Source organism: Halomonas sp. 111 (genome assembly GCF_052379685.1).
GTDB lineage: Bacteria > Pseudomonadota > Gammaproteobacteria > Pseudomonadales > Halomonadaceae > Vreelandella > Vreelandella citrativorans.
The window spans coordinates 1-56,574 of record NZ_JBQSYV010000015.1 but is presented as its reverse complement, the minus strand read 5'-3'; the positions used below and the strand labels follow the sequence as shown (position 1 = coordinate 56,574).

General features: G+C 53.9%; 53 protein-coding genes and 3 tRNA genes (1 of these 56 only partly in view). 27 read left to right on the top strand and 29 right to left on the bottom strand.

Annotated elements, in window-relative coordinates; translation table 11 throughout:
• Positions 1-52, bottom strand: partial view of a tRNA (guanine(46)-N(7))-methyltransferase TrmB gene (gene trmB / locus ACT3T7_RS12370; RefSeq protein ID WP_172117367.1) — the 5' end (the start) only. The gene continues 614 nt to the left of window position 1, outside the view; only the first 52 of its 666 coding nucleotides appear in the window; the start codon lies at positions 50-52; the stop codon falls past the left edge of the window.
• A 210-nt stretch (positions 53-262) separates the two neighbouring features.
• Between trmB and ACT3T7_RS12365 the strand changes: the two genes are divergently transcribed.
• The 8 genes from ACT3T7_RS12365 to ACT3T7_RS12330 all read left to right on the top strand — a co-directional run bounded on the left by ACT3T7_RS12365 (position 263) and on the right by ACT3T7_RS12330 (position 7,984).
• Positions 263-2,146, top strand: coding sequence for a beta-ketoacyl synthase (locus ACT3T7_RS12365; protein WP_444631211.1), 1,884 nt, complete (start codon positions 263-265; stop codon positions 2,144-2,146).
• On the top strand, positions 2,143-2,637 hold the full coding sequence (gene coaD / locus ACT3T7_RS12360; protein WP_193053311.1) for a pantetheine-phosphate adenylyltransferase: 495 nt from the start codon (positions 2,143-2,145) through the stop codon (positions 2,635-2,637). Before ACT3T7_RS12365 ends, coaD begins: the two co-directional genes overlap by 4 nt.
• A gap of 80 nt (positions 2,638-2,717) precedes the next feature.
• Positions 2,718-2,966: a YfhL family 4Fe-4S dicluster ferredoxin gene (locus ACT3T7_RS12355; RefSeq protein WP_087105869.1), complete on the top strand. Its 249-nt coding sequence runs from the start codon at positions 2,718-2,720 to the stop codon at positions 2,964-2,966.
• Between the two features lie 11 nt (positions 2,967-2,977).
• Entirely contained in the window at positions 2,978-4,267 is a 1,290-nt protein-coding gene (locus ACT3T7_RS12350; protein WP_172117365.1) for an MATE family efflux transporter, read from the top strand.
• 130 nt (positions 4,268-4,397) lie between these two features.
• Complete coding sequence (locus ACT3T7_RS12345; protein WP_172117364.1) at positions 4,398-5,708, top strand: short-chain fatty acid transporter; 1,311 nt, start codon at positions 4,398-4,400, stop codon at positions 5,706-5,708.
• Between the two features lie 40 nt (positions 5,709-5,748).
• A complete protein-coding gene (locus ACT3T7_RS12340; RefSeq protein ID WP_193053314.1) occupies positions 5,749-6,264 on the top strand; it encodes an acyl-CoA thioesterase in 516 nt (171 codons plus the stop codon).
• Between the two features lie 117 nt (positions 6,265-6,381).
• The gene (locus ACT3T7_RS12335; protein ID WP_444631191.1) at positions 6,382-7,386 is read left to right on the top strand and encodes an ion transporter; all 1,005 of its coding nucleotides are present in this window, start codon (positions 6,382-6,384) and stop codon (positions 7,384-7,386) included.
• Positions 7,379-7,984: a LysE family translocator gene (locus ACT3T7_RS12330; protein WP_172117361.1), complete on the top strand. Its 606-nt coding sequence runs from the start codon at positions 7,379-7,381 to the stop codon at positions 7,982-7,984. Before ACT3T7_RS12335 ends, ACT3T7_RS12330 begins: the two co-directional genes overlap by 8 nt.
• Here ACT3T7_RS12330 and ACT3T7_RS12325 read toward each other — a convergent pair.
• Positions 7,981-8,334, bottom strand: coding sequence for an I78 family peptidase inhibitor (locus tag ACT3T7_RS12325; protein ID WP_444631190.1), 354 nt, complete (start codon positions 8,332-8,334; stop codon positions 7,981-7,983). The two genes, ACT3T7_RS12330 and ACT3T7_RS12325, sit on opposite strands and share 4 nt — an antisense overlap.
• A gap of 95 nt (positions 8,335-8,429) precedes the next feature.
• Positions 8,430-8,561, bottom strand: coding sequence for an entericidin A/B family lipoprotein (locus tag ACT3T7_RS12320; protein WP_087105855.1), 132 nt, complete (start codon positions 8,559-8,561; stop codon positions 8,430-8,432).
• 187 nt (positions 8,562-8,748) lie between these two features.
• Between ACT3T7_RS12320 and ACT3T7_RS12315 the strand changes: the two genes are divergently transcribed.
• Positions 8,749-9,168, top strand: a complete 420-nt coding sequence (locus ACT3T7_RS12315; RefSeq protein WP_172117359.1) for an HIT domain-containing protein — start codon at positions 8,749-8,751, stop codon at positions 9,166-9,168.
• A 6-nt stretch (positions 9,169-9,174) separates the two neighbouring features.
• Here the strand turns inward: ACT3T7_RS12315 and ACT3T7_RS12310 are convergent, their stop codons facing one another.
• From ACT3T7_RS12310 to ACT3T7_RS12295, 4 genes are read right to left on the bottom strand one after another with little or no spacing between them, the layout of a single operon-like run.
• Positions 9,175-10,203, bottom strand: coding sequence for a nickel/cobalt transporter (locus tag ACT3T7_RS12310; protein ID WP_444631189.1), 1,029 nt, complete (start codon positions 10,201-10,203; stop codon positions 9,175-9,177).
• A 55-nt stretch (positions 10,204-10,258) separates the two neighbouring features.
• A complete protein-coding gene (locus ACT3T7_RS12305) occupies positions 10,259-10,891 on the bottom strand; it encodes a DUF1007 family protein (RefSeq protein ID WP_264298632.1) in 633 nt (210 codons plus the stop codon).
• Between the two features lie 53 nt (positions 10,892-10,944).
• Positions 10,945-11,319, bottom strand: coding sequence for a hypothetical protein (locus tag ACT3T7_RS12300; protein ID WP_444631188.1), 375 nt, complete (start codon positions 11,317-11,319; stop codon positions 10,945-10,947).
• On the bottom strand, positions 11,316-11,876 hold the full coding sequence (locus ACT3T7_RS12295; protein WP_444631187.1) for a hypothetical protein: 561 nt from the start codon (positions 11,874-11,876) through the stop codon (positions 11,316-11,318). The genes ACT3T7_RS12300 and ACT3T7_RS12295 overlap by 4 nt, the downstream gene beginning before the upstream one ends.
• Positions 11,877-11,997: 121 nt before the next feature.
• Here ACT3T7_RS12295 and ACT3T7_RS12290 point away from each other — a divergent pair, with 121 nt between their 5' ends.
• A complete protein-coding gene (locus ACT3T7_RS12290) occupies positions 11,998-13,137 on the top strand; it encodes a glycerate kinase (protein ID WP_444631186.1) in 1,140 nt (379 codons plus the stop codon).
• Between the two features lie 233 nt (positions 13,138-13,370).
• Positions 13,371-13,847: a Dps family protein gene (locus ACT3T7_RS12285; RefSeq protein ID WP_172117354.1), complete on the top strand. Its 477-nt coding sequence runs from the start codon at positions 13,371-13,373 to the stop codon at positions 13,845-13,847.
• 71 nt (positions 13,848-13,918) lie between these two features.
• Here ACT3T7_RS12285 and ACT3T7_RS12280 read toward each other — a convergent pair whose 3' ends face one another.
• Together ACT3T7_RS12280 and ACT3T7_RS12275 are read right to left on the bottom strand one after the other, a co-directional pair.
• Complete coding sequence (locus tag ACT3T7_RS12280; protein ID WP_444631185.1) at positions 13,919-15,385, bottom strand: aminoacyl-histidine dipeptidase; 1,467 nt, start codon at positions 15,383-15,385, stop codon at positions 13,919-13,921.
• A gap of 39 nt (positions 15,386-15,424) precedes the next feature.
• Entirely contained in the window at positions 15,425-17,572 is a 2,148-nt protein-coding gene (locus ACT3T7_RS12275; protein WP_193056825.1) for a tRNA(Met) cytidine acetyltransferase TmcA, read from the bottom strand.
• Between the two features lie 365 nt (positions 17,573-17,937).
• Here ACT3T7_RS12275 and dctP point away from each other — a divergent pair, with 365 nt between their 5' ends.
• The 4 genes from dctP to ACT3T7_RS12255 all read left to right on the top strand — a co-directional run bounded on the left by dctP (position 17,938) and on the right by ACT3T7_RS12255 (position 22,855).
• The gene (dctP, locus tag ACT3T7_RS12270) at positions 17,938-19,041 is read left to right on the top strand and encodes a TRAP transporter substrate-binding protein DctP (protein WP_193056824.1); all 1,104 of its coding nucleotides are present in this window, start codon (positions 17,938-17,940) and stop codon (positions 19,039-19,041) included.
• 60 nt (positions 19,042-19,101) lie between these two features.
• Entirely contained in the window at positions 19,102-19,605 is a 504-nt protein-coding gene (locus tag ACT3T7_RS12265) for a TRAP transporter small permease subunit (protein WP_193056823.1), read from the top strand.
• Entirely contained in the window at positions 19,602-20,936 is a 1,335-nt protein-coding gene (locus ACT3T7_RS12260; RefSeq protein WP_193056822.1) for a TRAP transporter large permease, read from the top strand. Before ACT3T7_RS12265 ends, ACT3T7_RS12260 begins: the two co-directional genes overlap by 4 nt.
• 218 nt (positions 20,937-21,154) lie before the next feature.
• Positions 21,155-22,855 carry an ABC transporter permease gene (locus ACT3T7_RS12255; RefSeq protein ID WP_193053321.1) on the top strand — a complete coding sequence of 567 codons (1,701 nt, stop codon included), beginning with the start codon at positions 21,155-21,157 and terminating at the stop codon, positions 22,853-22,855.
• 18 nt (positions 22,856-22,873) lie between these two features.
• Here the strand turns inward: ACT3T7_RS12255 and ACT3T7_RS12250 are convergent, their stop codons facing one another.
• The gene (locus ACT3T7_RS12250) at positions 22,874-23,974 is read right to left on the bottom strand and encodes an ABC transporter ATP-binding protein (RefSeq protein ID WP_444631184.1); all 1,101 of its coding nucleotides are present in this window, start codon (positions 23,972-23,974) and stop codon (positions 22,874-22,876) included.
• Positions 23,975-24,210: 236 nt separating this feature from the next.
• On the opposite strand from ACT3T7_RS12250, the gene ACT3T7_RS12245 reads away from it, so the two are divergent.
• Positions 24,211-25,236, top strand: a complete 1,026-nt coding sequence (locus tag ACT3T7_RS12245) for a Fe(3+) ABC transporter substrate-binding protein (RefSeq protein WP_444621476.1) — start codon at positions 24,211-24,213, stop codon at positions 25,234-25,236.
• Positions 25,237-25,304: 68 nt separating this feature from the next.
• Here the strand turns inward: ACT3T7_RS12245 and polA are convergent, their stop codons facing one another.
• Entirely contained in the window at positions 25,305-28,079 is a 2,775-nt protein-coding gene (polA, locus tag ACT3T7_RS12240) for a DNA polymerase I (RefSeq protein WP_444631183.1), read from the bottom strand.
• Between the two features lie 163 nt (positions 28,080-28,242).
• Here polA and ACT3T7_RS12235 point away from each other — a divergent pair, with 163 nt between their 5' ends.
• Positions 28,243-29,202: a homoserine kinase gene (locus ACT3T7_RS12235; RefSeq protein ID WP_444631182.1), complete on the top strand. Its 960-nt coding sequence runs from the start codon at positions 28,243-28,245 to the stop codon at positions 29,200-29,202.
• Complete coding sequence (speA, locus tag ACT3T7_RS12230) at positions 29,199-31,112, top strand: biosynthetic arginine decarboxylase (RefSeq protein WP_444631181.1); 1,914 nt, start codon at positions 29,199-29,201, stop codon at positions 31,110-31,112. Before ACT3T7_RS12235 ends, speA begins: the two co-directional genes overlap by 4 nt.
• A gap of 99 nt (positions 31,113-31,211) precedes the next feature.
• On the opposite strand, the gene ACT3T7_RS12225 is transcribed toward speA, so the two are convergent.
• The 3 genes from ACT3T7_RS12225 to ACT3T7_RS12215 all read right to left on the bottom strand — a co-directional run bounded on the left by ACT3T7_RS12225 (position 31,212) and on the right by ACT3T7_RS12215 (position 34,432).
• A complete protein-coding gene (locus ACT3T7_RS12225) occupies positions 31,212-31,877 on the bottom strand; it encodes a fumarylacetoacetate hydrolase family protein (RefSeq protein WP_172117345.1) in 666 nt (221 codons plus the stop codon).
• A gap of 116 nt (positions 31,878-31,993) precedes the next feature.
• A complete protein-coding gene (gene thpD, locus ACT3T7_RS12220; protein WP_193057393.1) occupies positions 31,994-32,977 on the bottom strand; it encodes an ectoine hydroxylase in 984 nt (327 codons plus the stop codon).
• Positions 32,978-33,622: 645 nt separating this feature from the next.
• Positions 33,623-34,432 carry a Crp/Fnr family transcriptional regulator gene (locus tag ACT3T7_RS12215; RefSeq protein ID WP_444631180.1) on the bottom strand — a complete coding sequence of 270 codons (810 nt, stop codon included), beginning with the start codon at positions 34,430-34,432 and terminating at the stop codon, positions 33,623-33,625.
• A gap of 460 nt (positions 34,433-34,892) precedes the next feature.
• Between ACT3T7_RS12215 and ACT3T7_RS12210 the strand changes: the two genes are divergently transcribed.
• A complete protein-coding gene (locus ACT3T7_RS12210; protein WP_444631179.1) occupies positions 34,893-36,188 on the top strand; it encodes an ATP-grasp domain-containing protein in 1,296 nt (431 codons plus the stop codon).
• 11 nt (positions 36,189-36,199) lie between these two features.
• Positions 36,200-38,242: a CocE/NonD family hydrolase gene (locus ACT3T7_RS12205; RefSeq protein WP_444631178.1), complete on the top strand. Its 2,043-nt coding sequence runs from the start codon at positions 36,200-36,202 to the stop codon at positions 38,240-38,242.
• Between the two features lie 132 nt (positions 38,243-38,374).
• On the opposite strand, the gene ACT3T7_RS12200 is transcribed toward ACT3T7_RS12205, so the two are convergent.
• The 10 genes from ACT3T7_RS12200 to ACT3T7_RS12155 form a co-directional block, all read right to left on the bottom strand.
• The gene (locus tag ACT3T7_RS12200; RefSeq protein WP_444631177.1) at positions 38,375-38,878 is read right to left on the bottom strand and encodes a ferritin-like domain-containing protein; all 504 of its coding nucleotides are present in this window, start codon (positions 38,876-38,878) and stop codon (positions 38,375-38,377) included.
• Between the two features lie 41 nt (positions 38,879-38,919).
• Positions 38,920-39,756: a manganese catalase family protein gene (locus ACT3T7_RS12195; protein WP_172117340.1), complete on the bottom strand. Its 837-nt coding sequence runs from the start codon at positions 39,754-39,756 to the stop codon at positions 38,920-38,922.
• A gap of 280 nt (positions 39,757-40,036) precedes the next feature.
• Positions 40,037-40,249 (bottom strand): general stress protein, encoded by a 213-nt coding sequence (locus ACT3T7_RS12190; protein ID WP_172117339.1) that lies wholly within the window; start codon positions 40,247-40,249, stop codon positions 40,037-40,039.
• Between the two features lie 936 nt (positions 40,250-41,185).
• Positions 41,186-41,261 (bottom strand) — tRNA-Thr (locus ACT3T7_RS12185).
• A 72-nt stretch (positions 41,262-41,333) separates the two neighbouring features.
• A tRNA-Gln gene (locus ACT3T7_RS12180) sits at positions 41,334-41,408 on the bottom strand.
• A 5-nt stretch (positions 41,409-41,413) separates the two neighbouring features.
• Positions 41,414-41,489 (bottom strand) — tRNA-Phe (locus ACT3T7_RS12175).
• Between the two features lie 156 nt (positions 41,490-41,645).
• Entirely contained in the window at positions 41,646-41,921 is a 276-nt protein-coding gene (locus ACT3T7_RS12170; RefSeq protein WP_172118873.1) for an oxidative damage protection protein, read from the bottom strand.
• 35 nt (positions 41,922-41,956) lie between these two features.
• Positions 41,957-43,051, bottom strand: a complete 1,095-nt coding sequence (gene mutY / locus ACT3T7_RS12165; RefSeq protein WP_444631176.1) for an A/G-specific adenine glycosylase — start codon at positions 43,049-43,051, stop codon at positions 41,957-41,959.
• A gap of 112 nt (positions 43,052-43,163) precedes the next feature.
• A complete protein-coding gene (locus tag ACT3T7_RS12160; RefSeq protein ID WP_444631175.1) occupies positions 43,164-45,503 on the bottom strand; it encodes an AsmA family protein in 2,340 nt (779 codons plus the stop codon).
• A complete protein-coding gene (locus tag ACT3T7_RS12155) occupies positions 45,503-45,985 on the bottom strand; it encodes an acetyl-CoA sensor PanZ family protein (RefSeq protein ID WP_444631174.1) in 483 nt (160 codons plus the stop codon). The genes ACT3T7_RS12160 and ACT3T7_RS12155 overlap by 1 nt, the downstream gene beginning before the upstream one ends.
• A 204-nt stretch (positions 45,986-46,189) precedes the next feature.
• Between ACT3T7_RS12155 and hisB the strand changes: the two genes are divergently transcribed.
• The 5 genes from hisB to ACT3T7_RS12130 all read left to right on the top strand — a co-directional run bounded on the left by hisB (position 46,190) and on the right by ACT3T7_RS12130 (position 49,581).
• Entirely contained in the window at positions 46,190-46,783 is a 594-nt protein-coding gene (hisB, locus tag ACT3T7_RS12150) for an imidazoleglycerol-phosphate dehydratase HisB (protein ID WP_172118877.1), read from the top strand.
• 88 nt (positions 46,784-46,871) lie between these two features.
• Positions 46,872-47,513 carry an imidazole glycerol phosphate synthase subunit HisH gene (gene hisH / locus ACT3T7_RS12145; protein ID WP_193054344.1) on the top strand — a complete coding sequence of 214 codons (642 nt, stop codon included), beginning with the start codon at positions 46,872-46,874 and terminating at the stop codon, positions 47,511-47,513.
• An 11-nt stretch (positions 47,514-47,524) separates the two neighbouring features.
• On the top strand, positions 47,525-48,271 hold the full coding sequence (hisA, locus tag ACT3T7_RS12140) for a 1-(5-phosphoribosyl)-5-[(5-phosphoribosylamino)methylideneamino]imidazole-4-carboxamide isomerase (protein WP_087108555.1): 747 nt from the start codon (positions 47,525-47,527) through the stop codon (positions 48,269-48,271).
• On the top strand, positions 48,268-49,041 hold the full coding sequence (gene hisF, locus ACT3T7_RS12135) for an imidazole glycerol phosphate synthase subunit HisF (RefSeq protein ID WP_193054345.1): 774 nt from the start codon (positions 48,268-48,270) through the stop codon (positions 49,039-49,041). The genes hisA and hisF overlap by 4 nt, the downstream gene beginning before the upstream one ends.
• Before the next feature lie 36 nt (positions 49,042-49,077).
• Positions 49,078-49,581 (top strand): hypothetical protein, encoded by a 504-nt coding sequence (locus tag ACT3T7_RS12130; RefSeq protein ID WP_193057404.1) that lies wholly within the window; start codon positions 49,078-49,080, stop codon positions 49,579-49,581.
• A gap of 12 nt (positions 49,582-49,593) precedes the next feature.
• On the opposite strand, the gene ACT3T7_RS12125 is transcribed toward ACT3T7_RS12130, so the two are convergent.
• Entirely contained in the window at positions 49,594-50,196 is a 603-nt protein-coding gene (locus ACT3T7_RS12125; RefSeq protein WP_193054347.1) for a YjaG family protein, read from the bottom strand.
• A gap of 113 nt (positions 50,197-50,309) precedes the next feature.
• Between ACT3T7_RS12125 and ACT3T7_RS12120 the strand changes: the two genes are divergently transcribed.
• Positions 50,310-51,002: a type 1 glutamine amidotransferase gene (locus ACT3T7_RS12120; RefSeq protein ID WP_444631173.1), complete on the top strand. Its 693-nt coding sequence runs from the start codon at positions 50,310-50,312 to the stop codon at positions 51,000-51,002.
• Here the strand turns inward: ACT3T7_RS12120 and mnmH are convergent.
• The 4 genes from mnmH to ACT3T7_RS12100 form a co-directional block, all read right to left on the bottom strand.
• On the bottom strand, positions 50,999-52,153 hold the full coding sequence (gene mnmH / locus ACT3T7_RS12115; protein WP_444631172.1) for a tRNA 2-selenouridine(34) synthase MnmH: 1,155 nt from the start codon (positions 52,151-52,153) through the stop codon (positions 50,999-51,001). The two genes, ACT3T7_RS12120 and mnmH, sit on opposite strands and share 4 nt — an antisense overlap.
• Positions 52,153-53,190 (bottom strand): selenide, water dikinase SelD, encoded by a 1,038-nt coding sequence (gene selD, locus ACT3T7_RS12110; RefSeq protein WP_444631171.1) that lies wholly within the window; start codon positions 53,188-53,190, stop codon positions 52,153-52,155. The genes mnmH and selD overlap by 1 nt, the downstream gene beginning before the upstream one ends.
• A gap of 79 nt (positions 53,191-53,269) precedes the next feature.
• On the bottom strand, positions 53,270-54,643 hold the full coding sequence (radA, locus tag ACT3T7_RS12105; protein WP_172118885.1) for a DNA repair protein RadA: 1,374 nt from the start codon (positions 54,641-54,643) through the stop codon (positions 53,270-53,272).
• Positions 54,644-54,741: 98 nt separating this feature from the next.
• Positions 54,742-55,194, bottom strand: coding sequence for a copper resistance protein NlpE N-terminal domain-containing protein (locus tag ACT3T7_RS12100; protein ID WP_172118886.1), 453 nt, complete (start codon positions 55,192-55,194; stop codon positions 54,742-54,744).
• Between the two features lie 164 nt (positions 55,195-55,358).
• Here ACT3T7_RS12100 and hisC point away from each other — a divergent pair, with 164 nt between their 5' ends.
• Complete coding sequence (gene hisC, locus ACT3T7_RS12095) at positions 55,359-56,420, top strand: histidinol-phosphate transaminase (RefSeq protein ID WP_444631170.1); 1,062 nt, start codon at positions 55,359-55,361, stop codon at positions 56,418-56,420.
• Positions 56,421-56,574: the final 154 nt, after the last annotated feature.

Here is a 56,574-nt window from a genome sequence, read left to right as displayed (position 1 = left end):
CATGGTGAGGGCCTGGCTGATTGGATATAACGGGGCGAGAAGTGTTCTGCATGCCATCCCTCAGACTTAAAAAGAGGTGATTCTATCAGTCTCCTGCGCTTGCAGCATGACGTCATAAGGTGCCCGGTGCTATGATCACGCCCGAGATATTTATTAAGCTCAATGGCCGCGTACTTTTTACCCTGCCATTGACGATAACTGTTATTAAAAACCACCGCACCACGAGGAACCCGGCTTGTCACACTTACCGGTGATTGTCGGCATGGGCGGCATCAATCCCGCCGGCAGGACCTCAGGCCATCAGGCCTTCCGTCGTACCGTGCTTGATGCCCTTCCCGCTGACCAGCAGCGCCAGACCCTGGAGGGCCTGGCGGCCCTTATGCAGCTTGTCGAGCACTCCGAAAAAGGGTGGCACGATCGCGCAGGCCTGCCCGTAGATTCGCCTGCTCAGTCGTTACGTGATCAGGTGCTTAACCACACATTGGTTCGCCGCAACGAGGACCCCAAGTTCCTGGAGCCGGGGCTGCCTGCCAATCGTCAGGCCAGCCTTCAGTTGAGCGAGCCGCTGCGCTTTACGCTGCGCCGCCGCCAGCTTCCGGAAAATTTACCGGAAAACTGGCAGGTCCGCGAACTGGGCGCCCGTGAGGTAGAGGTCACCGTACCGGCAGGCGTTTTTGAGACGCTGCTGCCCGATGCTCAGCGCCCCAAGGTATGTGCAGCAGCGCAGCTTCCTCACGGTTTTGAACCGGCAAGCCTGTACCGCAGCGTGCATCACCCTCGCGGACTCTCGATGGCGATTTTTGGCGCCAGCGACTGCCTGGGTGCCAGCGGTTTATCCTGGGAGACGCTGCGCCAAACGCTTAATCCTGACCACATCGCTGTTTATGCAGGCAACTCCATTGGTCAGTTGGATGATGCTGGCTGGGGCGGTTTGATGAAGAGTTTGGTGAGCGGTCAACGCGCCACCTCAAAACAGATGCCGTTAGGGTACGGGCAAATGCCCGCCGACTTTTTAAATGCCTATGTGCTGGGTAGCGTTGGCAGTACCGGGGCGGTATTAGGCGCCTGCGCCAGTTTTCTCTATAACCTGCGCTTGGGTACTGAAGATATTCGTTCGGGGCGACGCAGAGTGGTCATGGTAGGCACCGCTGACGCGCCGATCACCCCGGAAATTATTGAAGGTTTTCGCGCGATGGGCGCCCTGGCAGACGACGCTAGCTTAAAAGCGCTGGATGCCCTGGAGCTATTAACAGATGCGGATTACCAGCGCGCCAGCCGACCGTTTGCGCTTAACTGTGGTTTTACCATGGCCGAAGCCAGCCAGTTTATCCTGTTGATGGATGACGCGTTGGCGCTTGAACTGGGCGCAGACATTCTGGGCTCGGTACCGGATGTCTTTGTTAACGCTGACGGCTTTAAACGCTCGATTTCCGCGCCGGGTATTGGCAATTACATTACCCTGGGCAAGGCCGCATCGCTGGTGCGTGACCTGTTAGGCGAAAAAGCACTAAGAGAGCGCAGTTTTCTGCATGCTCACGGCACCAGTACGCCGAAAAATCGCACGACTGAGTCCCATGTGCTGGATGAAATTGCCCGTGCGAATGGGATTACCGACTGGCCAGTCGTCGCCATCAAGTCATTTATTGGCCACTCCCAAGGCTCGGCAGCGGGCGACCAGCTCGTAAGCGCGCTCGGCAGTTTTGCCCATGACATATTGCCTGGCATCCCCACGCTTAATGAAGTGGCTGACGATGTCTACGCCGACCGGCTGCGTTTTTTCCAAACCCCTATAGCCTTTAAAGCAGATGCTGCCTTTATTAATGCCAAGGGCTTTGGCGGCAATAACGCCACCGGCGTGGTACTTTCACCCGATGTTACCGAGCGCCTGTTGCTCCAGCGCCATGGCGCCGATGCCATCAATGCTTGGAAAACGTGTCGTGAAACCGTACGCGCCCAGGCAGATGCCTATCTGGCTCAAGCGGATAGAGGCCACTATGCGCCGCGCTATCAGTTTGGCGAAGAGGTGCTGGAAGGGCCGGAGCTGGATATTCACGCTGACCGCATTCATATTCCAGGCTATGCCCAGGCGGTATCGCTTACCAGTGATAACCCCTTTGGTAGCATCAACGAGGAGCCCTCGGAATGAACACGCCACGCGTCAATATTGCCGTGTACCCTGGCACTTTTGATCCGATCACCAACGGTCACATGGACCTTATAGCGCGTGGCGCGAGGATGTTCGAGAAGGTCATCATTGCCGTAGCAGCCAGCCCCGGCAAGCGGCCAAGCCTTGATTTAGAAGCCCGCATGTCCTTGGCTAAAGACGTCTGTGCGTCGCTTTCCAACGTTGAAGTAGTGGGTTTTTCTAATCTACTGACGACCTTTATGCACGAGCAAGGCGCCACCATCATTCTACGTGGCCTGCGTGGCGCATCCGATTTTGAGTACGAACTTCAGCTTGCCAACATGAATCGCGCTCAAAACCCGGAGCTGGAAAGCGTTTTTCTAACGCCTGGCGTAGAAAACTCGTATATTTCCTCCACGATTGTGCGTGAAATTGCCAAATTGGGCGGCGATATTTCACCACTGGTACCTTCCCAGGTCGCAGAAGCCTTGCGTAAGCACTACACTACGTAACCACTAACATTGTTGAGTAAAACACTCGGGTATTTCTTGCCGCTATTCCCGGGTGTGCCAGCCATTTGCGAGGTATGCCCATGGCACTGATGATCACCGATGAATGCATTAATTGCGACGTCTGCGAGCCCGAATGTCCGAACGATGCTATCTCGCCCGGCGAAGAGATTTACATCATCAACCCAAACCTGTGCACCGAGTGCGTTGGCCATTTCGATGAGCCACAGTGCCAGCAGGTTTGCCCGGTAGACTGTATTCCGCTTGACCCGGCACGCAAGGAAACGCAGCAGCAGCTGTTAGAGAAGTACCGCATTATTACCGCTGCCTAAGCGACGATCGCGTGCGTATATGGGCCATCGCATGGCCAATTATCCTTTCCAATATTACCGTCCCGCTGCTGGGCCTGGTCGATACCGCTGTGGTTGGGCATCTGCCCGATTCACGTTATCTGGCGGCGGTGACGCTGGGCGCCACTCTTTTCAGCTTTCTCTACTGGGGCTTTGGTTTCTTGCGCATGGGCACCACCGGACTGGTCGCTCAGGCTATCGGCCGTGAAAGTGATAGCGATGTGCGCCTGTTACTGGGCCAATCGCTGATCATTGCTGGGGCGATTGGTGCACTGCTGATTCTTTTCTCGTCACCGCTTATTTCCCTAGGGCTTTGGTTGCTGGACGGTAGCGAGGTAGCTACGCCACTGGCCCGTGAATATGCCGAAATACGCCTATGGTCGGCACCTGCCGTGTTGGCCAACTATGCAATATTAGGATGGTTTTTAGGCCAACAAAACTCTCGCGTTACGCTGATGATTTTGTTGCTGACCAACAGCGTCAATATCGTTCTCGACCTGTGGTTTGTGGTGGGCCTGGGCATGACCAGCAATGGTGTTGCCTGGGCAAGCGTTATTGCCGACTACAGTGCACTAGCGTTTGGCGGCTATTTGGTGACGCGCCAACTTAAAACGCTTTCTGGGCATTTATCGCGTGTACGCTTGCTGGCACTGTCGGCCTATACGGCCCTTTTCAATATCAACGCCAACCTGTTTGTACGCACGCTTGGCTTGCTGTTCGTCATGGCCTTCTTTACGGCTCAAGGGGCGCGTCAAGGCGATACGGTGCTGGCCGCCAATGCGGTGCTACTGCAATTTATTATGCTCACCAGCTACGCCCTGGATGGCTTTGCCCACGCGGCAGAATCGCTGGTGGGTCGCGCCTTTGGTCGCCGTGACTGGCAGGAGCTTTCACTCATTGTTCGCAGGGCAGCGCAGTTCTCCTTTTGGACAGCGGCCGGTGCCTCTCTGGGGTTTGCCCTTGGCGGCAATCAGTTGGTGGCACTTTTAACCGGGCTTGACGAAGTACGCACTGCCGCCGCGTTATACCTTCCGTGGATGGTGGTGATGCCGCTGATTGCCGTTTGGAGCTATCTTCTGGATGGCGTGTTTATTGGTGCTACCGCCGTGCGTGAAATGCGCAATAGTATCTTTATCGCCATGCTGGTTTACCTGCCGGCCTGGTGGCTGACCCAAGGTCTTGGCAATCATGGCTTATGGTTCGCTTTTACCCTGTTTATTACGGTGCGTTCAGGTGTATTGATTGGTTACTATCGACGCTACCGTCACTCGCGTTGGCAATAAGCGTTTAAACCCGTCCTCCCGTTATTGGCTAGCTGCGCTATCGTTCTAAAGTACGTCTTTAAATGTGAAAGCCATGGCGCATCACCGTATATTAGCCATGTACTTCCTATAACAAACAAGAGAGCCCGCCATGCTAAAAATGATATCGAAACCAGCGGTTAAGCTGGTTGAGCGTTATCTACCCGACCCGTATATTTTTGTTTTGCTACTGACGATCGTGGCGGCCGCTGCCGCCATTGCCGTGGAGCGCCAAACGCCCCTTGCGGTGATGCGCATGTGGGGAGACGGCTTTTGGGGCTTGTTAACCTTCTCGATGCAAATGCTGCTGGTCCTGGTAACCGGCTTTATGCTGGCAAGCTCACCACCCGTGAAGCGTATCCTGCAAAAGCTTGCCGGAACGGCAAAAAGTGCCGGTGGCGCGATTATCCTGGTGACGCTGGTCTCGCTTGTGGCCAGCTGGATTAACTGGGGATTTGGCCTGGTGGTGGGGGCACTGTTTGCCAAGGAGTTAGCTCGGTTGGTACGCGTGGATTACCGCTTGCTCGTGGCGAGTGCCTACTCGGGCTTCATCGTGTGGCACGGTGGCCTTGCGGGTTCCGTGCCGCTGACTATCGCCACCGAAGGACACTTCACTGCCGATGCGATTGGCGTGATTGGCACCGGCTCAACGATCTTCGCCTTTTTTAACCTGGCGATTGTTGTGTGTCTGTTTATCGCGGTACCACTGGTTAATCGGTTAATGCTGCCCGACGAAAAAGACAGTGTGTATGTCGATAGCAAGCTGCTTGAAGATGCCCCCGCGCCGAAGGAGCGTATTACCCGCCCGGCGGAAAAACTCGAAAATAGCCTGGTACTTTCGCTACTGGTGGGCGTGCCGGGGCTTTTGTATCTGCTTGATCACTTTATTCTTCGGGGCGGCGGTTTAAACCTGAATATCGTGAACTTTCTGTTTCTGTTTTTAGCTATCGTACTTCATCGCACGCCACGCAGTTTGCTTATTAGCCTTAACGAAGCCATTAAGGGTGGCGCTGGCATCGTTATTCAGTTTCCGTTTTATGCCGGCATTATGGCCATTATGGTGCAGTCAGGCTTGGCCCAAAGCATGTCGGAGTGGCTAATCTCGTTTGCGACAGCAACCTCGCTGCCCTTTTGGTCGTTTATTAGCGCCGGCATTGTTAACCTGTTTGTGCCTTCCGGCGGCGGCCAGTGGGCAGTGCAAGCGCCCGTGATGCTGCCAGCGGCCCAGGCGCTGGGTGCCGATATCTCACGGGTGGCCATGGCCGTTGCCTGGGGCGATGCCTGGACTAACTTGCTGCAACCTTTCTGGGCGCTGCCGGTGCTTGCCATCGCTGGCCTAAAAGCCAAAGATATTATGGGCTTCTGCCTGATTCAGCTGTTTGTCACCGGGGTGATTATTTCCATAGGCTTGGTCTGGTTCTAAGCTTTTATCTGCCCGCCGCAGCGTTAACCAAGGACACGTTATGTCAGATGCCGCACACACGGCCTTACCAGGACAGCATGAGCTGTCAATGACCGTACTAATGACGCCCGATATGGCGAACTTCAGCGGTAAAGTACACGGGGGCGCTATTCTTAAAAAACTGGATGAAGTCGCTTACGCTTGTGCCAGCCGCTATTCGGGCCACTATGTCGTCACCCTTTCCGTCGACCAGGTGCTATTTAAACAGCCCATTCACGTGGGCGAACTCGTCACTTTTTTGGCCTGCGTTAACCATGTTGGTCGCTCCTCAATGGAGATCGGCATTAAGGTGGTCGCCGAAGATATCCGTAATAAGCTCATCCGCCATACCAACAGTTGCTACCTCACCATGGTCGCGGTGGACCCTGACGGAAAACCCGCCAGCGTTCCCCCTTTGACGCTTACCACCCCTATTCAACAGCTCCGTTTTGAAAAAGCAGCACTGCGAAAAAAGCATCGTAAACAGACAGAGCAGGAAGAAAAACTTACCCAGCAGCACTATCAGGCGCAGGCTTAACTGCCAGGCGCAGGCTTAATAGGCTAGCCCGGATATTACGAGGCGTCGCAGGCAGCGGCCGAATCAGGTGGGCTAAGCGCTTGATGCTGCTTTAATACCCATTCACAAGGAGGTTACATGCCCACCAGACGGCGCTACCCACAATTGCCCAAGCCCGTTGAGTACGCTCATATTGGCTGGGATTTACTGATTCTCATCGCGGTGGTGCTTAATTTAGGGCTTTTGCTGTTTGATTCACTGTTTTTAATCGAGCCTGTTAACCAGGCCATTGCAGGCCTGGCACCCACCTTTTATACATTTTACGACACCCAAGTCCATAGCCGCTTTTTTACGATTGATCTGTTCTTTGTCGCTTTTTTTGTTGCCGATGTTCTGCTGGGCTGGACCGTCGCCGTGGCCGAAAGGCGCTATCATCGCTGGTTTTTCTACCCCTTTGTGCACTGGTATGACGTTCTGGGCTGTATTCCATTAAGCGGTTTTCGCCTACTCAGAATACTGCGTGTGGTGTCATTACTTCATCGCTTACATCGTCTGCGGCTTATTAATATTACTCACTGGTCGATATATCAATTTTTCTTTAAATATTACGATATCCTGCTTGAAGAACTTTCTGATCGTATCGCGCTACGGCTTTTGGGCAATGTACAGCAGCAAATTCTGGCCAGCGACTCGCTAACTGAGCGGGTGGTCGACCGAGTCATCATGCCGCGCAAAAAGCAGTTGATTAGTGAAATTGTGCAGCGTCTGGAAAGTACCGTGGGCGAGGCGTACCAACAAAATCGCACGCACGCGATGCAAGCCATTGATGAACTTGTAAGCCGCACGCTACGTGAAAGTCCTGAGATTCAGCGCTTGCACCGCCTGCCGATGGGCCAAACCGCCACGAATGCCATGCAGGCGTCTATTAGCGGCGTTGCCCAACGGTTAGTGGATGAGCTTGCGCTGGGCATCCACTCTCCCGAGTTTAGGCAAGTGGTTGAACGCACCGCAGAGAGCGGCTTTAACAGCTGGCTGACCGTCGATGAAGGCAGCCAACGAATCACAGAATTGGTGCTTTACGATATGCTTGAAATGCTTAAAGAGCAGGTGAATCGCCAGCGTTGGAAGGATCGTTATGAATAGTCAGTGGGTTATTCTTGGGCCAGCCGCCCTTTACATGATGTCGATGACCCTAACGCCCGGCCCTAATAACATTATGTTAACCGCGTCAGGCGCCAACTTTGGCTTTAAACGCACGCTGCCACATATGGTGGGTATTGTCGGCGGCTGCTTTTTGCTGTTTTTCAGTATTGCTTTGGGGTTAGGCGTGCTGTTTGAGCGCTATCCTTCCCTACAATTCGCCCTGCGCTGGTTAGGCAGTGCTTACTTGCTCTACCTCGCATGGAAAATTGCCAGCGCGCCACCGCCTGATTTAAAGAGCAAGGCACACAGCGTACCCCTTACCTTCTGGCAGGCCGCTGCGTTTCAATTCGCCAATCCCAAGGCGTGGGTCATGGGGCTTGCGTTAATCGCGGGGTTTATTCCTGATCAGGGTTCAACCGTTGCAAACGCGTTAATCCTGGTGGGTTTTGTAGAGCTGGTTGCCTTCCCCTGTTTGGCGCTATGGGCGGGGTTTGGCATGGCGATCGGTCATTGGATTAAAAGCGACGGTGCCTGGCGAATATTTAACGTCACCATGGGAGTGCTCACCGCCGCTTGTGTAGTGCTGATATTGCGCTAACCGCAGCGTAAAGCTTCGACCGTTTCATTACTATCAACATGGATATTCAAGCGGTCCGGTCGGTGGTCCATAGTGGCCACATCGCTTGGACGTAGCACGCGCACCTGGCGCGACTGACTTTCGCTTTGCAACTGCGAAACGTTCGCTTCATCGAAGGCCTCGCCTATGGCGTAGCGAATTGAGGCGGTATCGCAGCTGTCCATGGGTATCGGTTGGCCATTTTGATCACCCGAACCCGACGTTCTAGCCGCGTCAGAACCGGCAGCGCATGCAGAAAGCAGAACAATGCCGCCGCTGGCGGCTAATAATTTCACGTACTGAAACCCATAAGTGAATCGCCACGTATTCATAAACCTACCCCGAATGATTATTAACATGCAGGCCAAACACACAGTGGGCCAGGCAATTGCCTGGCCCACTCAACATCGTCAAGGGTTCATGGACCTTAGCTTGCGGCGTCCTGAACGGCCTGGCCGCCTCTTTCCACATCCTGGCCTGCGCCAGCCACCGTGTTACAACCGGCCAACGCGCCTGCTGTCATAAGTAGAATAAAACCAGTCGCTAAAAGTTTTTTCATTTGAGTTCTCCTTAACGTGTCTAGCAACAGCCCTTTAGTAGCGTCTACCCTTTCCAAGGGGTACTTTCAGCGTAACAGTGTTTGGTTAATTTCGCCTGTTTTCCCGAAGGTTGCTCCCTACACCGCGTCATCTACCCAAAGCATCGGCTATCATATACACCATTGAAGACTACCTGGAGCGCGCTCTTTGAACGATTTCACTCTCGACCAACGTCTGGATGCTGACACCTTCCCCATCGCCGACCTGCCACTTTGCCGTGTGCTGTTAATGAATGATGCGCGCTATCCTTGGGTGATTCTGGTGCCTCGGCTGAATAATATCAGCGAAGTATTTGAGCTTTCCGAGCCTGACCAGGCCCAGTTATGGCGGGAAGCCACCCAACTGGGCAACGTGATGAAAACCCTCTTCGAGGGCGATAAATTGAATATCGCCACCTTGGGCAACGTCGTCAAACAGCTGCATATCCACGTGGTCGTGCGCCACCAGGCTGATGCCACTTGGCCTGCGCCGGTATGGGGCAATGGCAGCGCCGAACCGTATGAGTTGGAGTCACTTGCCGACCTACGCGATCAACTTATTGCGCATATTGACCGCTTAAACGCTTAGCTGCTGTCAGGGCCTTAAAAGCGGACTGCTTTGCCTTGCGGGCGGCTCGCCAAGCAAGGGCGCCCCGGCGGGTTGAGAAACACTCGTCGTGACAAGCATAACGCCCAATAAAACAATCAATATGCCGCCGGCAAGCGCCGCCCAGCCCACCACTTTATGCGCCGACTGAGAAGCGTGCTGCTGCCTGGCTAAACGCCGCGTTGCCCAGCGACGTGCAAACACGCTGGCAAGCGCCAACGCCGACACCGTCATTCCTGTACCCAGCGACATGGCCAGTACCGACAAAACGCCAACATAAAATTGCCCCAATAGGCTGGCGGCGCCGAGTAAAAGTACCGCGCCACTGCAAGGACGCATACCAATCGCACCGACCGTCATGATGGCGGTACGCCAATCCAACGCTTGCTCGGGTTCAATATGATGCGCGCCGCCACAGCAGTGGTGGTGGCCATGGCTGTGATCGTGATTGAGATGATGGCCATTGCCGTGGTCGTGCTGAACCGGATAAAACGCAATAGGCTGATAAGCGCGGCGCAGCTGCTTGTAAGCCCGAACGCATAGCCAAACACCCAATAGCGTTATGAGTAAAAAACTGGCCTGCTCAACCCAAACAACACTGCCCATCGCCTGACGCGTTAGCCACCCCAGGCCGTGCACCAAAATGGCCACCATGACAATGGCAGTCACGCCTTGCAACAGCGACGCGGCAAACGAAAGCCCTAATGCTCGCCGCACGGCGCCCCCATGAGAGGCCAGATACGTTGCCAGCACCGCCTTCCCGTGCCCTGGCCCTGCCGCGTGAAAAACGCCGTAACCAAAACTGACGCTCAATAATACCCACCAGGTGGCTTGAGAAGGTTCGCGGGCAAGCTCGGTAATCGCCAGCGTGAGCGAGCGGTTAAAGCTCCGCTGCCAAGCCAGCATCTGGTAGCTTGTGCCCTGTAATCCCCCTTCCCATAAAAATATCACTGCCCCAGCAGCAAGTGCTAATAGCGCAATCAGCATAATGGGCCTGCGCATAACGAGTGATCGCATAAAGCACTACCTTATTTCATACATTCATAGAATTCGTCGGGTCTGCAGCTTGTGATTAGCGGCAATCAACACGCCCTGTTTCGGCAAAAAACCGTCCAAGCCCTGGTTCGGCTTCCTCATCCTGGTCCAGCAGAGCAGCTTGCAGGACCAGCTCAGGGTCAGGTTCGGCGATTAAGATGCTTAGCTCGCAGGCAGGTTCCCCGTGCAGCACCAAGGCGTCGTCTTTAGGCTGGTTATTTTCTGACTCATGAACCATCTCGATATAATACGTTGGATCGTATATTTGATAATCAAGCACGTGGCCCGCCAAGGGTTGGGGCGTTTGTAGCGGGAGGATAAACGTAAAGCTAAGCCGCCCGTCATGCTCCCTGGCCGTGTATTCGGTTACCTCGCCCAATGCCAACGGCTCGCCATCCAGACGAACGTCTGTAAAGTAGTGCTGACCCGCAAGATTATCGCGTATTTCAGTGCCTAACCGGTCAAGCCCAACCTCCAGGCTAACGCCATCCACATGCTGGAGCTCTTCAAACACCACCAGGCTATAAAAAGGGTCCATCCGCCATGCGTGATGCAACCCGCGCACAACGCCCTCCTCGTCGGTCATGACTCGGATACTGAAATCAATCCAGCCATGCGGATGTGCGGTTGCAAGCGGGCTCATCAGCAAGCCGATCAATCCAGCGCCCAGCGCCCAACATTTGCCGCTATAAAAAGTACTTACTCTTTGATCACCACACTGCTTCACGGTGCTAATCCCAACGTTGCTTGTAAATCCACTAGCCACGGATCCAATAAATAAGGCGCCAATGGTTGATTGCCACGCCAGGCCATGACACTCACCTGGCTACCACTCCCGGCTTCACTCACCTGCAGTTGCAAACGGTATTCAGGCCAGCGGGCTAGCGAGGCTTCTGCACGCCCTAGGGCCAAATCGGCGTGGCGTACCACATACCCTTGCTTCATCATCAGCTCGACAGCGCTTCGAAACGTCGTGTCGACCGAGGTTGGATAGACAAGTTCACGCGGGACAGACGGCGACGTCGTTGCACAGCCGGTAAGCCATGCCCCCAAAAGCATCAAGCCCACCCACCTGATATCCCAACGGCCTCGCCTCATAACCCTCTCCCGGTTGGCACCCTGTATTGCTCAAGCGCCGTTTGAAAGCGCTGACAAAAATCATCGTTGCTCGCGCTGTACGACTCCCGCATATCGCCCAGATGGTCGAAGCGGCGGATATCGCGCGAGATACGAATATGGTCGTCGTGGATCAGGAGTGAGACCCGCTCGACCTCGACTGGCTGCTGTTGCAGCCCGCCCCCAAAGCCCATTCCGATGCCGATACCGCCGCCGCCTCCCACTCCAAACCCGCCGAAGGCACGTATGCCGCGCCCATAACCGTAGGCGTTATCATAAGGGTCGTAATAGCCACGCAGCGCTTGAGTGCGGCTAGCGGTAACCAGGCCTAACGTCGCATCCGTCGAATTCAGTTCAAATCCCGATTCGGTGAGCAGCGCAACGCTTTGGCGAAGCACTTCCTGGGAGTCTCTTTCAGCACTGTTAGAAAAATAGCAGGCCGCTGAGGGGGCAGGCTCGGCCTGGGGCAGACGGTCTGGCGTCACCTGGCATCCAGCCAGCGCCAGCAGGCAGGTTAAGCTAATCGGTATCGACTTCATGTTAGATCCTCAAGCGATGATCACAACGGGTCTATCAGCAACTGGTCTATCAGCAAGCAGCGCGTTAAGCTCCTCTCATCATTACAATAGATTAGAGACCGTCATTTGCGGAGATTGTGCGATGAATATCCTGCTTTGCCCCGATAGTTTTAAAGACGCCCTAAGCGCTGAATTAGCAGCCAAGGCGATGGCTAAAGGCGTACGTAGTGCGGTCCCCGGCGCGCAAACACACTGCTGCCCGTTGGCTGATGGTGGCGAAGGAAGTCTGGATGCATTAATTGCCGCAACCGGTGCCAAGCGGTGCTATCAAACGGTTCACGATGCACTTGGACGACCCCGCGATGCCGCCTGGGGTTGGCTTAGCGAACAGCGTACCGCGTTTATCGAACTGGCAGAAGCCAGCGGATTACAACACTTAAGCCCTCAAGAGCGCAACGCACTACAAACCTCCACCGTTGGGGTAGGTGAGTTATTTCTCGCAGCGCTTAACCAGGGCGCCGAAAACGTACTGCTACTGCTAGGAGGAAGCGCCACCAACGATGGCGGTGCTGGCATGCTACAAGCCCTGGGCGCCAGGTTTCAGGATGCACATGGCAAGCCGCTTGCGCCAGGCGGTGCTGCGCTTGCAGGCCTTGAATCGCTGGATATTTCTGGGCTGGACCCACGCTTGGCCTCACTCAACGTGGAAGCAGCGGTGGATGTGGATAACCCACTGCTGGGTGAACGGGGCGCCAGTGCGGTATTTGGCCCTCAAAAAGGCGCCTCCCCTGAAGAGGTAGCTCAGCTTGACCAAGCGCTTGCCCGCTTTGCCGATATTTGCGCCAGCACGTTGGCGCATGACTACCGAGACCTGCCCGGCGCAGGTGCCGCAGGCGGAATGGGGTTTGCAGCCAGCGCGTTTCTTAACGCGACGCTAAAACCGGGCATCGAATTGATTATGCAGCACGCGAATATGCTCACTCTGCTCAATAACGCCGACCTGATCATTACCGGTGAGGGACGCCTGGATGGGCAAAGCATGTCGGGCAAAACCCCCATTGGCGTTTCCCGTGCGGCCAAGCGCTTGGGTAAACCAGTGATTATTTTAGCGGGCAGCCTGGGCGATGACTGGCAAGCCTGTCTTGATGAAGGTGTAACCGCGGCCTTTGCCTTGGCCGATGGCCCCATGACGCTGGAGCAGGCTTTACCCAGAACAGCCGAGTTGCTGGCAGCACGCTGTGAAACAATTATTCGTTTATGGTTAACCCCGGCGGCCCCTTGAAAAATATCTCGAACGGCAGCATTACTGTTGTTAGGCAGCATTCGTGAAAGCCACGTCGATACATGGTCCGTTTTAAGATCCAGTTATTAAAACCGGGCGGTGTTGCCGTCACGGTAATGTCATAACGCTATGAGTACGATGCAAAAAACCTGTTTTGCAATGTTCCAGCAGCGTTTTATGCTAATCAAACGATTTGATAGCCGTGCTACACGGCTCCAACAAGGAGAGACAGCATGACCGATACCAATAGCATCGGCCTTCATGAAGGCAGTGCCAGCCAGCTTGCCGAGAAACTCAACCACCTGCTGGCGAACTACCAGATTTTTTACATGAACGTGCGCGGCTACCACTGGAACGTGAAGGGTAGCGACTTTTTTGAACTGCACGCCAAGTTTGAAGAGTTTTACACGGACCTGCTGACCAAGGTAGATGAAGTCGCCGAGCGTATCCTCACCTTGAGCCACAAGCCGGTGCATGCCTACAGTGACTACGCCACGCTTTCGCATATTCAGGAAGATAAAGACGTACACGACGGCAAAGCCTGCGTTAACGGCATTATCAAAGGATACCAGGTCCTGATTGAGCTTCAGCGCGAAGTGCTCTCACTCGCCTCTGACGCTGATGATGAAGGGACAGCCTCACTAGCCAGCGACTACATTCGCGAGCAGGAAAAAACCATCTGGATGCTGAACGCTTATCTCGGTAAGTGATAAGCGCTCTTCTTAGCGATAGATGCAAAAACGGCACCCTCGCGGTGCCGTTTTGTTTAGCCCGAGGTTGGCTAGCCTTTCTGGGCCAAATCTTCCATCAACGCGCGCAGCATACGCCAGAACTCATCGACCGATGCAAGCTCCACCCGCTCATCCGGGGAGTGAGCCCCACGAATCAGCGGGCCAAACGAGACCATATCCAGGTGGGGATATTTACTGCCCAGAATGCCGCACTCAAGCCCCGCGTGAATGACCTTAACAGCGGGTTCTTTCTCAAACAGCGCGGCATGGCGTTTGTTAAAAATCGCTAACAGCGCACTGCCAGGATTCGGCGCCCAACCGGGGTAGCTATTCTCGACACGGACACGTGCGCCAATCAACCCAAACAGTGCCTCAAAGCGGTCGGCCAAAGCGATCATTGCGGTATCGTGCAAGGAGCGTACCAGCGCACATAGATGCAAACGCCCCTCTTCCAGGCTGAGTACGCCCAGATTATTGGACGTTTCAACAACACCGGGCACATCAGCGCTCATGCGCTCGACGCCGCAGGGCGCTGCGTGAAGCGCGGCCACCAACATGGCACTGGCGTCCAGGGTTAGCGGGTCTACTGACACATTATTCACCGCACGCGTTGCCGTCAGCACCAGACCGCTATCGCCACTGCCAAGCTCGGCACGCAGGGTACTTTCCAGCGCCTTTAGCGCGTCGAAGGCGGCATCCACTTCGTCAGCGGGCAAGGCCAGCTGAGCAAACGCTTCACGAGGAATCGCATTACGCAGCGTGCCGCCGTGGTAGCTAACCAGCCGTCCATCAAACCCTTCAAGGGTACGCAGCGCACGCACCAGCAGGCGATTGGCATTGCCCAGCGGCTTGTGGATATCCATGCCTGAATGGCCGCCTTTAAGGCCTGTCAGTGCAATCTCGACCAGTTGCTCATCGTCGCGTAGCTTGGCACTGGGTAGCTGGGCATCCACCACCACATCGCCACCGCCCGCGCAGCCGATATACACTTCACCGCGGTCTTCACTGTCCAGGTTAAGCAGCAATGAGCCTTTCAGCCAGTTCTCTGCCAGGTTCAGCGCGCCCCCCATTGAGGTCTCTTCTTCCAGAGTAAACAGCGCTTCAAGCGGACCATGGGTGAGCTCTGCATCCTCAAGCACGGCAAGAATAGCCGCTACGCCCATTCCGTTGTCAGCCCCAAGCGTCGTACCCTCAGCATGCAACCAACCATCGGCGACGTAGGTGCTTATTGGATCACGCGAAAAATCATGAGCGCTGTCAGCATTGGCCTGGGCCACCATATCCAGATGGCCCTGCAAAATAACCCCTGGGGCGTGTTCGCAGCCAGGTGATGCCGGCTTACAAATGCGTAAATTGCCAAAACTATCGCGGTCGTGAGCAAGCCCTTGAGCATCGGCCCAGGCTTCTAGTATCGCGACCAACGCAGCTTCCTGGCCAGAAGGGCGCGGCGTATTACACAGCGTACGAAAATGGCGCCAAACGATAGGCGGCGTTAACGCGTCTAAATGTGCGTTCATAAAAACTCTTCATTATCGGTAACCGACCCACTTTACTCCTCAAGGCGACGAGGGAAAAGCATGCATTGATGCCACCTGCCCCACCGCTTGGCGTAGTGCACGAACGGACGCATTATGCGCAGCGGCTAAAGGCTGGTTTTGAAAAGCCCACGCCGCCAGTTGGTGGTGTGCGGTTGCCATGCCTGATGAGGGCACGTGGCTGGCTTCTCGCGCCAGCGCTTGTAGCGCAGGTCGCGCCAGCGCCGGGTCACGATGCGCATAGGCGACATCGTTGATGGCTTGGCGCTCTTCTGGGGTTAGCGGTGTAGAAGGCAGCCCACGTAGTAACAGTGTGACTACCTCGGCGGGCAGCGCGGTTAATTCAAACGCCAGCAAGCTGGGTAACGCAGCGCTGAACCCTGCCGTTAACGAATGCAGTACCGCGCGCCCCTCAACGTTCAGCGCTTTGGCAACCATCACCGCAAATTCCCCGGTAGCCGCTTCACGGGTGATGCCCAGCCGCACGGGCTGAAACCCTTGAGCAAGCCAGAAACGCAGTAGCGACGCTTCGGCGCCGAAGGTGGCGCCATAAAGCGCAATGCCTTGCTGCGTGGCCTCCTGAACATCCTCGGCAATAAGTTGTTGCCCCAGGCCTTCCCGGCGGCGGTCTGGATGAGTAGCGATACGCACGACACGCCGCCAGCGGGCGGTCAGTGCTGTACGGCTGCCCACGTGGGCGGCCAGCGACTGCGCCATCAAATGCCCTTGCGGGCGGCGCTCGCCCCGTGCGACTTGCTCGGCAAGCGAGGCATCAAAACCGCCCTCTTCTCGTGCCACCAGAACCGCTTGAGGGGCATGTTTGTGCCCCAGTAGACGCAGCGTGGTTCCGGGTCCGTCTAACAGCTGACGCACGTCACCTGGAGAGGTCCGGTAGTGAGACTGCACCAACAGGCCAAACAGCGCTTCAAGAGCAGCTTCCTCCTGGGCAAGGCAAGCACGTTCGAGTGTATATGAACTATCCGCGTCATCGTCACGTTGCCCTAAGGCTGGCAAAGGCGCCTTGAGTAGCAGCAACCGGTTGATCGCGGCTTCAAGAGGATCACCGGCATTCCAGCGGATGGGGGTGTCCAGCGTCAAGGCTTTCCATTGCGGCGTCAGCCGGGTCAATACGTCTTTAAAGCGCAAGGCAAACCCTCGCCCTGAACCTTCGTAGCCATCAACGGTGGTCGCAAACGCAATACGCGGAAACGCCGCCAGCCACTGACCCAACAAGGCAGCAGGAATCGCCGCGGCTTCATCCACCATTAAATAGCTGCCATCGCCTCCCAACTGTTTGGCCGCAACCTGCTCGGTAAGTACATCCGGGGGCAAAAAGCTCAGCTCGCGGTTATCTGCGAGTTGAAAGCGCCCTGGGGCGATGCGCGCTCCGTCAGGGCACAGGGCTTCAAGCCGAGCGAACAGACTCTCCACGGCGCTTAACCTGGGAGCCGTGACAATGATATTCGAGGTCCCGTTTTCTAAAAGGCGTGCGCAAGCGATTCCAAGCGCGGCACTTTTACCCCGCCCACGATCAGCGGTAATCACCACTGGGCGGCGGCGCTTCAAACGTACAAGCTGGGCAACGATAGCCGATTGATCCGCCGTGAGACACGCGCTATCGCTAACGCTCTGTGGACAATTCGTGCTGGCGGGTAAACGGGGAAGCTTTGGCACTCCAGGGGCATGCCAAGGGATAACATCTGTACGCTCATAAAGCAGGCGAGCCAATCGCGCCAGATAGTGCGACGTTAACTGCTCCCAGTGCCAAGGGTGGTCAGCAAAACGCGCGTAATCCGGGTCCGGATGACGACCCCAAGGCTTGGGAGTAATAAGCACCAGCAAGCCTCCCGCTATCAACGTGCCTGCCAGCGCGCCTAGCGCGTCAGGATCAAGGCCCGCCTCACCACTGGCATCCAGCACGATGAGCTGATGCTCTGCACCTAAACGCGTGCGCGCCTTACGGGGCGTTATCCAGGGCGCAACGGGCACATCATCGGCCTGATGAGCGACCCATAAAGGTGCTGCCCAGTTAGCCGCCTGCCACAGCCGATGCGCGTGGGCACGACATTCGCAAGGCCTACCGGTTAGCCATACCAGTTGACGCCAACGCCTCCTCTCCAGCCGCCTGGAATGGGCAACTAGCGCTTGAACTGGCCGCTCACTAATCATGCTTAACGTTCTCGTCAATCTGGCTGGTGATGACAACCCTGGCATCACGACTCCTGGCACACGCCCCCTAGTTAAGACTTTGGTTGAACAAAATATCTATTTTCAACGTTTATAGCCTCAACACGTTTTACAAAATGTGCAAACAAAAACAGCAAGCAATTGATTTAAAATAAAATATTGTCTTAATAAATGGAAAATTTAGTGTTTATTTACTTGGCTTACTGATATTGCGCCGCAGCGGGGAGAGTATGCTAACTTACTCTTGAAGCATCGCCACTTTACGTACGCGTCAACTTCTTAGCTACGCTTTCCTGCATCACGGTAACAAATACTAACAATGCCTTATGCCAACCAGGAAAAATAACATGAAAATGATCACTCGATTCAGCCTTACCAGTCTGGCGGCAAGCGTGACGTTAGCCGCACTCGCTACGACGGCACAAGCACAAGAGCAGTGGACAATGACTTCCACATGGCCTGACAACCTTGATCTCATCAAGATTGACCAGCATTGGGTTGAGCTGGTTAATAAATTGGCAGGCGATGAACTACAAATTAGTTTCCGGGCCGGAGGCACTCTGATGCCTGGCACCGAAGTGTTTGATGCGACTGAAACCGGCAGCATAGAAGCTGCAGGCGATTGGCCAGGTTACTGGGCAGGCTTAAATCCTGCTTTTTCACCACTAGCCACTACTACAAGCCTATTTAACGGCGTTGATTACCTTAACTGGATTCAGCAATGGGGCGGGCGTGAACTCTATGAAGATATTTATGGCCAGTTCAACATGATGTATCTGCCCTACGGTATTACTAACAACGAGTCCGGATTTATGGGCCGCACCCCCATTGCAAGTATTGCTGACCTTGAGGGCAAGCGTTTGCGTCTTTCAGGCCGTGACCAAGGGCGCGTACTGGAACAGCTGGGTGGCTCTCAAGTAACGCTTGCAGGGGGTGAAATTTACCAGGCGATAGAGCGCGGAGTGATTGACGCTGGTGAATTCTCAACACCCGGTGTTGACTACAATGCAGGCTTCGCCGAAGTCGCCGATAACTGGGCCACGCCGGGCTGGCATCAGTCGGCCAGCGTCTTTGGCGTAATGATTAATAAAGATGCTTGGGATGCACTTTCCGAGGAAACCCAAGAGAAATTACGTATCGCCGCGGATGCCACAATGGCTTGGTCGCTGGCCTGGTCTGAATTTGAGTCCAACGCGGCTACCCAGAAGTTTATTGATGCCGAGGTGACCATTAACCAGTTTTCAGAAGAAGATCTTGCACGCATTCAGGAAGTGACCAATCAGGTGATCGTGCAAGGCGCCTGTGAAAATCCCGATCATGCCAAGGTCTATCACTCCATGATTACCTATTTGCAGGATTATGCGACGTGGCGTGACGCTTCGGCCCCCTTCAATATGAGCCGAACCATGGATAATTTGCCGTCATTGGAAGAGATCGAAGCCTGCCTGTAAGGCGCTCATGTTTCGCCTCGGCCATGCCGGGGCGTTTGTTGTGCTGATCGGAGATCTTTCATGAATGCGATTGCCCAGGCCATTGATACGATTAACGAAGCCTTTGGACGCCTGATAGCCCCCTTGATCGCCGTCATTACCCTTATCGTGCTTTATGACATTACCTCGCGCTTCCTGTTTGGCCGACCCAGCGACTGGGCATTTGATATCACCAAAATGCTGTTTGGGGCGCACTTCATGCTGATGGCGGCTTATGGTCTGCGCCACCACGTCCATGTAGAAGTCGACGTTTTAAAGCGCCTGTTATCGCGCAAAAAGCAGGCGCTGCTCACTCTATTCGGGTATTTGATTTTCTTTGTGCCCTTTATCTGGATGCTGCTCAAGTACGGATGGCTGTTTTTCGAGCGCGCTTTTAGCCGCGGCGAAACTACCTACGGTATGGTGTCGATTCCGGTGTATCCCATTAAAGGCGTGATTGTGCTGGCGGCAGTGCTGCTGCTCCTGCAGGCCATCGCTATTGTACTGCGCGCTATTATACAGTTGCGTCAGGAGGCTCCGGCATGAACCTGAGTCCTGAATTACTCGCCCTGGTGATGTTTGGCGGCCTGCTGGTGGGACTTTTCATGGGCCACCCACTGGCATTTGTGTTAGGTGGTGTAGCAGTGATTGGCGCGTTTTTAGGCCCCGGAGAGCGGGTGTTGGGCACGCTGATCAACAATATCTATGGTAACGCCATGGATAACTACGTACTCGTGGCGATACCGCTTTTTATACTCATGGCGCGCTTTCTAAACGACTCCGGGGTTACCGAGCGAATGTTTGATGCCATGCGCCTGCTGCTGGCCAACCTACGTGGCGGATTGGCGCTGACCGTGGTAATTGTGTCGGTACTCCTAGCCGCGACGACCGGCATTGTTGGCGCGTCCATTGCGGTAATGGGTATGATCGCCTTAGTACCGATGCTCAAGTACGGCTATAACAAGGAGCTAAGCGCAGGCGTAATCATGGCCAGCGGCTGTTTGGGCATTTTGATTCCGCCCAGCATCATGCTGATCCTGATGGCCAGCTACTCGCCGGTATCGGTAGGTGCACTGTTTGCGGGCGCCATGGTGCCAGGGTTAATGCTGGGCGCTATGTATGCACTTTACGTACTGCTGATCTGCCACTTTAAACCGTCTTACGGCCCGCCAGTGCCCAAGGAGGAACGCGCGGAAGTTAGCACCCGGCAGCTTCTTATCATGCTAGGCAAGTACGTGGTGCCGCCCATGTCGTTGATCCTTGGGGTACTTGGCGCGCTGTTTACCGGGATTGCCACCGCCACAGAAGCCTCAGCAATTGGCGTTTTTATCGCATTCATTTTGTTTTTAATCTTTGGTGACAGGAGGCTATCCACTTGCTTTAGAACGCTGTTGGAGGCGGGTAAAACCACCACCATGGTAATGCTGGTGCTGGTCGGCGCGACCGCGTTTACCGGCGTGTTCTCGCGCGGTGGCGGCATGCAGGTTATTCAAGACCTGTTGCTGGCCATGCCCGGCGGCAATACCGGCGCGTTGATCATGATGCTACTGCTGGTATTTGTGCTGGGTATGTTCCTGGACTGGACCGGCATCGTACTGCTGAGCTTTCCCATCATGCTGCCGATCATCCAGCAGATGGGCATTGATCCGCTGTGGTTTGTCGTCATGGTGGCTGTGGTGCTGCAAACTTCGTTTCTTACCCCACCGTTTGGCTATGCCCTGTTCTACCTGAAAGGCGTGGCTCCGCCCGGTGTGGAGATTGTCGATCTGTATAAAGCCGTGGTGCCGTTTGTGGCGCTTATCCTGTTGGCCTGCTTGCTGATGGCCTCTTTCCCCTGGCTCGTCACAGGCTTACCCAGCTTGATGGTCGGCTATTAACCGGCCACCCCGCTCTTAGGCGTAATGCTGTTCGGTTATGACCGAAGACTCTAAGAAAATCCGGTATTCTTCATTGGATACCGGATTTTTTTGCCTATTCAACAGACATTGCTCGATATTGATGAGCCACACTCCTTCACTCAAGTGATACCATTTACAGCTGTTATTTTTTCGCATTGACGAGTCAGCCTGCCAGCCTCGTCTTAGGAGACAACGACGTGCCCATTCCCGCTCGCCGTTCACGATTGGCGCTACTCGCTGACGGTATATCCCGCTTTAGGCTATCACTCACACCCTGGTCATGTGCGCTGTTCTTGATTGCACTGACGGTGGCATTGCCGATTCTGGTTGTCTTGAGCTATATCTTTGTGCCGACGGAAGGCGTCTGGCAGCACTTGGCGAGCACCGTGTTGAGCCGCTATCTGTCGAATACCTTTTGGCTTGTGCTCTGGGTGGGGCTGGGCACATTAATCCTGGGCGCCGGTAGCGCCTGGCTGGTGGTGATGTGTCGCTTCCCAGGCAAACGAATCTTCGAGTGGGCACTTTTATTACCGCTGGCGGTGCCCACCTATGTCATCGCCTACGCTTACACGGATTTTTTGCAGGTGGCAGGGCCGCTACAGAGTGCGCTTCGCGGGTGGTTTGACTGGCAATACGGCGACTACTATTTCCCCAACGTGCGCTCGTTAGGCGGCGCCGCGACGCTGATCACGTTTGTGCTGTATCCCTACGTTTATTTGCTCGCCCGTGCCTCCTTTCTTGAGCAATCGGTATGCGTACTCGATGTAGGGCGCACGCTGGGTCGCGGCCCCTGGCACCTGTTTGCAAGCGTTGCCCTGCCGCTGGCGCGCCCCGCCCTGGTGGGTGGCGTTTCGCTGGTGCTGATGGAAACCCTCAACGAGTTTGGCGCGGTGCAGTTTTTTGGCGTGGATACCTTTACCACCGGCATTTACCGCACCTGGTTTGGGCTAGGCGAGCCCGTGGCAGCCGCTCAACTGGCGGCCTGTTTGCTAACGTTTGTGATTGTGCTGGTGCTGCTGGAGCGCTTCTCGCGCGGGAAGCGGCGCTATTTTCATACCACCAACCGCTACCAGCAGTTGCCCGAGTACCGCCTGCATGGCTGGCGCGCCCTCGGCGCAACGCTCGCCTGCTTGCTGCCTATCGTCATCGGCTTTTTATTGCCCAGCGGCATTCTGCTGAACCTTGCCATTCAGCAGGGCGACGCCCTGCTGGGCACGCGCTTTATCCGCTTCGCTACCAACAGCCTCAGCCTTGCCATGGTCGCGGCGCTGATTGCCGTGGGCCTGGCGGTGCTGTTGAGCTATGGCGTCCGGCTACATAACTCGCCCGGGGCCCGGCTATTTACCCGAATCGCCGCGATGGGCTATGCCATTCCCGGCTCGGTGGTTGCAGTAGGTATCTTGATTCCCTTTGCCTGGCTGGATAACACGCTGAATACGTGGCTACACGCCCACTACGGAAAAATTATCGGCCTGGTGTTTAGCGGCTCGGCGTTTATTTTAATTTATGCCTATGTCGTGCGCTTTTTGGCCGTGTCATTTAATGCGGTTGAGGCAAGCCTGGGCAAAGTGACTCCCAATATGGACGCCGCCTCACGCACTTTGGGCCAAACCGCAGGTGGCACGCTGCGCCGTATTCATACGCCGCTGATGCGTAGCAGCCTGCTGGCCGCCGGAATTCTCGTGTTTGTGGATGTAATGAAAGAACTGCCCGCGACGATTATCCTGCGGCCGTTCAACTTCGATACTCTGGCGGTGCGTGCTTATAGCCTGGCGTCTGATGAGCGCTTGGCTGAGGCCTCCACCGCGTCGCTGGCTATTGTGGTGGTCGGCATCTTGCCGGTGATTCTGCTTAGCCTGGCCATGCGCCGGGCGCGGCCCGGCAGCCATACTCAGTAAATCTACGGGGAAGTCTACCTAGGCTTCATCCTGAAACACAAACACCTGAGAGTGGTCCAGGTCGATATCAATCGGCTGGCCCTCCTGGGGCAGAAAGACGCCAGGCACGCGGGCATGTAGATGCGCCTCCTGGCCATCAGCCCCGTGGGCGCACAAATGAATGAGGCTGGAACGCCCGAGTAGCTTTGCCATGACCACGTGGCTATGGCGGTGGGCGGCTGCGGGCAAGTCGCGCTCCTGAAGCCGCAGCGCCTCAGGGCGAATCATAATCCGCGCCTTACTGCCTTCGGGCAGCCAGCTGGCATCTATTTCACCTACCGGAGTCTGCACACGGCCCTGCTTAACCGTGCCGCTGAGCTCATTTACTTCACCAAAAAAGGTCACCACAAACGGGTCGACCGGCGTGCAATAAAGCTCGCGCGGCGTGCCCGTTTGAATAATTCGGCCATCGCGCATGAGGGCAATTCGGTCGGCCATAAACATGGCTTCTTCCGGGTCGTGGGTCACCAGTAACGTGGCTGACCCAAGCTTCTTCAACACGTGCAGCGTATCGTCACGAATGCGGTCACGCAGCCGTGCATCCAGGCTCGAAAAGGGTTCGTCGAGCAGCATCAACTTGGGTGTTGGCGCAAGCGCCCGGGCCAAAGCGACGCGCTGTTGTTGCCCGCCAGACAGCATGTGCGGGTAGGTATCGATGTAATCCGCCATCCCCAACTGAGTCAACAGCTCGACCGCGCGTTCGCGGCGCTGACGCGCGGGCATCTGTTTGAGCCCAAATGTGACGTTTTCCAGCACACTTAAGTGAGGGAAAAGCGCCGAGTCCTGAAATGCCAGGCCGACATTACGCTTTTCCGGCGGAAGGTGACGCTGGCCGGGTGACGCGACGGCCTGCCCTTCCAGGCTAACGCTACCTTGTTGAAGGGCTTCCAGCCCTGCGGCAATACGTAATAGCGTGGTTTTACCGCACCCCGATGGCCCCAGCAGGCACACGACTTCTCCAGGGGAAATCTCTAACGAGACACCTTTCACCACCTGGTTTGCTGCATACGTATGGTGGACATCGTGTAGCGAAAGCGCCTGTAACGTGGCGTTATCGGGAGCTGATACGGTTACTGCCATAATGTCACCATTACCTCATTTAATCAGCGTCTCACTTAGCCAGCACTTTTGGCGTGCTGCTAGGCAGGCTGCGTTGAATATCAACACCATTGTATTTTTCATTCGCTTGATATGCACGCAGGGTTGCACAACCACGAACACCTTGTTCTTTTTTCCCTTGACGCGGGTACTGCGAAAGTATTCAATACTAAAACTTAATGCAACTTATTCTCATAATCATTTAGGACGCTAACTATATGAAAACAACACGTCTTTCAGTCTCTATCGCCGCCATTCTTGCGGGCGCTGCTGTATCAAGTACAGCACTTGCCGATGCGGTTAACATTTACTCTGCCCGCCACTACGATTCGGATGAAATCCTCTATAAAGCGTTCACCGACGAGACGGGCATCGAAGTGAACGTTCTGGAAGGCGACTCCGACCAACTGATGGAGCGCATGCAGCGTGAGGGCATTGCCAGCCCCGCCGACGTCATGCTGACGGTCGATGCGGGCCGTTTATGGCGCGCCGAGCAGGACGGCCTGTTCCAAAGCGTGGATTCTGAGGTACTGAGCGAGCGTCTGCCGGAGTCAATGCGCCAGCCTGACAATTTATGGTTTGGCTTTAGCCAGCGTGCACGGGTAATTTTCTATAACCGCGATAACTTCGACCCCAGCCAAATCGAAAGCTACGAAGATTTAGCCGATCCTCGGTTTGAAGGCCAGTTGTGCATTCGCTCCTCCAACAACATCTATAACCAGTCGCTGCTTGCCTCCATGATTGAGCATCACGGTGAAGAGGGTGCAGAAGAGTGGGCCCAGGGCGTGGTTAACAACCTGGCACGTAACCCGGAAGGTGGTGATACTGACCAGATTCTTGGGGTCGCCAGTGGCGAGTGTAACTTGGCCGTTGCCAACCACTACTACTATGTTCGCATGCTCCATTCCGACAACGAGTCTGACCGTGAAGCAGCGCGCAAGGTGGGAGTAATTTTCCCCAACCAGAACGACCGTGGCACCCACGTTAACGTTGGCGGTGCAGGCCTGGTAGCCAATGCGCAAAACCCGGAAAACGGCATTAAATTCCTGGAGTTCTTATCATCTGACGGTGCCCAGGAAATCTTCGCCGAGCGTAACTATGAGTTCCCGGTCGTCGACGGTGTCAAGAAAGACCCGGTATTAGAGTCATGGGGTGACTTCAAAAAGGATGAGCTGAATATTAATGTGCTGGGTGAGAATAACCCCGAAGCCATTCGTATTTTTGACCGCGTCGGCTGGCGCTAAGCCCTCCCCACGCATACAAAACGGCCCGCCATTTGGCGGGCCGTTTTCATGTGAGCACTATTTACTTTTTAATGCGCTTCATCCCAATTAACCCCGCTTTCGGCTTCAACAATCAGCGGTACTTTAAGCTCGGCGGCGGCTTGCATACGCGTTTGCACTTCACCAATAAACGCTTCCACCTGCTCTTCTTTCACCTCAAACACCAGTTCATCATGTACTTGCATGACCATCAGCGCATCGAACTCGCCCTCTGCAAGCCAAGCGTCCACGTCGATCATGGCCTGTTTGATGATATCCGCGGCGGTGCCCTGCATGGGCGCGTTGATCGCGGTACGCTCGGCACCCTGACGGCGGTTGCGGTTTTGCGAGTGGATTTCCGGCAGGTACAGGCGGCGCCCCAGCACGGTTTCCACAAACCCATCTTCCGCGGCCTGGGTGCGAATCCGGTCCATATAGCGAGCCACGCCTGGGTAGCGGTCAAAGTAGCGGTCGATATAGGTTTGCGCCTGATTGCGCTCAATATGTAGCTGGCGCGCAAGGCCCCACGCGCTCATACCGTAAATCAGCCCGAAGTTAATCGCTTTAGCACTACGCCGCTGATCACTGGACACTTTGTCCAGCGCAGTGCCGAAGACTTCCGCGGCAGTGGCCGTGTGGATATCGCGATTCTCGGCAAACGCTTCCAGCAGGCCCTTGTCTTCTGAAAGGTGCGCCATGATGCGCAGCTCGATCTGCGAGTAGTCAGCGGCAACAATACGATAGCCGGGCCGGGCAACGAACGCCTGACGAATCTTGCGCCCCTCCTCGGTGCGAATGGGGATGTTCTGCAGGTTCGGGTCCGATGAAGAGAGACGACCGGTGGCGGTGACCGCCTGGTGATAACTGGTGTGTACCCGGTTATTTGCCTTGTTGATCAAGCGCGGCAGCTTATCGGTGTAGGTGGACTTCAACTTGGAAAGCCCGCGATGCTCCATAATGACCTTGGGCAGCGGATAATCCAGCGCCAGCTCCTCAAGCACCGCTTCGGCCGTTGACGGCGCGCCTTTGGGTGTTTTCTTGAGAACAGGGATCTTCAGCTCATTAAACAGAATTTCGCCTAACTGCTTGGGCGAGCCAAGATTAAACTCACGCCCGGCCAGGTCAAACGCTTCAATTTCCAGTTCACGAATGCGTTTATCCAGCTGTTGGCTCTGCGCGTGTAGGCGCTCAGCATCTATCGCCACGCCGTTACGCTCAATGCGGGAAATCACCTTGATCAGCGGCAGTTCCAGGTGATCCAGCACCTGGGCCAGGCGCCCCTCTTTGTCTACCTGCGGGCGCAACACATCGTACAAGCGCAGGGTAATATCCACGTCTTCACAGGCGTAGGGCGCTGCCTGCTCTAACGCTATCTGGTTGAAGGTCAGCTGCTTGGCGCCTTTACCAGCGATCTCTTCAAACGAGGTGGTTTTCTCGCCCAGGTACTTAAGTGCCAGCGAATCCATGTCGTGGCGCGTTGCCGTGGAATTCAATACATAAGAGGCCAGCATGGTATCGGCCAGCGTTCCAGCAACGATAATGTCGTAGTTGGCCAATACGGAAATATCGTACTTGAGGTTCTGGCCAATCTTGATGGTCTTTTGATCTTCGAACAGCGGCTTAAGCGCAGCTAAAACCTTGGCTCTATCCAACTGAGCGGGAGCATCCAAATAGTCGTGGGCCAGCGGAATATAGGCCGCTTCACCGGCGTCGAGCGCCAGTCCAATTCCCACAATTTCGGCTTCCATGTAATTCAGGCTGGTCGTTTCCAAGTCAAAACAGAACCGCTTGGCGCTTTTTAAGCGCTTGAGCCAAGCGTCCAGTTCGCTTTGCTCAACGATGACATGGTCCTGGCGCTCTTGAGGGCTGGCTGACTGCGCATCACTGGTTTCCTCAGCATCCTCAGGTACCGGTTCACCGCCTTTTACGTCATCCACGCCTTCATCTTTTCCCTCCAGCAGTTCAGCCAGCCACTGCCTGAATTCAAGCTCTTTATAAAGCGCAACCAGCTGTTCGCGATCCGGGTGCGCAATATCTAAATTATCCAGCCCAACCGGCAGATCGCAGTCGACTTTGATGGTGGCAAGCTGATAGGAGAGATAGGCCTGCTCACGGTGCTCTTCAAGCTTTTTGGATAACGTTTTGGCCCCACGAAACGAGAGCGTTTTAACCCGCTCTAAATCCCCGTAAATGGTGTCCAGCCCGCCGCCCATTCCCTGCAGCAGTCCCAAGGCGGTTTTTTCGCCCACGCCCGGCACGCCCGGGATGTTATCGACCTTATCGCCCATCAAGGCGAGGTAATCGATAATCAGAGCAGGCGGCAAACCAAACTTGCCTTCCACACCAGCCTCATCCAGGGTTTCATCTTTCATGGTATTAACTAGCGTGATATGCGCATTCACCAGTTGCGCCATATCTTTATCGCCGGTGGAGATCACTGCATCCCGACCCGCCTGCGTGGCACGGTGCGCTAACGTACCTATCACGTCATCCGCCTCCACGCCGTCAATGCATAAAAGCGGCAAGCCAAGCGCCTTTACGCAGGCATGCAGTAGGGCAACCTGGCTGCGTAAATCATCCGGCATCGGTGGGCGATGCGCCTTGTAGTCCTCGTAAAGCTCATCGCGGAAGGTTTTGCCCGGCGCATCAAACACCACCGCCATCGGGCTTTGCGGATAATCCTTTATGAGCCGTTTGAGCATGTTCAGCACGCCCTTAACGGCTCCCGTCGGTTGGCCATTAGAGGTTGTTAACGGCGGCAGCGCGTGGAAGGCACGATACAAGTACGAGGAACCATCGACGAGCACGATCGGGGCACGGGCCATAACCAATATCCATTGCAAAAAAAGTATAGGGTCATGATACGCGCTAAGCGCCAGCGGCTGAAATAAACTGGCGGATACAAATGCGCTTAAGCGTTTAACAACGCTGCCAACTCAGCCAGCAAGCCGCTACAATAATGGGCTTAGCAACCTGGGCGAGATTCTCATGGCTGTATTTACCCCGCTTAGCGACGCACAGGTCGCAGCGTTTTTAGAAAAATTTGATGTTGGAAGCTTCGTTTCTCTGCAAGGAGTGGCGGGCGGCACAGAAAACTCGACATTTTTTGTTACCACTGAACGCCGCGAACTGGTGCTAACCCTGTTTGAACAAGGTGAACACGAAGAGCTGCCGTTCTTCGTCGATCTGCTGGACTACCTGGATGAACACCGTTTGCCAGTGCCAGGCCCGGTTCATGACCGCGATGGCATTGCACTGCACAGCCTGGCGGATAAACCGGCCCTGCTATTTCCGCGTATGCCGGGCCGTCATCCCGTCGCCCCTAACCTGGCGCAGTGCCGGGCGCTTGGGGATACGCTGGGGCGTTTGCATGTAATCTCACAGCACTTCTCCGGCCATCGCCCGAACCCCCGCGACTTGCACTGGCTACAGGCCATGCACCATAAAGTATTGGCGTACTTAAGCCCTGATGATCAGGCATTAATGAAAAACGAAGTCGAGGATTTTGAAAGCGCCTTCAGTCAGTACGCCAAGCTACCCCAAGGGGCTATCCATGGTGACCTGTTTCGTGACAACACGCTGTTCGATGGCGACCAGCTTGGCGGCATCATTGATTTTTATAATGGCTGTACTGGTGACCTACTGTTTGATCTCGCCATCGTGATTAACGATTGGGCATCAAATGAAGACGGCACGCTCAATGCAGAGCGCTATAATGCCTTGCTGGGGGCTTACCTGGCACGCCGACCACTCACCCACGAGGAGCGTGACGTATGGCCGATAATGCTGCGCATGACGGCGCTACGCTATTGGTTATCGCGCCTGCTGGTCGTCTACGTTGACCCACCGGCTCACGATTTAACACCTCACGACCCCGAGCGTTTTCATACCATCTTAAACGCGCGCATTGCGTACGGCGCCTTACCTCTTCCTGAGGCTGACTTATGAGTGCAACGCAAAGTGGGTCAGCACTAAGTGCTCGCCGCACATGGAATATCGACCAATGGGGCAGCGGCTACTTTGATGTAGACGACCACGGCCAAGCGCTGGTGCGCCCCTTGGGTAGCGACGCCGAAGGCCCTACCCTGCCCCTGCGTGAGCTGGTTATTCAGTTGCAGGAGGCGGGCCTACGCTTGCCTGTTCTGGTGCGCTTTAGCGATATTCTGCACGACCGGGTTGAACAGCTGTGCGGCGCCTTTGATGCCGCCATGAGTGATATTGACTACCAGGGCGGCTACACCGCAGTTTACCCCATTAAGGTTAACCAACAGCGCCGCGTGGTCGAGGAAATTCTGGCGACTTCCGAGCGCGGCAATGGCCGAGTGGGCCTGGAAGCGGGCAGCAAGCCCGAGCTTCTTGCCGTGCTTGCTCTCTCGGGCGGTGGGTCATCGCTGATCGTGTGTAACGGTTACAAGGACCGTGAGTACGTGCGCCTTGCCCTGCTGGGCGAGAAGCTTGGCCACCGTGTTTACCTGGTCGTGGAAAAGCTCTCCGAGCTTGCGATGATCATGGAAGAGGCCCGGGAGCTGGAGGTTACGCCGCGTATTGGCCTGCGCGCCCGGCTTGCCTCGGTGGGCAAGGGCAAGTGGCAGAACACCGGCGGTGAAAAATCCAAGTTCGGCCTAACTGCCAGCCAAATTCTGGAAGTGGTGGAAACGCTGCGCGCCCAGGACGCCTTGGCAAGCCTGCAACTGGTGCACTTCCACCTGGGTTCGCAGATCGCCAATATCCGCGACATTCAGCGCGGCCTGCGTGAGTGTGCCCGCTTTTATCAGAACCTGATTACCCTTGGCGCACCGATTGATACGGTCGATGTGGGCGGCGGCCTGGGCATTGACTATGAAGGCACCCGCTCGCGCAGTTACTGCTCAGCCAACTACTCGATGCGCGAATATGCCCGTAACGTGGTGAGCGCCTTTGCTCAGCTGTGCGAAGAGTCCCATTTACCTCAGCCCCATTTAATCAGCGAATCGGGCCGAGCATTGACGGCCCATCACGCGGTGCTTATTACCAACGTGATTGGCGAAGAGCGCATTGATGATACGCCGCCCGAGAAGGCGCCTCAGGACGATATACAGGTTGATGCCCTGTGGCGCGTGTTCGACCAGCTTGCCACGCCTCAGGAGCCGCGCATGCTGGTCGAGGCCTGGCATGACCTCTTGCAGGCAGTAAGCGAGTTACAGGACAGATTTGTGCTGGGCCTGAGCGATATCAATGCCCGTGCCGAAGGCGAGCGCCTGTATTTGGCCGCCTGTGCACGTTTGCGCAGTCAATTGGATACTCGCAATCGTGCACACCGCGAAATTATGGACGAGCTCGCCGAGAAGCTGGCTGACAAGCTGTTTGTTAACTTTTCGCTGTTCCAGTCGGTGCCTGATGTGTGGGGCATTGAGCAGATCTTTCCGGTGCTACCATTAAGCGGGTTGAATCAACCCCCAACGCGCCGTGCTGTCATTCAAGATATTACCTGCGATTCAGACGGACGTATCGACAGCTACGTTGATGGACAAGGTGTAGAAAGCACCCTGCCCCTTCCCGAATGGCCCTCGGAAGATGAGCGCTGGCTAGGCTTTTTCCTGGTGGGGGCGTATCAAGAAATTCTGGGTGACTTGCATAACCTGTTCGGCGATACCGACTCGGTTGACGCCGCATTAAACGAGCACGGCGAGTGGGTGTTTTCCAACCCGCTGGCGGGTGATACCGTTGCCGATGTACTGGCCTACGTCAACTTTGACGCCAAGGTACTTATGCAAAAGCTGACCGAGCAGATCGTCAATAGCGATTTCTCAGAGCAAGAGCAGGAAAGCTTTGCGGCAAGCCTGCACGAAGGACTGGAAGGCTATACGTATTTAGAGTAACGCTATCGCCTTACTTTACTTTTTTGCCTTACTTTTCAGCACCAATAGAAAGCGTCCCCCCTGGACGACCAAGGGGCGCTTTCACTATGCAACGCTGGCTTATTCAGTAACAGTGGTTGTCACTTCCAGACCGCCGGTCAGCGTTAAGCGCAGTGATGTGCCTCGAGTTAACTCACCGACACCGGCGGGGGTGCCAGTTAAAATGACATCGCCCGGCTCAAGCGTGAAATGACGGCTCATTTCCGCGACCAGCGAGGGAATCGCAAAGATCATATCCGAACCTTCCCCATGCTGGCGCGCTTCACCATCAACCTCCAGCGTAAAGGCCAGCGCATTCCAGTTGGGTACTCGGCTTAGCGGCAGGAACCTGGATAGCGGGCAAGACCCATCAAAACCCTTGGCGATCTCCCACGGGTGGCCCTTCTCTTTCAGCTTCGTTTGTACATCGCGTAGCGTTAAATCAAGCGCTAAACCAATACCCACAATCGCACGTTCCGCTTCATCCGGCGTCGCGTGGGTGAGGGTTTCCCCAACTAACAGGGCCAGTTCGGTTTCGTAGTGTACATCGCCTTGAGAAAAAGGCGGGCTCAGCGGCTGCTCTATATCCACGACACTCGTCGCAGGCTTAATAAATAACAGCGGCTCGCTGGGAACGGGATTATCCAGCTCTTTCGCGTGATCAGCATAGTTGCGGCCAACGCATACGACTTTGCCCAATGCATGGGGAAATGCCTGACCGTCAGTAAATTGTGGAACAAGACGCATGGCGGGTACTCTCCTTCTCATTATACGTGCCGCGTTCTTAACAACAGACGCAACAGTTTACCCTACCTATGTGCATGTTCCACAACCTAATACGAGGTTATCGTTCATCCTCCCAATCACTTATCGACTCGCCACTCTTGGCCTGGGTCATGGGCCAGAAAGTCCGGACGCTGCTGCGGGGCCGCATACGGCTCGCGGCAGCGATTATCGGGGCGGTTAAAGACGAAGAACACGTTACTGCGCGGGTCCGGCGACAAGTTAGCGTTTGAGGCATGCAGTGTATTGCAATCAAACAGCAATAGCCCACCGGCCTTACCTTTCGGCGCTTCAATACCGTGCTCGGCAACCAGTTCAGTGAGAGCCTCTGGGCTTGGCACGCCCACTTCCTGCGCTTTCAACGAACGCTTATGGTTATCCATTGGCGTCTCCCCCATGCAGGGCACAAACTTCTTGTGCGAGCCAGGAATCAGCATCAGCGGGCCATTAAATTCGTGATTATCGGTCAGGATCAAGGACGCACTCACTGCATGCATGCCGGGCATACCATCCTCAGCGTGCCAGGTCTCAAAATCCGAGTGCCAGTTAAAGCCCTTACCAGCGAACCCCGGCTTGTAGTTAATCCGTGACTGATGCACATAAGGATCATCACCAATCACCTGCCGAGCAGCACCTGCCACGCGCTCATCTCTGGCCAGTGCGCCCAAGCGTTCGGAAAGGTGGTGTACCGCAAACAGTGAACGAATTTCGTTACTTTCAGGCTCAGTAATACTGAAGTCTTTATCGCGGTAAGCATCCGTACTCATAAGTGCCTGCATCTCAGCACGTAGCTCATCAAGCTCACTACCGCTAATCAGATTCGGGATAAACAAAAAGCCTTTACGTTCAAATTCATCCAGTTGAGGTTCGCTTAAAGGCCCTGACAGGTGACGCCCTTTTACAACGGCGTCCTGACGCGCCTGCCAAAGTGCTTGAGGAGGCTGTGCCAAGCGCGATGGATAGGGATCATAAAATTTCGCATGTTGCGAAGAGGGCGAATCCGCTAACTCGCTGTAATGCTTATGGGCGGTCACATTATGAAAAGATAGATTGCTGACTGTCATCTAATCCACTCCTTGTATGATTAAATTTCAGATCAATGTCATTGCCATAACAAGGTAGCTAACTTATCCGCCTCTGCAAGGCATAACACAGCCTTTATAACGTGGATTAAACCAACATCACTTAAGTTATTTTTAACGTTTCAACCTTCTTTAACAAAGTAAAATTTAAACAAACTTATTAATCACCTGCAACACCCACCCAAAGCTTACTGAAAACACCAACACTAAAGATAACAAACCTTTAGCTTGCAAGAACTCAAAAAAGATCGCTTATTGCTCTATTAAACACCATCTTTCGTTATTTAAATGTCTGGCCAGCTTTCATACTTGGACCGCGGCGATAGAAAGCATCCTTGCCATCACATTGACGCTTTAACGGATTGTTAGCACTGACTTGAATGCACTTTCCTAACTTAAATAAGCCATGCGGTTGCATGCTATCCAAGTCATGCCAACAGCCCTCTCCAGTGGAGAGGGCTTTAGAAAGTGGCAATTTCATTCTAGACGACCAACATTCAAACCAAAAAACAACTACGCCAACAGTTTAACAAAACCAACCAAAAGAGAATACGATTCACTGATCATTTATCGTAACTCTTTCATTAAAAACCCGTAACATATAGCTACTCAAATACGGATATAGCGTTACTCTATAAGAACATGACCATAAATAAACTCACTATCAAAACCTGTTGCTGCCGCCATTTCCTCCGGCTTAAGGAGCTTAATACTACTCCTCGTTTTACGTATAAACTTCTTTTGCTCCAGCGCGGTCATGCAGCGGCTAACATGGACACTAGTAATGCCTAATAGCTCGCCTACCACATCCTGGGTAATAGGAAATGCGTAAATATTGGTCTTCAACAACCCTTTAAAGCAGAACCGTGTATAAATTTCTAATAAAAAGTGGGCAACACGCTCTTCAGAACGGTGGTGCGTACAGCTTCTTAATCGTTCAATCGTAATATTGTCATTGACCATGATATAGGACATTACCGCTTTTCTAACGTCCATATCGTTTTTAAAAAGTTTATGTATATCTTCGACCGATACTTTTTCAAACTTACAGTTAGTAAGCGCTAGTATAGTAATATCATGGTTGTCAAAAAAGCTTTCTCGAACACCGATGATATCGCCAGGCATAAATACATTACATATATCCTGACCTCGCTTATCGGTGGCATGGCAAAGGCTCGCCCATCCTTCTTTTACTAGAAACATATCGGCCCGGCCATCACATAATGAGAGCATCTTTTGATTTCTCTTTAATTCGACCGGTTTTTTGCGCGTTGACCGCAAGCTTTCTAAAGAGTCGCTGCCCAAATCTCCATACAACCCCAGAACACTCTCTAGTGTTATATCAAAATTCAAGGCGTCGAAATCATCAGTGCCACCATTAAAGCCAAAGCTTTTTTTGTCCATAATATCGTAATTTCCTGCCATTACCTTATCCATTTCTACACTCCTTTGTAGTTAGACGTAAGCTATACATGATAGCCAAAAGGTAAAAAGCTTATACAACCAAAAGAGATAAGAGGCAAAAAAATATAGTCAACAAAAAAAAGATAAACAAGAATTATTTATTTGCCCCACTTGGATAAAGGATATTACTAAACTATTAAGCGATAAAAATTAACAATTGTTAACTTTTTCATATTATTTTTTTATCATCAATCATCGACTTACGCTTTTCAGGTAACGCAGGTTTGAAAAAAAGCGTTACGTTTACAAACAAACTGAAACTTACCGGGTCATAAACAAAGATCAGCTAACCGTAAGGTAGCTAATAAGCAAGTTAACTAATAAAGAAAGGGATTGATCTTTAATAAATTACATATATCAAGGATAAACGCTACCAGCTGTCTTACGCTAATTATGCGGCATTAGGAGAACGACCTTATTCACGGAGAGAATAATGATGAAACGTAATATTTTTGTAATTGCTCTAGAAGATAAGCAGCGTCATGCGATGGAGACCTTGCGTGAGGCAAAAGCATTAAATATTCATGAACTGCTGAGTGTGGATACCGCGGTTGAGGCTGAAGAGCTATCGTTTAATCAGCTTTTTGAAGAGATCAAGGCGAAACTAGACAGCTTCTCAGGGTCAATAGATGGCATTATCGCGCAGTGGGACTTCCCCACCAGCGTACTAGTTCCTCTCCTCTGCCAGAATTATGACCTTCCTTCTCCTTCCATTAAGAGCGTTTTAACGTGTGAACATAAGCTCTGGAGCCGCCTGGAGCAGCAAAAGGTGATTCCTGATGTGGTGCCTGCCTTCTGTGGTGTCGATCCTTTCAAAGATAATCCGATTGACCAGGTAGCCCTCGACTTTCCCTTTTGGATAAAACCGGTAAAGGCCTTCTCTTCTCACTTGGGGTTTAGGGTGGAGAATCAGGCGCAGTTTGACCATGCGATTGAAGAAATACGCATGGGTATTCGTCAATTGGGCGATCCTTTTAACGAAGCGCTTGCGTATGCTGACCTGCCCGAGGAGATTCAAGCGCTGGATGGTAACTCCTGCATTGTTGAAGAGATCGTCAAGGGTGTACAAGCCGCGCCTGAAGGTACGGTTTTTAAGGGCGAGTTCAACGTGCACGGTATTATCTCCCAACCTAAATCGGATGGGTCACAAACACTTTTTGACCGCTTGGAGTATCCAAGCAACCTGCCTGAACATGTTCACCACAAAATGGTAGAAACGGCCAAAATGTTTCTTACCCATATTGGCTACGATAATGGCTGTTTTAACGCTGAATTTATGTGGGACGAGGCGACTGACAATCTTTGGCTGATTGAAGTTAATACACGTATTTCTCAATCACATAGCGAGATATTTGTCCTGGTTGACGGCATGTCCAACCATGAAGTAGCTATCGATATTGCCTTGGGACAACGTCCTTCACTATTAAACCGCCAAGGCGTGGCGCCTGTGGCGGCAAAATGCTTTATTCCCTACGCCCATGAGGATGGCATCGTGACGCGTGTGCCTAGTCAGGAAAATATACAGGCGCTTCAACAACGCTTACCGCACACCGATGTCTGCCTTGATGTTGCTCCAGGCCAACGCCTTGGCGATTTACTGCATCAGGACAGCTTTTGTTATCGACTAGGCACGCTTTACATCACCGGCAATAACCACGAGGAGATCGAAGAGAACTATAAATTTTGTTTGGATTTTTTAGATTTTGAGATCGAAAAAGTGGATCTTTAAAAGGAGGTAGCATGGAAGTTATCAATGACTTTCCTTATAACGTCCGCGAGATAGAAAACGTCTTTATTCCTATGCGTGATGGCAAGCAGTTGGCCGCGCGCATCTGGCTCCCCGAGGCAAGCCTGGCATCGCCTCTTCCCGCGATTATGGAGTACATCCCTTACCGCAAACGCGATATTACGCGAGGCCGCGATGCATCCAATCACCCTTACCTTGCTGGTCATGGCTATGTGTGTGTTCGTGTGGATATGCGCGGTAGCGGTGACTCTGATGGCGTATTAACGGATGAGTACACGCAGCAAGAGCAGCTTGATGCGGTGGATGCGATCGAGTGGATTGCCCGCCAGGCCTGGTGCGACGGCAATGTCGGCATGATGGGTATTTCCTGGGGCGGCTTTAATAGCCTGCAAGTCGCTGCTAAACAGCCGCCTGCTCTCAAAGCCATTATCAGCCTCTGTTCAAGCGACGACCTGTATGCCGACAATATGCACTATATGGGTGGCTGCCTACTGGGAGACAATTTGTCGGAAGCGACCGTAATGCTGGCGTTTAACGCCCTGCCCCCGGATCCTTTGATAGTAGGCGACCGCTGGCGGGACATGTGGCATGAACGCATGGAAGACAGCGGCCTTTGGATAGACAAGTGGCTTCGCCACCAGCGCAGGGATGCGTACTGGACCACCAGCTCAGTGTGTGAAAATTATGATGCTATTCGGTGTCCGGTTTATGCGATTGGTGGGTGGGCCGATGGTTTTACCAATACCGTCTTCAGATTAATGGAGCATCTAGATGTTCCGCGTAAAGGTTTAATTGGCCCCTGGGGTCATAAGTACCCTCACCAGGGAATACCCGGGCCCGCCATTGGTTTTTTACAAGAAGCACTGCGCTGGTGGGATTATTGGCTGAAAGGTGATGACAACGGCATTATGGATGAACCCATGCTGCGCGCCTGGGAGCAGGATAGCGTACCACCTGACAACGCTTATGAAGAAAGACCCGGCCGCTGGTTAACAGAGTCCAAGTGGCCATCAAGTAATTTGCAAGAGCAGTGTTTTGTCTTGTCGCCTTACCGACTTACTCCCCAAACCTGCTCAGTTGGTACGTCTGAACCTAACGTTGAGCCTGTCACGATGGGGCTACAGTCGCCGTTAAGCGTTGGCTTGTCAGCCGGCAAATGGTGCTCCTACGCCGCAACACCTGACTTACCCGGCGACCAGCGCGAAGAAGACGGCGGCTCCCTTATTTTTAGTACAGATGCATTAACCGAGTCGTTAAATATCTTTGGCACGCCTTCTTTAGAGTTGGAAGTTTCCAGTAATCAACCACAGGCCATGTTGGCCGTCAGGCTTTCTGATGTGGCGCCGGATGGGAAAGCAACTCGCGTCACCTATGGCCTGTTAAACCTTACCCACCGTGATAGCAATGCAGAGCCAACGCCGCTTGAACCGCATCGCACCTACCGGGTGACGATAGAGATGAACGGTATTGCCCAGAAATTCCCCGCAGGACACCAATTACGGCTTTCTATTTCAACCTCTTACTGGCCCCTTGCCTGGCTCCCTCCCAAGCCTGCCCAAGTGGATATGACCTTTAACCAGTGCGTACTTAAACTACCGGTGCGTACCGCAGACCATCATGGGGATGGCTTAACGCATTTTGGAGCGCCCCAGTCGGCACCGCCTCTTGAGATCACTCACTTGGCACCCAGCAAGCATAATTGGTTGCTGCATCAAGATCTGGCGGCCAAAGATTCAACGTTGGAAGTCATCAATGACCAAGGGTGCTTTCGCATTAACGATACCGGTACCGAGGTTCATCGGTGCGCCCGCGAATATTACACCACGGTAGGGAATGATTTTACGTCAGCACGTGGCGAAACGATGACGGAAAGCTCGTTTCAGCGGGATGACTGGCATACAGAAGTGTATACCCGGACCGTGCTGAGCTGCACTGAAACGGACTTTATTATTCATGCCCAGATGGATGCTTATGAAGGGCAGTATCGGGTATTTTCCAAAAACTGGGAGTCTACAATTCCACGCGACCTGCTGTAGAAAAGTTGGCATGGAAAGAAGGTAAGGATGAACAAACCACCTTCCCCAACCGAGCAAAGCCGCCTACATGCATTAGGCGGCTTTTTTGTGCATTAAAAAGTAGCAGGTTAGACGAATTTCGATAGATAGCGCTTAACGTTTAGCGCGCTGGTCATCGTCATCAGCACGATGCAAAAATTGTGTGGTCGTAGACTCCAGATGATCCGCTAGCCAATCCGCCATGGCAATCTCTTCCTGAAGGATCTCTTTGCATACTTGAGCGACGCCCGTATGGCCCGCGCTTTCCGCAGCCTGAATCAAAGCTTTATAGTTGGCGATTTCAAAGTGCTCAAAAGCGTAACAGGCGATACTTCCTTTCATGACTTCATCGCCCATCATCATGCCGCCAAGCGCTTGGCTAAAGGCGGTTATCTTACCGCCCAGATCCTTGAGGGCTGAGGTATCAATATCCAAACCAGCCATGGCCTGCTCCAAGCGATCCGACTGATGGCGGGTCTCATTTAAGTGCTGCTCAATACGCGCCTTAAGCTCAGGGTAATCAACTAATCGTTCTGCCTGCTTTTCCAGCATTTCCTCAGCTTGCTTTTCCATAGCATGCGCATCACGTAACCAGTTTTCCAAATACTTGGTTTCCATCGTGCTGACTCCTTTTAAATAACTGAGTTATGTATAACGACTTATTTTGACGGATCAATCTGCTCTTTCTGAGCGCCCGATTTCTCCTTTGCCATGCCGAGCGTAGGCGCCTGGCCTTCCGGCTCTGGCTGTTGGCGGGCCGAGAACTCGCTACGTCCGTCAAATGAGGGGCCTTCCGCCCAGCGGCCTTTCGGCGCCTCTTTATCCAGCAAGGTATTGAGGTAGTAGTACGAATGCTGCATGGCTTCGTGATCTTCAGGGGTAGCGTTCGGTATCGGAAGGTGTGCTCCAAGTCCGCCTAACTCTTCAATGACGGCTAACCACTGCTGCTGATGGTAGGTATCACGCGCAATCAGAAAAGAGAGGAAGTCTTTCATGCCATGGTCGTCCGTCCAATTATAAAGACGCGATGCCAATACTCGACCACTTGCCTCCGCGGTCACGTTCGCCAACATATCTGCCGCCACATTACCCGTGGCATAGATGTGGCTCATATCGAATGGCACGCCATTAGCATTGACCGGCATGGCAGAAAGCCCAGATGACAACAGGTGGCGTGGGTTCGCTCCGCCTAGAATGGCATTCATGACGGGATCTTCTGCGGTAGCCTCCTGGTAAGAGACGGGTGCACCTTCCAAGTTAAGCGCAACCGCATGACCAAGCATTTCGACATGCGCAAGCTCTTCTGTAGCCGTCGACATAAGAAGATCGCGAATGCGATCATCGCCCCGCGCCCCCATTGCCTGGAAGAAATATTGCATTGCTACCCGGATTTCCCCTTCTACACCGCCGATAGCCTGTTGGAGCAACATGGCAAATTCAGGATTAGGTTTATCGACTTTAACTGGATATTGCAGCTTTGCTGAGTGGTGGAACATAGTACGGCCTCCTAGATTAACTGCCAGGAAGAAAACTTCCTGGCAGCAGACTTAAACGTTACGCAGTACCAGCCTCATTACTAACGGTTCCTTCTAAACAAAGCGCTTCCTTGCGAGCCCATCAAATGAAATATCTGATCGCGTTTAGTTAAGTATTGAAGGCCTCTGTACACTCCCCTTTAAGCAGCAACTTGCTTAGATGCTATTACTGGCATATTTACAAGGGGCAACGTTTAAGCTAAGTGGTTATGTAAAACCTAACCAACCTGACCGGTCGCCATCAGGAATTACCACCGTGGCTGTTCTCTCCACCTTTCTTACCGGCTTCGGAAGCTCGCTCCGGATCATTAGCGAAGTTACCTCCGCTCTTTTGGCCACCTTTATGGCCGATATCTTCATAAAATTCTTTACCATGAGTTTTTGAGGTGGCTTCACCACCTTTCTGTCCTGCCTGTTCGCGACTCATTCCATTATCTTTGCGATCATTAGCCATGATTCATCTCCTTTTCATGCTTTCGGCAAAAACATATCAATCATTAACTCGATTAACCAATCGAGTAATTTGAGCGTAGCTAACCCCAAAGCCATTTCAAGAGATACGACAGATAATGGAAATCTTTAATCTTTGTCGCCACGTTGTTTTGTTGTTATTAAAATACAGCACCAAGATAAAACAACACGGAACTAACAACGCTTGCTTCTACCGTAAGCAAAGACATAAAGAGAACGCACCCTCTTACTATTTAACTTACGTAACTTTTTCGTATAACTATTTTTAGATAAAGCTGGAAGTAATAGAGTGAAAGCGATGGTTAAAACAACCTTCTTGCATACTCACGAGAATTAGTTGGGCCATGGTGCTTCCTGCTCCTGTTTTGCAGCTGCGGGGTGCCAAGGTCGGAAAAATGAATACCAGCGCTGCCCAAGCCGGAAATGATGGTCAAGCAGCTACCAGAAAGCCTATTTTTTATTTATCGAAAACCCAACATGACGATCATAAGACATTGAAAATAAACGCAATGCGGAATCTGTGTAAGAGAATGCTTACAAAAATATCAGCGATAGACTACATTATTTCCTGCTAAAGCCGTTAGAATCGTACCTGCTACGGATCGCAGTAGCTCACTTGAGTCGCGCCAGCCCATGGAAGGGTTTCGGAAAGCAATATGCGAAAGGATCAAGGACGCGCGACAGGCCACGGACGGCCTTATCATCCATGTTAGATAACCTCTGCTACATTATTAGCCCGCCATTTTCAGCACCAACCTTACTCATCTTTTTGCCAGCACTCGTCGCGCAAGCTAAGTAGACGTTATGCCTGCCTTTATCGTTACTTCTTTATGTTTATTTTTATAGCACGCACAAAAAAGCCGCCCTTTCGGACGGCTTAATCTAATTCTCTAATGTGTTACTTTTAACCATCTTCTGATGGTGCCGACACCAGGAGTCGAACCCGGGACCTACTGATTACAAGTCAGTTGCTCTACCAACTGAGCTATGTCGGCGCTTCACATTTTCTTGAGAAAATGATTGCTTTGCTGTTAGGCTCTGCAATCAACAAGAAATCTTGTTGGCAATGGCTGGGGTACCAGGATTCGAACCTGGGAATGCCGATACCAAAAACCGGTGCCTTACCACTTGGCGATACCCCAACGTTTGGTGGCCAGAGACGGAATCGAACCGCCGACACGGGGATTTTCAATCCCCTGCTCTACCAACTGAGCTATCTGGCCGCTGCCAACGGTGCGTATTAAACTAAAAACTCAGCTTTTCGTCAACACCTTTGTGAAACTTTCTTTTCTAACCGTCGCTTAGGGTAACTCTACGACTAACGGCGTAGGGCTGAAACACCCGTAATTCGTGGGGTTTCCGCCTGCTTGAGCCGTTGATTAAGCCTGCGTAGGCGGCACATAGCCCTCGGCCTGATCGGTGGTTTCGTTATTCAGGAAGCGTTGCATTTGATCCATCAGGTAGGCGCGCGCTTCCGGGTCGAGCATATTCAGGTGCTTTTCGTTGATTAAACGGGTCTGCAGCGCCTGCCACTCTTCCCACGCCTGCTTGGATACAGTGGTTTGGATTTCCTGGCCCTGCTTGCCGGGTAGCGGCGGGAACGGAAGCGCTGGCAGCTCTTTTTGATACTTACGACAAAAAACCGTATTACTCATTGATAACTCCTTGGTGGACAGTAACGTCCAAGGCCTTATACACGCCCGGGCGCTAAGTTAAGGGTAAAAGATGCCAGTTGACCCAGCAGCGCTTTGACAGGTGCCGCCAAGCCAAGCTCCCGGGGGTGGTTAACATCAAACCACACCCCGTGCTCTCTTACCTCACTCAGCCTATCGCAGGAAACCGGCTGAGGGGTAATCTCAAGACGAAAATGGCTAAAGGTATGCTGGAAGCCTGGCATGGCCGTCTCACGTTTAGGCGATACAACGTGTTGTTCAAGCCAGTCGTTCAGTTCACTGTGCGTGTCGAATTGCGGCAAGCTCCATAGCCCGCCCCACAAACCGCTAGGCGGGCGCTGCTCCAACCAGACGCGCCCTTGGGAATCGCGTAGCAGGAGCATAATCGTACAGCGAGTGGGCAACGCTTTCTTGGGTTTGGATTCAGGATAGCGCTGTGGCTCACCCTGAGCGTACGCCAGGCATACATCATTAAACGGGCAGCATGTGCAGTCAGGCTTACTGCGCTTACACAAGGTGGCACCAAAATCCATCATCGCCTGCGTAAAATCCGCTAAGCGTGTGGACGGCGTGTAGTAGTCGGCCAGCGCCCACAACGTTCGTTCGACGGCAGGCTTACCGGGCCAGCCAGGAATAGCGTGTAATCGCGTTAGCGAGCGTTTTACGTTGCCATCTAAAATGGCGGCTCGGTTGCCGGTACTCTGGGCGATAATCGCGCCTGCCGTTGATCGCCCAATGCCAGGCAAAGCGACTAGCGCATCGACACTTTCAGTGGGCAGTTCGCCGTTGTGCGCCTCCAGCGCCAGCTGAGCGGCCTTATGCAGGTTGCGCGCCCGGGCGTAATAACCAAGCCCGGTCCATAAGTGCAACACCTCATCCTGAGGAGCGAGAGCGAGCGACTCAAGCGTTGGGAAGCGAGCCATAAAGCGCTCGAAGTAAGGGATCACTGTCGCCACTTGGGTCTGCTGAAGCATAATTTCCGAAACCCACACTCGGTAAGCGCTACGGGGCGACTGCCAAGGCAAGTCGTGCCGACCATACTGGTCAAACCAGGTAAGCAGGCGGCGATAAAACTCGCTTGCTTCAAGCCTTGGGGTTGGCATATCAGCCATTGGGACTCCTTCGCTAGCGTGTTCGTAACGTATTTGGCTAAATGAGCCAATCAGCGTATACCAATAAAAAAGCGCCGGCATTTAGCCGGCGCAGACTGACTTATAGGAATGCTCAGTTGAAGAGGCGGCGAATACCTTCGCGAAGGTTTTGGCCGGCGCCTTCACCCAAGCGCTCATCCAACTGATCCAACGAACCGCCTACGCGCTCCTCAAGTTCCGTAGTCACACGGTTTCCAGCTTCGTTACGCAACAGGTTAACCACGGCGGTCTGAAAAGCCTCTCGATCAATGCGGCACCATTCGCTGGTTACATCGCCAATGTGGCCCTCACAGCGAACGGGCAGCGGCAACTGCTCCAGGCGAGGGTTCACTTCACAGGCAGCATCGGCGGTATTCGCTAACCGTGCATCTGCACGCGTATCAAAGTTCAGGCTGTTGAAATTCAGCTCGCCCTTTCCGTTAACTTCGATCCCCGGCAGGGTGATGTTCAGGTTGTCACTGCTCATGACGCCATTACGTATCTGGAACGTCGCATCAAAACGCTCGAAGCGCGTATCGTTATGCCAGTCGCGGACGGTTCCTTCGCCTTCTACCTGGGCTGCCAGTTCACACATCTGCTGAGAAATATTAATATCTAAAATCGCACCTTCATTAAGGCGCCCATCCAACTGTCCATTCAGGTTGCTGACCAACGCTTCACGGGTATTGCCACGGGACGTTAGCTCGCCATCCAGATGCAAGCGCCCTCTCAGCGGAGAGGGCTCGTCCTCATCACTGAGCGCTTCAATCAGCGATGCCATTTGCACATTATTAATGGTCGGGACCAGCGCCCACTCCATTACCCGCTCGCGGGCATCCAACTGGCCTGAAGCACTAAGTTCTCCGTCATAAAAGCGTGCGTCAAAGGCGGTCAGTTGCTGAAGGCCTTCCTCACCTTGTAGCTGCAAGCGCGTGTCATTAAAGGTAAGACCTCCCAGCAGAAGTGTATCGACACGTAGGTCGCCCTCCATTGACAACTCACTGAGCCATGCTTGCGGCAGCAACGTCTCTGCACTCTGGGCAAACGCCCTGCGCAATAAGCCTAAACTTGCCTGCTGAGACGTTGCGGGACCTGGAAGATAATGATCAACATTCAGGTTATCGCCTTCCAGATCAAACGTTAGCTGCGACCCATCCAGCGCGGCAGCAACTTGCCCTGTAAAGGTGCTGTCATCGACAACCAGCGATAGCCGGGGTAGCGATACGTGCTGCTCATCCCCTTCAATGGGGCTGGTCATGGCGATATCGCTAAGCGCTGCTTCACTGGTGGTATTCAATTCAACGCCTGCACGAGTCAGCCACGGACGCAGCGTAAAAGGCGCGGCGGTCATCTGGCCACGGTATTGAGGTGCATCAAACATCTGCTCGACATTCAGGTGGCCACTCACGCGCAGACCATCAGGCCCGGTTAGCTGTAGCTCCTTTAGCTGTGCGGTTTGCGCCTGCCAGTTACTTTCCAAACCAAAGGCTAGCGCCAACGCTAAACTGCCCTGCCATTTTTCAGGGTCCTGCAAGCCAGCTTCTAGTACGCCTTCGGTAATACTTAACTGCTTCTCTTCCATACGTGCGACGATTTCAGCCGCCCTTAAACCAAGCCGCTGGGGCTCACTGTCTGGGTGCAAACGTGTGTTTGTACTTAAACGGGTATTTTCCAGTACCACGCTGTCTTCTGCGAGCTTAAGGCGCATGCGTGTTTCAAGGTCAATATCAGTGGTTAAATCCGGCGTGCGCTCCAGCACTTCAGCATCCAAACGATTATGCTTGGTTAGCGTAAACATGGCTTTTAAAGGGAAAGGACTTACCGGATTGACGTTGCTGCCGGAAACATTCAGCGACTGCAGGCGCCACAACGCTTGGCTTTGCGCATCGCGAAAACGAATATCGGCGTCTTTTACTTCAACACTGGCGATGTTCAATACAACGGAAAGATTGCCCGCATCGGCATTCGGCCCTGCACTTGCTGGCGCCAGCACAGTTTGTGCTTTTTCATCGCTACCTTCAGCCAAACGCTCGACCAGCGGCTCCCAGTTGCCTTCACCTGCCTCGTCCCGCTCAAGGTTTAGGCGCATGCCGTTCAGCGTTAAGCCGTCAACTGCAATTTCACCACGCAATAATGGCGCAAAAGCGACGCTGACCTCGGCGCGCTGTATAGAAGCAAACGATGTATCTTCTTCCGATTGCTCGGGCAGCCAGGCGCGCGCTTGCTCAACGCTTACCCCAATGCGTGGATAGAAAGACCATGTGATCGGCCCATCAAGCGCCAGGTGCAGCCCCGTATGCTCTTCCACAACGGACGTCAGGCGTGGCTTGAAATCTTCGGGGTCAAGAAAGGTGGTCACATAAACCACCGCCGCCACCCCTACAATGGCGAGAATGCCGACAGCAGCCAGCAAAATACGTAATAACTGTTTCATTACCCTTTCCCTTGTGGGTCTAACTCAACAAAATTGCTGGTAAGAGGTTGGTCCGATGTGGGTCTTTCGGCACTGGTGCTAGGACGATAGCCAAGCTTGGAGAGCAGCACCTGGTCGGCCAACGGTAGCGCTGAGATGTCAATACGCAGTTTACGCCCCTCTTGCTTGGCCTGTTCACCCAGCAGCGCCATTAGCCGCGAGCCAACGCCGCGGCGGCGTGTGGTTTTGCGTACACAGAGCTCTGAAAGCCACCATGCCCGGTCTTGTCCTTCTTGAATAGCCACCGCTCCCAACAATCGATCATTAAAGTGCGCGCAGGCAAAAAAGTGCTTCGCTTTTAGATGTTGCTCTATAAAAGGCAGGACCGCTTGAGCAGGCACTCGCTCTTTCGGTGCATCCTCATAAATGCGCATCAAATCGAGACGCACTTGTTCATCGCTCTCCCAACAGGCTTGGTCGACGCGCTCCAGTGTCACCGGCATGATGAACTCCTCTTCGCCAAAGCAGCAAAACTGCCATTTTTAATGCCTAAAAGGGCGGCTACATTGCGCGCATTGTAGCGGATGGGGGCGCCGATTCTCTATAATGTTCGCTTTGCCGCAGATATATGTCCTAATAACAGAGCGATGAAACAGTGCGACCCATCGCCTTCCCTTCAGAATGCGCTAGAGCGCAGGAGATGCAACATGGCAGCGCGTATTGCCACGGTTAGCCGTGATACCAATGAAACCCAGATCACCGTCAGCGTCAATCTGGATGGCGAAGGCCACCTTCGCTGCGAGACGGGCGTTCCCTTTCTGGATCATATGCTTGATCAGGTTGCACGCCACGGGATGATAGACCTTGATATCCTCGCCAAAGGCGATTTGCATATTGATGAACACCATACCGTTGAAGACCTGGGCATTACTCTGGGCCAGGCGTTTAATGAAGCGATTGGCGACAAGCGCGGCATTTATCGCTATGGCCATGCGTATGTGCCGCTGGATGAAGCACTCTCCCGCGTGGTGATCGACTTCTCTGGTCGGCCCGGCCTTTATATGGATGTCGAATTTACGCGCGCCACCATAGGCCGTCTTGATACCCAGCTGTTCTGGGAGTTTTTTCAAGGGTTCGTTAATCATGCGCGCGTCACGCTGCATATTGACAACATGAAAGGCTTTAACGCTCACCACCAAGCCGAAACAATTTTTAAAGCCTTTGGACGCGCCCTACGCATGGCGGTGGCAGAAGATCCACGCATGGCGGGGCAGATGCCTTCCACCAAAGGGAGCCTGTAATGGCGGGCTGTCGTACCTATATCAGTGCATATATCAGTACAGTAAACAGCTCAGGTAACCGTTCGTTCACTCGATCAAGGAGCGCTTCATGACTATTGCGGTAATCGACTACGGGATGGGTAATCTACATTCTGTCGCGAAGGCGCTTGAACATGTAACGCACGAGAACGTCATTATCACCCGTGATCCGCGGCGCATTTTAGGCGCCACCCGCCTGGTACTGCCAGGCCAGGGTGCTATTCGCGACTGTGTGAGTGAGCTTGAACGCACGGAGCTGCGTGGCTTGGTTGATGATGTGCTAACGCGTCAGGCGAAACCGTTGCTGGGCATTTGCGTGGGCCAGCAAATGTTAATGGAGCGAAGCGAAGAGAACGGCGGCGTCGACTGTCTGGGCTTCTTCAAGGGCAGCGTGGATCGCTTTCCGACCACGATGCGCGACGCGCACGAACAGCGTTTAAAAGTGCCACATATGGGCTGGAACCTGGTGGAACAAAGCCATGACCATCCGCTATGGGCAGGCATTGATAACAACGAGCACTTCTACTTTGTGCACAGTTATTACGTGAATGCTGCCGACGATGCCCAGGTTTTTGGCACCACGCATTATGGCGATGTCAGTGCCCACGTGGCGATTGGCCGCGATGCCACCTTTGCCGTACAGTTCCACCCAGAAAAAAGCTCCCGAGCAGGCCTACGCTTACTCGAAAACTTTGTCACCTGGACACCCTAAGAGGTTTAGTTATGTTGGTAATTCCTGCGATTGATCTCAAAGACGGCCAGTGTGTGCGGTTGAAACAGGGGCGTATGGATGATGCAACCTCTTACGGCGATGACCCGGTCGCTATGGCCGCGCGCTGGGTAGAAGCTGGCGCGCGACGCCTTCATCTGGTCGATTTGAACGGTGCGTTTGAAGGTAAGCCGGTCAATGGCGACGCCGTGACAGCCATCGCACGTGCCTACCCCAACCTGCCCATTCAAATTGGCGGCGGCATCCGTACTGCTGAAACCATTGAGCACTACCTGAATGCAGGCGTATCCTACGTGATTATCGGCACCAAGGCGGTTAAAGAGCCCGCGTTTGTGGGTGAAATGTGCCGCGCTTTTCCTGGTCGCGTGATTGTTGGCTTGGACGCTAAAGATGGCTTCGTGGCCACCGACGGCTGGGCAGAAGTTTCAAGCGTTAAAGCCGTCGACCTGGCGAAGCGGTTTGCTGATGACGGCGTCTCCAGCATCGTCTATACCGACATTGCCCGTGACGGCATGATGCAAGGCGTTAACGTTGAAGCAACGGCTCAGTTGGCTCGCGAAGGCGGCTTGCCGGTCATCGCCTCTGGGGGCGTGACCAACCTGGATGACATCAAAGCGCTGTGCGATGTCGCCGATAGCGGTATTTTAGGCGCCATTACCGGTCGTGCCATTTACGAAGGCAGTCTGGATGTGGCTGAAGCACAACGTCTTAGCGACCAGCTAACAGGAGGCGGTGCGTGAGCTTATCCAAGCGTATAATCCCCTGCCTGGACGTTGATGCTGGGCGAGTGGTGAAAGGCGTCAACTTTGTCGGCATTCGTGACGCAGGCGACCCGGTCGAGATTGCCCAGCGCTATAATCAGCAGGGCGCCGATGAAATTACCTTTCTGGATATTACCGCTAGCCACGAAGGCCGCGACACTACTGTCGAAATGGTCGAACGCATCGCAGGGGAAGTGTTTATTCCGCTGACGGTGGGTGGCGGTATTCGCAGCTGTGATGATATTCGTACAATGCTGAATGCAGGCGCGGATAAAGTGTCGATCAACACCGCCGCCGTTACGAATCCTGAATTTGTTCGCGAAGCTGCGGAACGCTTTGGCAGCCAGTGCATCGTGGTGGCGATTGATGCCAAGCGCGTCTCCAGTGAAGGCGAGCCGCCGCGCTGGGAGATTTTCACACATGGCGGCCGCCGCCCAACCGGGCTTGATGCGGTGGAGTGGGCCAAAAAAATGGTCGAGTTTGGCGCGGGCGAGCTGCTGCTCACTAGCATGGACCGTGATGGCACCAAAATCGGCTTTGACCTTGGCGTGACCCACGCGATTTCAGAAGCCGTGAGCGTGCCAGTGATTGCATCTGGCGGCGTGGGCAATCTGGATCACCTGGTGGACGGCGTATTGGAAGGTGGTGCGGATGCTGTGCTGGCCGCCAGTATTTTCCACTTTGGAGAGCATACGATCCCTGAAGCAAAGCGCTATATGGCAGAGCGCGGTATCGAGATGCGTCTGTAACATGTTTGTTGCCCAGTCCCTTTTTAGGAGTATCACATGCCCCGTTGTTCCCCATGGTTGGGAGGGCTAACTGGTTTATGGCTGAGCGCATCTGCCTCAGCCTTCACCTTACCGGACTGGCCTCCGACGCTTGAGCTGGACCATACGCTGGTGCAAACCAGCCTGTTAACCCGCCACTTTGATCCACAGCCAGATCATAACAATCAGCAGAATTTGATCGGCATTGAGTTACATAACCCGGAGCGTTGGTTGGCAGGTACGGCGTGGTTTAAAAACTCGTATAATCAGCCCACCTGGTACGTTTATGCCGGGCGTGAATTCCCCCTTTGGCAGTTCAAAGAGATTAACGTCAGGGCCAAACTCACCGGTGGGCTCCTGCATGGCTATAAAGGTGAGTATCGGGACAAAATCCCTCTCAACCACCTTGAAACCGCACCCGCCCTGCTGCCCAGCATTGGTATGCAGTGGGGGCGGCTTGAGTCTGACCTCATCATTTTCGGCACCGCTGGCATGATGGTAACCGCAGGCCTGCGCTTTTAGGCAGGCCAAGCCTCATTCATCATCTTCCTCAAGGCTAAGGCCCAGATTACTAATACCGTCGTTACGCCCTAGTGTGCGTATTTCCTTAAGCGCGGCTTTGTTTAGCGGTTCACTGACCGCTTCCAAAACCGCGTCCTGAAAATCATTTTCGTCGGCCATTAACGGATGGTCCCGAATCAGTAAAGCAAGCTTTTGGGCATCCTCTTCGCCTTCAGTAAGTTCGATAAAGGCACGTACCCCGGCACGTGACGTACGGCTCACATCCAGCACGGCTTCGGGAGAGTCGCCTTGCAGTGTGTCCAACAACGCCGACAGGGAAACCACCGCGTCCAACGCACGACGCGCACCAAAACTTTCATCGTCAGCAGGCGGCTCGCACTCCGCCAATTTTTCCGCCTGACGCGCAAAATCAATGCTCGCGTTGGGCACGCTTAAGCGCTCCCAAACCAGGCTAATTACGGTACGCAGCGTGTGAATATCCCCTTGGCCAGTGGTCTGCTCGTACAGGGCATAATTAGGCAGCAGGCGCTCACATAATGCAGCCATAAACGCTTGCTGAGCCGGTAGCGGAAGCAGTTGCAACTGCTGATAAAATCCTGGGGGCTTGGACGCCATACTGATTTCCTAACGCGTGATATTGGTGAAATGGGGGCAATACGTTATGGTCGAACTCGCGCTGTCATTAACACTGACAGCCTTTACTGTGTACGGCCGGCGAGGAGATTACCATGCATATTCATTTGCTTCAGCACGGCGCTGATCATGCTCCCGCCCGCTTAACGGACTGGTTAAGCAGTATGGGACATAGTTACACCATTTTTCATCTTTATGCCGGCGAGTTAACGCCTCGTCCGGCAGAAAGCGATGCGTTAATCGTGCTGGATGGCCCTGAAACGTTTATAGATCAGCCGCCAGCCTGGTTTAAAGCCGAAAACAAATTGATTAACCGTTATCTGGATGGTCAAAAGCCCCTGATGGGCATTGGCCTGGGGGCCCTGTGGATCGCTCAGGCACTTGAGGCAATCATCGCTCCAGGTACGTATCCCGAAAGAGGTTGGCATACCGTATCGCTGGCCCCAGAAAGCCCGTTTGACTTACCCGAGCAGTTTGACGCTTTTATGTGGCATCGTTATGTATTTAGCTTGCCCGACAATGCATTGCCGTTGGGCGGCAGTGCGGCGGCACCGCTGCAAGGCTTTAGCTGGGACAGTGGCCGCGTCATCGGTTTGCTATGCCTTTTTGAGGTAACGCTTTCCAATGTGAAAAAGCGCCTTGAGCATGCCGAGCCCACTACGCCTACCTCTTCCGCGGCAGACCGCTTTCGCCAGGAAAGTAGCCAGATCCTTGAAGACGCAACGCGCTTTCATCGGCTGGCACCGCTGCTTGATCGCGTCATGACTCAATGGCTTAGAGTGAGCTAACCACGCCGAAAGATAGCCGCTGCGCTCCACTGCTTAGCGGCTTCCCAACAGCTGTCCCAATCCCCCACGTGAAGTTCTGGCACCGCTGTCGTGCGCTGTTTTTCGAGATGGTAGCGGTAAAGCGGGTCGTAATATTCAGTGAGAAGTGGTGCAAGCCATGCTTCATGCGCTTGGGGGTTGCCTTCGCCATGGGCCTTAAAAGCCAGTGCCTGTAAGCGTTGCATACGCTGTAAGCGCGCGTTACCCAAGCGCTTTTCAAGACGGATTAATGCGTTGCCCAACTGGCGTTGCATTAATTCCCAGCCCTGCTGCGCCCCGAAGTGTGCGGCGTACTCCTTTTCCAGCTCAATAATGTAGTCGTTCAGGAGTTGATCAAGTCGCCAATCGAGCGGCATTTCAATGCGCACACGCGGTGCCTTTTGTAGGGCGTGCCAGAAGGTGAGCGGTATATTGGCGTTACCGATCTGGCGAGACTCGTCTTCAATGACCAGCTTTCCCGGCAGGGCCAGTAGCCGCGCTGCCAGCGCATGTTCAAAATCAATCTGCGTGGCAGGGGCTTCGGGCCTGCGACCAAAGGCAGAACCTTTATGATGAGCGCAAGCCTCCAGATCAACCCCGTTATCCAGCCGATTGATCAACGTGGTTTTAGCGCATCCGGTTAACCCGGCAACTACCAGCATGGGCTGTTCGGCCGCTACGTCGATGCGCTGGCAAAGCGCGTGGCGCATGGCTTTCCAGCCGCCGCGAATACGCGGTTTAGCAATGCCTACCTCGTTAAGCCACTGCTGGGCAATTTGCGAGCGTAACCCTCCGCGAAAGCAATAAATAATCGCATCCGGGTGCTCGGCCAAATAAGCCTGCCATGCGGCTACCCGAGCCTGCTTGATATCACCACTAACCAACCGCTCGCCCAACGCGATAGCGGCATGTTGACCTTGCTGCTTATAGGCGATGCCCACCTGACGGCGCTCCTCATCGACCATTAAAGGAAGATTCACCGCCCCCGGCAGCGCTCCCTGGGCGAACTCTACCGGGGCACGCACATCAATCAGGGGTCGCGCTTCGCTGATCAAATGTAACGATGCAGGTATCGTTTCAAGCTCATTCTTAGGCACTGTTTCAGGTACTGTTTCAAGCGCTCTCTCAAGCACTATCCCACCACCTCGATCAGCGCCTCGCTCTCACGGGCTTTCATGACGCCAAACGGCTGAAGCGATAAGCCGAACTCGCGGCCAATGCGTTCAACATCATCCTGCCAAGCAGGGTCGACACTTAGTAGTAAGCCGCCTGACGTTTGCGGGTCGCATAGCCACTGCCAGTGAGCTTCATCCATATCAGGCAAGCTTTTACCTAAGGCATCGCGGTTGCGCCGTGTGCCGCCGGGAACGGCCCCTTGACGACGATAGGTTTCTGCCTGAGCCAGCCGAGGTAGGCGGCGAAAATCTATCTGGGCCATGACGTTGCTTGCGCTGCATATTTCCGACAAATGCCCCGCTAAGCCAAACCCGGTAACGTCGGTCATGGCATTAAGGCCTTTTACATCAGCCAGCTTGACGCCGATACGGTTGGATTTAAGCATGGTTTCTCGAGCCAACCCGTGATGCCCTGCTTCCAGCAGGCCTTGCTTCTCTGCGGTGGTCAGCAGCCCAACGCCTAACGGCTTGGTCAAAAACAGCAGATCACCCGGCTTAGCGCGGCTATTGAGCTTTAGCTTGTCCAGGTCGATCAGCCCATTCACTGCCAGGCCAAAAATGGGCTCGGGCGCATCAATCGAATGGCCACCCGCCAAGGCGACACCCAGCTCACGGCAAACGCCCTGGGCGCCGGCAATGACATCGCCGGCAATCTCCGGGCTCAACTTGTCTAATGGCCAGCCGAGAATACTCAGCGCCATGACCGGCGTACCGCCCATGGCGTAAATATCACTGATGGCGTTCGTGGCAGCAATTCGCCCAAAATCAAACGGGTCATCGACAATCGGCATAAAGAAGTCCGTAGTGGCAATCATGCCTCGCCCATCGCCCAAGTCGTAGACAGCGGCATCTTCGCGCCCTTGATTGCCCACAATGAGCTGCTTATGCCCGGCTAACGGCCCCGCTTTGGCGAGAATACTGTCCAGTACATCCGGAGCTATTTTACAGCCACAGCCTGCACCATGACTGTATTGGGTTAGGCGAATTGAACTCATTGTGTCTCTCCTTGGCACTGCATGTTTTTAGAACAGTTGTTATAACAGTCTTAATAACAATTCTTATAGCGTAGCCTACTTAAAGCGCCTCTAGCGCGTCGCTAAGCTTATCGACGGCAATGACTTCCATCCCCTTGGGTGACTGCTTGGGTGCATTCGCACGAGGTACAATCGCACGTAAAAAACCGTGTTTGGCGGCCTCGGCAATACGCTCCTGCCCACTGGGTACCGGGCGTATTTCACCAGAAAGCCCCACTTCGCCAAACACTACCAGCTCCTTGGGTAACGCGCGGTTTTGTAGACTGGAGACGACCGCGAGCAGTACGGCCAGGTCCGCACTGGTCTCCAATACTTTTACCCCGCCCACCACGTTCAGGAAAACATCCTGGTCGCCGGTAAAAAGGCCGCCATGACGGTTAAGCACGGCCAGCAGCATGGCTAAACGGTTTTGGTCTACCCCAACGGCCACACGGCGTGGGTTCCCCAAGGCGGATTCATCAACCAGCGCCTGTACTTCGACAAGAATAGGGCGAGTGCCTTCCCACACCACCATGACAAGGCTGCCCGGCGCCTGCTCTTCCTGGCGCGAGAGAAAAATGGCACTGGGGTTTTTAACCTCTTTTAAGCCTTGCTCCAGCATGGCGAAGACGCCCAGCTCATTCACCGCACCAAAGCGGTTTTTCTGACCGCGCAGGGTTCTAAAGCGGGAATCGGCGCCACCTTCCAGCAAAAGCGACGCATCGATCATATGTTCCAGTACCTTGGGGCCTGCCAGTGTGCCATCTTTGGTGACATGGCCCACCAGTAACAGCACCGTATTGGTTTGCTTGGCAAAGCGGGTAAGCGCAGCGGCGGACTCACGTACCTGGGCCACCCCGCCCGGCGCCGAGCTAATATCCTCCAGATGCATGGTTTGGATAGAGTCGATCACCAATATTTCAGGCTTCTCACGCTCAGCCACGGCCAGGATAGTCTCAACGCTGGTTTCCGCAAGCATTTTCAAGCCGTTGGTAGGCAGCTGCAGGCGATGGGCGCGCATGGCGACCTGAGACAATGACTCTTCACCGGTGACATACAAAATGCGCCGCTGCTGGGCCAGCTTACAGGCCGTTTGCAGCAGTAGCGTGGACTTGCCCGCACCAGGGTTGCCCCCAAGCAGTACCGCAGAACCCGGCACCAAGCCACCGCCCAACACACGGTCAAACTCATTAAAGGTGGAGCTTAGCCGCGGCACTTCACTTAGGTCGACGTTGCTTAAATCAACCACATCCCGGGAGAGGTCACCCGCATAACCTCCCCGACCTGACCCACTGCTTCCGCTTCCGGGCCGCGCACTGGCCAAGCGAATCTCGCTCAGCGTATTCCACTCGTTACAACTGGAGCACTGGCCCTGCCACTTGCGATACTCCGCGCCGCACTCGGTACATACAAAGGCACTTTTGGCTTTAGCCACCGCGCTGATACTCCCGTTGATGTTAACTCTTTGTCACTATTACCAGACTATAAAATACAAAAGGCGGCCAATGGCCGCCTTAGGATGTTACTGCTTACTTACTGACGCTGTAGCTGCAACATTTCGCCATTTTCAAAGCGACGACGCTCTGGATCAATTAGCTCCAGCGTACGTTCATCAATACGCTGAAAGTAGTAAATTTGGCCGTCGCCACTGGGCGTCAACTCGTACACAGAGGCATCGGGATCAGACGGCGTGCCGCTCAACACTTCCCAGTTACCTGCGTAGTTTTCAGGCGGAGGCGTTTGAGGGTGATTGCGATACGTCGCATCCAGAGTGAAAGTACGCTCATCAGGTGTGCTTGTTTCTTCGCCCACCATGGTAACGTCCAGATCAATACCATCACAGTTACGGCAAGGCAGTGTGCCTTGGTAGCGCTGTTGTGACGCGCTAACGCCTGCGTCACTTTCCTGGGCCGAAGGGCCGCCGGTCGCACAGCCTGCCAACAATGCCAACATAGCCGAACCGGCTAGCAAACTCCTGAATTGCATGGGGTGTCTCCTTATCGTGTTGGTCATACATTTCTTTCGCGCGATTATGACAGCATAACCGTTACAAGGTGCAACGCACACCCCTGATTGCTAGGGGAATGCTTGCGCTTAAGCGAGCATCAAGCGACCATGGCCTATTATGCAAGGATAATCAGGTTACCCACATGAGCCAATACTGGAGTCCCGCTGTTAAAGCGCTAACCCCTTATATACCTGGGGAGCAGCCGCGTGAGCGTATTATCAAGCTCAACACTAACGAAAACCCTTACCCGCCAGCGCCGGGCGTCGGCCAAGCACTGCGTGACTACGCGACCGACCATTTGCGTCTCTATCCCGACCCAACGTCTGCCGCACTGCGTTCAAAACTTGCTGAAACGTATGGCGTTGAAAGCCAGCAGGTATTTGTGGGCAATGGTTCAGATGAGGTGCTAGCGTTGGCTTTTCAAGCCTTCTTCTGTCACAGCACACCGCTTGATGCCCCGTCGATTACCTATAGTTTTTATCCGGTATACGCCAACCTGTATAACGTTGAGCTACGCACTCATCCACTCAATGAGCAGTGGAAAGTTGATCTGGAAGCGCTGGGAACCGCGTCGGCGCGTAGCGGAGTGATTTTTGCCAATCCGAATGCGCCTACCGGGCATGCGCATTCGCTTGAGGATATTGAAACACTACTCAAGCGAGTAACGGATCGCGTTGTATTAGTTGATGAAGCGTATGTCGACTTTGGCGCCGAAAGCGCGATTGCATTGATTGATCGCTATCCGAATTTACTGGTGACGGGCACGTTCTCCAAATCGCGCAGCCTGGCCGGCTTACGCTTGGGCTACGCCATTGGCTCAGTGGAGTTGATTGATGGCCTGCTCCGCGTTAAGGACTCGTTTAACTCCTACCCGGTAGATAGCCTGGCAAGCCTTGTAGGTATTGCTGCACTTGACGATAAAGCGCACTTTGACGCAAGCCGGGAGCGCGTTATTACAACCCGTGAACGCACCCGTCAGCGTCTTGAAGCATTAGGATTTGAGGTATTGCCCTCCAAGGCTAATTTTGTGCTTGCCCAACATCCTGAGCATACAGGCGCTCAACTGTTTGCGGACCTTCGCGAGCGCGGCATTCTCGTACGTCACTTCAATACCCCTGAACTTAATAACTTCCTGCGCATTACCATCGGCACTGACGATGAGATGAATAGCCTGATAGAGGCGCTGGAAGCGATCTGCGGCTAGTTCGCTCGCCATACAAAGTTAAAAGCCCTGTAGCGCGAGGCGCGGCAGGGCATTTTTGTAGGCATAGTTTTGTAAGCATAAGCTTCAGCCACCGCTTTTCATATTCCACGCATAAAAAAATCCCCCGAGGCCTGAGCCCCGGGGGATTTTTCAC

Excerpts from the sequence above, each read along its gene's own strand:
- ACT3T7_RS12300 (WP_444631188.1), bottom strand. The coding sequence starts at position 11,319 with ATGAGGCGAGGCCGTTGGGATATCAGGTGGGTGGGCTTGATGCTTTTG.
- ACT3T7_RS12155 (WP_444631174.1), bottom strand. The coding sequence starts at position 45,985 with ATGCCGGTGACACTGGAGCGCGTCGACCAAGCCTGTTGGGAGAGCGAT.
- ACT3T7_RS12245 (WP_444621476.1), top strand. The coding sequence starts at position 24,211 with ATGAAAACAACACGTCTTTCAGTCTCTATCGCCGCCATTCTTGCGGGC.
- ACT3T7_RS12205 (WP_444631178.1), top strand. The coding sequence starts at position 36,200 with ATGGAAGTTATCAATGACTTTCCTTATAACGTCCGCGAGATAGAAAAC.
- thpD (WP_193057393.1), bottom strand. The coding sequence starts at position 32,977 with ATGACAGTCAGCAATCTATCTTTTCATAATGTGACCGCCCATAAGCAT.
- ACT3T7_RS12335 (WP_444631191.1), top strand. The coding sequence starts at position 6,382 with ATGCCCACCAGACGGCGCTACCCACAATTGCCCAAGCCCGTTGAGTAC.
- ACT3T7_RS12325 (WP_444631190.1), bottom strand. The coding sequence starts at position 8,334 with ATGAATACGTGGCGATTCACTTATGGGTTTCAGTACGTGAAATTATTA.
- selD (WP_444631171.1), bottom strand. The coding sequence starts at position 53,190 with ATGAGTTCAATTCGCCTAACCCAATACAGTCATGGTGCAGGCTGTGGC.
- hisC (WP_444631170.1), top strand. The coding sequence starts at position 55,359 with ATGAGCCAATACTGGAGTCCCGCTGTTAAAGCGCTAACCCCTTATATA.
- ACT3T7_RS12170 (WP_172118873.1), bottom strand. The coding sequence starts at position 41,921 with ATGAGTAATACGGTTTTTTGTCGTAAGTATCAAAAAGAGCTGCCAGCG.
- ACT3T7_RS12355 (WP_087105869.1), top strand. The coding sequence starts at position 2,718 with ATGGCACTGATGATCACCGATGAATGCATTAATTGCGACGTCTGCGAG.
- hisB (WP_172118877.1), top strand. The coding sequence starts at position 46,190 with ATGGCAGCGCGTATTGCCACGGTTAGCCGTGATACCAATGAAACCCAG.
- ACT3T7_RS12295 (WP_444631187.1), bottom strand. The coding sequence starts at position 11,876 with ATGAAGTCGATACCGATTAGCTTAACCTGCCTGCTGGCGCTGGCTGGA.
- ACT3T7_RS12285 (WP_172117354.1), top strand. The coding sequence starts at position 13,371 with ATGACCGATACCAATAGCATCGGCCTTCATGAAGGCAGTGCCAGCCAG.
- dctP (WP_193056824.1), top strand. The coding sequence starts at position 17,938 with ATGAAAATGATCACTCGATTCAGCCTTACCAGTCTGGCGGCAAGCGTG.
- ACT3T7_RS12260 (WP_193056822.1), top strand. The coding sequence starts at position 19,602 with ATGAACCTGAGTCCTGAATTACTCGCCCTGGTGATGTTTGGCGGCCTG.
- ACT3T7_RS12215 (WP_444631180.1), bottom strand. The coding sequence starts at position 34,432 with ATGGATAAGGTAATGGCAGGAAATTACGATATTATGGACAAAAAAAGC.
- ACT3T7_RS12125 (WP_193054347.1), bottom strand. The coding sequence starts at position 50,196 with ATGGCGTCCAAGCCCCCAGGATTTTATCAGCAGTTGCAACTGCTTCCG.
- ACT3T7_RS12320 (WP_087105855.1), bottom strand. The coding sequence starts at position 8,561 with ATGAAAAAACTTTTAGCGACTGGTTTTATTCTACTTATGACAGCAGGC.
- ACT3T7_RS12365 (WP_444631211.1), top strand. The coding sequence starts at position 263 with ATGGGCGGCATCAATCCCGCCGGCAGGACCTCAGGCCATCAGGCCTTC.
- polA (WP_444631183.1), bottom strand. The coding sequence starts at position 28,079 with ATGGCCCGTGCCCCGATCGTGCTCGTCGATGGTTCCTCGTACTTGTAT.
- mutY (WP_444631176.1), bottom strand. The coding sequence starts at position 43,051 with ATGGCTGATATGCCAACCCCAAGGCTTGAAGCAAGCGAGTTTTATCGC.
- ACT3T7_RS12330 (WP_172117361.1), top strand. The coding sequence starts at position 7,379 with ATGAATAGTCAGTGGGTTATTCTTGGGCCAGCCGCCCTTTACATGATG.
- ACT3T7_RS12275 (WP_193056825.1), bottom strand. The coding sequence starts at position 17,572 with ATGATTAGTGAGCGGCCAGTTCAAGCGCTAGTTGCCCATTCCAGGCGG.
- hisH (WP_193054344.1), top strand. The coding sequence starts at position 46,872 with ATGACTATTGCGGTAATCGACTACGGGATGGGTAATCTACATTCTGTC.
- ACT3T7_RS12265 (WP_193056823.1), top strand. The coding sequence starts at position 19,102 with ATGAATGCGATTGCCCAGGCCATTGATACGATTAACGAAGCCTTTGGA.
- ACT3T7_RS12310 (WP_444631189.1), bottom strand. The coding sequence starts at position 10,203 with ATGCGATCACTCGTTATGCGCAGGCCCATTATGCTGATTGCGCTATTA.
- ACT3T7_RS12210 (WP_444631179.1), top strand. The coding sequence starts at position 34,893 with ATGATGAAACGTAATATTTTTGTAATTGCTCTAGAAGATAAGCAGCGT.
- ACT3T7_RS12200 (WP_444631177.1), bottom strand. The coding sequence starts at position 38,878 with ATGGAAACCAAGTATTTGGAAAACTGGTTACGTGATGCGCATGCTATG.
- ACT3T7_RS12100 (WP_172118886.1), bottom strand. The coding sequence starts at position 55,194 with ATGCAATTCAGGAGTTTGCTAGCCGGTTCGGCTATGTTGGCATTGTTG.
- ACT3T7_RS12160 (WP_444631175.1), bottom strand. The coding sequence starts at position 45,503 with ATGAAACAGTTATTACGTATTTTGCTGGCTGCTGTCGGCATTCTCGCC.
- coaD (WP_193053311.1), top strand. The coding sequence starts at position 2,143 with ATGAACACGCCACGCGTCAATATTGCCGTGTACCCTGGCACTTTTGAT.
- ACT3T7_RS12280 (WP_444631185.1), bottom strand. The coding sequence starts at position 15,385 with ATGAACGCACATTTAGACGCGTTAACGCCGCCTATCGTTTGGCGCCAT.
- ACT3T7_RS12250 (WP_444631184.1), bottom strand. The coding sequence starts at position 23,974 with ATGGCAGTAACCGTATCAGCTCCCGATAACGCCACGTTACAGGCGCTT.
- ACT3T7_RS12190 (WP_172117339.1), bottom strand. The coding sequence starts at position 40,249 with ATGGCTAATGATCGCAAAGATAATGGAATGAGTCGCGAACAGGCAGGA.
- speA (WP_444631181.1), top strand. The coding sequence starts at position 29,199 with ATGAGTGCAACGCAAAGTGGGTCAGCACTAAGTGCTCGCCGCACATGG.
- ACT3T7_RS12225 (WP_172117345.1), bottom strand. The coding sequence starts at position 31,877 with ATGCGTCTTGTTCCACAATTTACTGACGGTCAGGCATTTCCCCATGCA.
- ACT3T7_RS12340 (WP_193053314.1), top strand. The coding sequence starts at position 5,749 with ATGTCAGATGCCGCACACACGGCCTTACCAGGACAGCATGAGCTGTCA.
- ACT3T7_RS12290 (WP_444631186.1), top strand. The coding sequence starts at position 11,998 with ATGAATATCCTGCTTTGCCCCGATAGTTTTAAAGACGCCCTAAGCGCT.
- ACT3T7_RS12120 (WP_444631173.1), top strand. The coding sequence starts at position 50,310 with ATGCATATTCATTTGCTTCAGCACGGCGCTGATCATGCTCCCGCCCGC.
- ACT3T7_RS12195 (WP_172117340.1), bottom strand. The coding sequence starts at position 39,756 with ATGTTCCACCACTCAGCAAAGCTGCAATATCCAGTTAAAGTCGATAAA.
- ACT3T7_RS12130 (WP_193057404.1), top strand. The coding sequence starts at position 49,078 with ATGCCCCGTTGTTCCCCATGGTTGGGAGGGCTAACTGGTTTATGGCTG.
- ACT3T7_RS12235 (WP_444631182.1), top strand. The coding sequence starts at position 28,243 with ATGGCTGTATTTACCCCGCTTAGCGACGCACAGGTCGCAGCGTTTTTA.
- ACT3T7_RS12345 (WP_172117364.1), top strand. The coding sequence starts at position 4,398 with ATGCTAAAAATGATATCGAAACCAGCGGTTAAGCTGGTTGAGCGTTAT.
- hisA (WP_087108555.1), top strand. The coding sequence starts at position 47,525 with ATGTTGGTAATTCCTGCGATTGATCTCAAAGACGGCCAGTGTGTGCGG.